This window comes from Actinomadura alba (genome assembly GCF_014323705.1).
Classification (GTDB): Bacteria; Actinomycetota; Actinomycetes; order Streptosporangiales; family Streptosporangiaceae; genus Actinomadura_C; species Actinomadura_C alba.
On the sequence record NZ_JABVEC010000036.1, the window covers coordinates 1 to 57671 of the forward strand.

At 66.5% G+C, this 57671-nt stretch carries 49 protein-coding genes and 3 pseudogenes; 23 read left to right on the top strand and 29 right to left on the bottom strand.

The annotated features are described in order from the left end of the window. Nucleotides 1-915: endonuclease domain-containing protein (locus tag HKK74_RS31940; RefSeq protein ID WP_222722987.1), on the top strand; the 915-nt coding region annotated here is incomplete at its 5' end. 463 nt (nt 916-1378) lie between these two features. Here the strand turns inward: HKK74_RS31940 and HKK74_RS31945 are convergent. After that, entirely contained in the window at nt 1379-2488 is a 1110-nt protein-coding gene (locus HKK74_RS31945) for a hypothetical protein (RefSeq protein WP_187247123.1), read from the bottom strand. Between the two features lie 361 nt (nt 2489-2849). Between HKK74_RS31945 and HKK74_RS31950 the strand changes: the two genes are divergently transcribed. After that, the gene (locus HKK74_RS31950; RefSeq protein WP_187247124.1) at nt 2850-4787 is read left to right on the top strand and encodes a pentapeptide repeat-containing protein; all 1938 of its coding nucleotides are present in this window, start codon (nt 2850-2852) and stop codon (nt 4785-4787) included. A gap of 373 nt (nt 4788-5160) precedes the next feature. Here HKK74_RS31950 and HKK74_RS31955 read toward each other — a convergent pair whose 3' ends face one another. Beyond that, nucleotides 5161-5598: a hypothetical protein gene (locus HKK74_RS31955; RefSeq protein ID WP_187247125.1), complete on the bottom strand. Its 438-nt coding sequence runs from the start codon at nt 5596-5598 to the stop codon at nt 5161-5163. 629 nt (nt 5599-6227) lie between these two features. Here HKK74_RS31955 and HKK74_RS31960 point away from each other — a divergent pair. Then, nucleotides 6228-9524 carry a hypothetical protein gene (locus HKK74_RS31960; RefSeq protein WP_187247126.1) on the top strand — a complete coding sequence of 1099 codons (3297 nt, stop codon included), beginning with the start codon at nt 6228-6230 and terminating at the stop codon, nt 9522-9524. A 296-nt stretch (nt 9525-9820) separates the two neighbouring features. Here the strand turns inward: HKK74_RS31960 and HKK74_RS31965 are convergent, their stop codons facing one another. Further along, nucleotides 9821-12019 carry an MMPL family transporter gene (locus HKK74_RS31965; protein ID WP_312882001.1) on the bottom strand — a complete coding sequence of 733 codons (2199 nt, stop codon included), beginning with the start codon at nt 12017-12019 and terminating at the stop codon, nt 9821-9823. A 13-nt stretch (nt 12020-12032) separates the two neighbouring features. Beyond that, nucleotides 12033-12437 carry a hypothetical protein gene (locus tag HKK74_RS31970; protein ID WP_187247128.1) on the bottom strand — a complete coding sequence of 135 codons (405 nt, stop codon included), beginning with the start codon at nt 12435-12437 and terminating at the stop codon, nt 12033-12035. Nucleotides 12438-12696: 259 nt separating this feature from the next. Here HKK74_RS31970 and HKK74_RS31975 point away from each other — a divergent pair, with 259 nt between their 5' ends. The 7 genes from HKK74_RS31975 to HKK74_RS32005 all read left to right on the top strand — a co-directional run bounded on the left by HKK74_RS31975 (nt 12697) and on the right by HKK74_RS32005 (nt 23119). Further along, nucleotides 12697-16014: a ThuA domain-containing protein gene (locus tag HKK74_RS31975; protein ID WP_187247129.1), complete on the top strand. Its 3318-nt coding sequence runs from the start codon at nt 12697-12699 to the stop codon at nt 16012-16014. A gap of 368 nt (nt 16015-16382) precedes the next feature. Beyond that, a complete protein-coding gene (locus HKK74_RS31980) occupies nt 16383-17570 on the top strand; it encodes a Gfo/Idh/MocA family protein (protein WP_312881998.1) in 1188 nt (395 codons plus the stop codon). After that, a complete protein-coding gene (locus HKK74_RS31985) occupies nt 17570-19036 on the top strand; it encodes a sugar ABC transporter ATP-binding protein (protein ID WP_222722988.1) in 1467 nt (488 codons plus the stop codon). The genes HKK74_RS31980 and HKK74_RS31985 overlap by 1 nt, the downstream gene beginning before the upstream one ends. Beyond that, nucleotides 19029-20033, top strand: a complete 1005-nt coding sequence (locus HKK74_RS31990) for an ABC transporter permease (RefSeq protein WP_187247130.1) — start codon at nt 19029-19031, stop codon at nt 20031-20033. The genes HKK74_RS31985 and HKK74_RS31990 overlap by 8 nt, the downstream gene beginning before the upstream one ends. Beyond that, entirely contained in the window at nt 20030-21037 is a 1008-nt protein-coding gene (locus HKK74_RS31995; RefSeq protein ID WP_187247131.1) for an ABC transporter permease, read from the top strand. The genes HKK74_RS31990 and HKK74_RS31995 overlap by 4 nt, the downstream gene beginning before the upstream one ends. Further along, entirely contained in the window at nt 21034-22236 is a 1203-nt protein-coding gene (locus tag HKK74_RS32000) for an ABC transporter substrate-binding protein (RefSeq protein ID WP_187247132.1), read from the top strand. The genes HKK74_RS31995 and HKK74_RS32000 overlap by 4 nt, the downstream gene beginning before the upstream one ends. Before the next feature lie 16 nt (nt 22237-22252). After that, nucleotides 22253-23119, top strand: coding sequence for a sugar phosphate isomerase/epimerase family protein (locus HKK74_RS32005; protein WP_187247133.1), 867 nt, complete (start codon nt 22253-22255; stop codon nt 23117-23119). 911 nt (nt 23120-24030) lie between these two features. Here HKK74_RS32005 and HKK74_RS32010 read toward each other — a convergent pair. Next, nucleotides 24031-24675: an MBL fold metallo-hydrolase gene (locus HKK74_RS32010; RefSeq protein WP_187247134.1), complete on the bottom strand. Its 645-nt coding sequence runs from the start codon at nt 24673-24675 to the stop codon at nt 24031-24033. A 711-nt stretch (nt 24676-25386) separates the two neighbouring features. On the opposite strand from HKK74_RS32010, the gene HKK74_RS32015 reads away from it, so the two are divergent. Beyond that, on the top strand, nt 25387-25683 hold the full coding sequence (locus HKK74_RS32015) for a hypothetical protein (protein WP_187247135.1): 297 nt from the start codon (nt 25387-25389) through the stop codon (nt 25681-25683). An 817-nt stretch (nt 25684-26500) separates the two neighbouring features. Here the strand turns inward: HKK74_RS32015 and HKK74_RS32020 are convergent. The 5 genes from HKK74_RS32020 to HKK74_RS32040 form a co-directional block, all read right to left on the bottom strand. Then, nucleotides 26501-26917, bottom strand: a complete 417-nt coding sequence (locus tag HKK74_RS32020; RefSeq protein WP_187247136.1) for a pyridoxamine 5'-phosphate oxidase family protein — start codon at nt 26915-26917, stop codon at nt 26501-26503. 723 nt (nt 26918-27640) lie between these two features. Then, entirely contained in the window at nt 27641-28600 is a 960-nt protein-coding gene (locus tag HKK74_RS32025) for a DUF5996 family protein (protein WP_187247137.1), read from the bottom strand. A gap of 426 nt (nt 28601-29026) precedes the next feature. Further along, nucleotides 29027-29752, bottom strand: coding sequence for a flavodoxin family protein (locus HKK74_RS32030; RefSeq protein WP_187247138.1), 726 nt, complete (start codon nt 29750-29752; stop codon nt 29027-29029). A gap of 277 nt (nt 29753-30029) precedes the next feature. Next, nucleotides 30030-30338, bottom strand: a complete 309-nt coding sequence (locus tag HKK74_RS32035; protein WP_187247139.1) for a GNAT family N-acetyltransferase — start codon at nt 30336-30338, stop codon at nt 30030-30032. Between the two features lie 470 nt (nt 30339-30808). Continuing rightward, complete coding sequence (locus HKK74_RS32040; RefSeq protein WP_187247140.1) at nt 30809-31000, bottom strand: hypothetical protein; 192 nt, start codon at nt 30998-31000, stop codon at nt 30809-30811. A gap of 23 nt (nt 31001-31023) precedes the next feature. Between HKK74_RS32040 and HKK74_RS32045 the strand changes: the two genes are divergently transcribed. Both HKK74_RS32045 and HKK74_RS42150 read left to right on the top strand, forming a co-directional pair. Beyond that, complete coding sequence (locus tag HKK74_RS32045; protein WP_187247141.1) at nt 31024-31197, top strand: hypothetical protein; 174 nt, start codon at nt 31024-31026, stop codon at nt 31195-31197. A gap of 449 nt (nt 31198-31646) precedes the next feature. Beyond that, a pseudogene (locus tag HKK74_RS42150) lies at nt 31647-31869 on the top strand (DDE-type integrase/transposase/recombinase); the annotation flags it as partial. A 347-nt stretch (nt 31870-32216) separates the two neighbouring features. On the opposite strand, the gene HKK74_RS32055 reads toward HKK74_RS42150, so the two are convergent. Further along, nucleotides 32217-33401: a GDSL-type esterase/lipase family protein gene (locus tag HKK74_RS32055; RefSeq protein WP_187247142.1), complete on the bottom strand. Its 1185-nt coding sequence runs from the start codon at nt 33399-33401 to the stop codon at nt 32217-32219. A 68-nt stretch (nt 33402-33469) separates the two neighbouring features. Next, a complete protein-coding gene (locus HKK74_RS32060) occupies nt 33470-34042 on the bottom strand; it encodes a TetR/AcrR family transcriptional regulator (RefSeq protein ID WP_187247143.1) in 573 nt (190 codons plus the stop codon). 157 nt (nt 34043-34199) lie between these two features. On the opposite strand from HKK74_RS32060, the gene HKK74_RS42155 reads away from it, so the two are divergent. Beyond that, nucleotides 34200-34853 (top strand): helix-turn-helix domain-containing protein, encoded by a 654-nt coding sequence (locus HKK74_RS42155; RefSeq protein WP_187247144.1) that lies wholly within the window; start codon nt 34200-34202, stop codon nt 34851-34853. Nucleotides 34854-34909: 56 nt separating this feature from the next. Continuing rightward, the gene (locus tag HKK74_RS32070) at nt 34910-35095 is read left to right on the top strand and encodes a hypothetical protein (protein ID WP_187247145.1); all 186 of its coding nucleotides are present in this window, start codon (nt 34910-34912) and stop codon (nt 35093-35095) included. A 268-nt stretch (nt 35096-35363) separates the two neighbouring features. Here the strand turns inward: HKK74_RS32070 and HKK74_RS32075 are convergent, their stop codons facing one another. From HKK74_RS32075 to HKK74_RS32130, 12 genes are all read right to left on the bottom strand, one after another. Then, on the bottom strand, nt 35364-36656 hold the full coding sequence (locus tag HKK74_RS32075) for a glutaminase (RefSeq protein WP_187247146.1): 1293 nt from the start codon (nt 36654-36656) through the stop codon (nt 35364-35366). Nucleotides 36657-36891: 235 nt separating this feature from the next. Continuing rightward, on the bottom strand, nt 36892-37560 hold the full coding sequence (locus HKK74_RS32080; protein ID WP_187247147.1) for an NADPH-dependent F420 reductase: 669 nt from the start codon (nt 37558-37560) through the stop codon (nt 36892-36894). Continuing rightward, nucleotides 37557-38630, bottom strand: coding sequence for an LLM class flavin-dependent oxidoreductase (locus HKK74_RS32085; protein ID WP_222722990.1), 1074 nt, complete (start codon nt 38628-38630; stop codon nt 37557-37559). Before HKK74_RS32085 ends, HKK74_RS32080 begins: the two co-directional genes overlap by 4 nt. A gap of 47 nt (nt 38631-38677) precedes the next feature. Next, a complete protein-coding gene (locus HKK74_RS32090; protein WP_187247148.1) occupies nt 38678-38911 on the bottom strand; it encodes a hypothetical protein in 234 nt (77 codons plus the stop codon). Nucleotides 38912-39119: 208 nt separating this feature from the next. Further along, a complete protein-coding gene (locus HKK74_RS32095) occupies nt 39120-39959 on the bottom strand; it encodes an alpha/beta fold hydrolase (RefSeq protein ID WP_187247149.1) in 840 nt (279 codons plus the stop codon). 310 nt (nt 39960-40269) lie between these two features. Then, nucleotides 40270-40659: a nuclear transport factor 2 family protein gene (locus HKK74_RS32100; RefSeq protein WP_187247150.1), complete on the bottom strand. Its 390-nt coding sequence runs from the start codon at nt 40657-40659 to the stop codon at nt 40270-40272. Between the two features lie 2 nt (nt 40660-40661). Beyond that, on the bottom strand, nt 40662-40973 hold the full coding sequence (locus HKK74_RS32105) for a MoaF-related domain-containing protein (RefSeq protein ID WP_187247151.1): 312 nt from the start codon (nt 40971-40973) through the stop codon (nt 40662-40664). A 475-nt stretch (nt 40974-41448) separates the two neighbouring features. Beyond that, nucleotides 41449-42369, bottom strand: coding sequence for an NADP-dependent oxidoreductase (locus tag HKK74_RS32110; RefSeq protein ID WP_187247152.1), 921 nt, complete (start codon nt 42367-42369; stop codon nt 41449-41451). A 48-nt stretch (nt 42370-42417) separates the two neighbouring features. Further along, complete coding sequence (locus HKK74_RS32115; RefSeq protein WP_187247153.1) at nt 42418-42840, bottom strand: (4Fe-4S)-binding protein; 423 nt, start codon at nt 42838-42840, stop codon at nt 42418-42420. Between the two features lie 30 nt (nt 42841-42870). Then, entirely contained in the window at nt 42871-43179 is a 309-nt protein-coding gene (locus HKK74_RS32120) for a GNAT family N-acetyltransferase (protein WP_187247154.1), read from the bottom strand. Between the two features lie 260 nt (nt 43180-43439). Next, on the bottom strand, nt 43440-44633 hold the full coding sequence (locus HKK74_RS32125) for an amino acid ABC transporter substrate-binding protein (RefSeq protein WP_187247155.1): 1194 nt from the start codon (nt 44631-44633) through the stop codon (nt 43440-43442). A 1-nt stretch (nt 44634) separates the two neighbouring features. After that, entirely contained in the window at nt 44635-45291 is a 657-nt protein-coding gene (locus HKK74_RS32130) for a hydrolase (protein ID WP_187247156.1), read from the bottom strand. Between the two features lie 903 nt (nt 45292-46194). Between HKK74_RS32130 and ltrA the strand changes: the two genes are divergently transcribed. Next, nucleotides 46195-47226: a group II intron reverse transcriptase/maturase gene (gene ltrA, locus HKK74_RS32135; RefSeq protein WP_222722991.1), complete on the top strand. Its 1032-nt coding sequence runs from the start codon at nt 46195-46197 to the stop codon at nt 47224-47226. 224 nt (nt 47227-47450) lie between these two features. Continuing rightward, nucleotides 47451-47918 carry a MarR family winged helix-turn-helix transcriptional regulator gene (locus HKK74_RS32140; RefSeq protein WP_187247157.1) on the top strand — a complete coding sequence of 156 codons (468 nt, stop codon included), beginning with the start codon at nt 47451-47453 and terminating at the stop codon, nt 47916-47918. Between the two features lie 219 nt (nt 47919-48137). Here the strand turns inward: HKK74_RS32140 and HKK74_RS32145 are convergent, their stop codons facing one another. The 3 genes from HKK74_RS32145 to HKK74_RS32155 all read right to left on the bottom strand — a co-directional run bounded on the left by HKK74_RS32145 (nt 48138) and on the right by HKK74_RS32155 (nt 50747). After that, on the bottom strand, nt 48138-48905 hold the full coding sequence (locus HKK74_RS32145; protein WP_187247158.1) for an oxidoreductase: 768 nt from the start codon (nt 48903-48905) through the stop codon (nt 48138-48140). A gap of 202 nt (nt 48906-49107) precedes the next feature. Further along, the gene (locus HKK74_RS32150) at nt 49108-49827 is read right to left on the bottom strand and encodes an ABC transporter permease (RefSeq protein ID WP_187247159.1); all 720 of its coding nucleotides are present in this window, start codon (nt 49825-49827) and stop codon (nt 49108-49110) included. 26 nt (nt 49828-49853) lie between these two features. Next, entirely contained in the window at nt 49854-50747 is an 894-nt protein-coding gene (locus HKK74_RS32155; RefSeq protein WP_187247160.1) for an ABC transporter ATP-binding protein, read from the bottom strand. A 107-nt stretch (nt 50748-50854) separates the two neighbouring features. Between HKK74_RS32155 and HKK74_RS32160 the strand changes: the two genes are divergently transcribed. The 4 genes and pseudogenes from HKK74_RS32160 (at nt 50855) to HKK74_RS32175 (ending at nt 54071) form a co-directional block, all read left to right on the top strand. Next, nucleotides 50855-52006: a sensor histidine kinase gene (locus tag HKK74_RS32160; protein ID WP_312881999.1), complete on the top strand. Its 1152-nt coding sequence runs from the start codon at nt 50855-50857 to the stop codon at nt 52004-52006. Further along, a complete protein-coding gene (locus tag HKK74_RS32165) occupies nt 52003-52605 on the top strand; it encodes a response regulator transcription factor (protein ID WP_187247162.1) in 603 nt (200 codons plus the stop codon). Before HKK74_RS32160 ends, HKK74_RS32165 begins: the two co-directional genes overlap by 4 nt. A gap of 63 nt (nt 52606-52668) precedes the next feature. Next, on the top strand, nt 52669-52836 hold the full coding sequence (locus HKK74_RS32170) for a hypothetical protein (protein ID WP_187247182.1): 168 nt from the start codon (nt 52669-52671) through the stop codon (nt 52834-52836). 36 nt (nt 52837-52872) lie between these two features. Then, nucleotides 52873-54071: pseudogene (locus HKK74_RS32175) on the top strand (IS3 family transposase). 124 nt (nt 54072-54195) lie between these two features. Here the strand turns inward: HKK74_RS32175 and HKK74_RS32180 are convergent. Both HKK74_RS32180 and HKK74_RS32185 read right to left on the bottom strand, forming a co-directional pair. After that, nucleotides 54196-54546, bottom strand: a pseudogene (locus HKK74_RS32180) (IS5 family transposase); the annotation flags it as partial. A 175-nt stretch (nt 54547-54721) separates the two neighbouring features. After that, nucleotides 54722-55681 carry an AraC family transcriptional regulator gene (locus tag HKK74_RS32185; protein ID WP_222722993.1) on the bottom strand — a complete coding sequence of 320 codons (960 nt, stop codon included), beginning with the start codon at nt 55679-55681 and terminating at the stop codon, nt 54722-54724. A gap of 130 nt (nt 55682-55811) precedes the next feature. On the opposite strand from HKK74_RS32185, the gene HKK74_RS32190 reads away from it, so the two are divergent. After that, complete coding sequence (locus tag HKK74_RS32190) at nt 55812-56204, top strand: ester cyclase (RefSeq protein ID WP_187247163.1); 393 nt, start codon at nt 55812-55814, stop codon at nt 56202-56204. Between the two features lie 283 nt (nt 56205-56487). Continuing rightward, complete coding sequence (locus HKK74_RS32195; protein ID WP_187247164.1) at nt 56488-57240, top strand: SDR family NAD(P)-dependent oxidoreductase; 753 nt, start codon at nt 56488-56490, stop codon at nt 57238-57240. Nucleotides 57241-57671 lie beyond the last annotated feature (431 nt).

Genomic DNA, 57671 nt, shown 5'->3' on the forward strand with positions numbered 1-57671 from the left:
TTACGCTGCGCCGTGAAGAGCCAGAAATATCCGACCCCATCCATACCATTCGATGCCATGAGATACCCGCTGGGACGGCATCCCATCTACGAGTTCACGCCCTGCCGCACGTGCGGCTGCACCCCAGAGAACCAGTGCCCCGGTGGCTGCAACCGCGACCCTTACTCTCGCATCGGAACGATCGGGCTGTGCTCGGCCTGCATGTCGCAGCGCCGAGCACTTAACACCTTCCCCGGAACCAAGATCCACGCCGACCGGAGGAACACCCCGAGCAAGGAGGAGGTCGAGCAACTCGGCGGCTGGCGCTGCTTGATCTGCCTTCAGGAGTACGACTACCTCCCCGACGAGGGCGGCCGGGTCCTCGGATTCTTCCGTCACGCAGACGACCCGGCCGCTCTTGGCCTCGTCTGCTCAATCTTGGCACCAGGAAACATCAGCGGCCCGGGCGGCTGCGCTGGCCCGTTGGGGCGTATCGCACGCGGCACCCGCCACGGATCCGTCCGCAGGCTCAAAGCACTCAAGGAATACCGCGACAACCCGCTGGAGTTCGGGCCCCGCCCAGACCTCGTGGACCGCCGCATCCACCGGGTTGCTGAAAACCAGCGCAGCCAGGGGGTGCAGGTCACGGCCGCCGACGTGGCTGGCATGTACGTTGCCGCTGGCGACTGCTGCCAGATCTGCAAACTGCCACGGACGATGCCGCCGAAGAGAAACAACCTGCACATCGACCACGATCACGAGCACCAGCGAGTTCGCGGAGTGCTCTGCGGAGGCTGTAACTCATCGATGGACCTGCTCGACCGCGATCCCTTGTACTACGAGCGGGCACGCTGGCTGTTCCGCGACGCCCAAGGCATCCGGTCGGCCCCGTGGTACAGGACGCCTCCCTGGTACCACGACATGGCTCCTGCCTAACAGGCTCGCCCTCGCGCCGGCGACCGTGACGGTGGGCAGTGATTGCACGGTGACCAGCCCCACCCGCACTTACATGCTGACAGCCGTCGGATTGGGGAGGCGCACATGCCCGAGCACACGAATCCGGTCCCGGGGTCGGCACCGGAGCTGGACAACCCGATGGTGGGGACGGAGAGGTCGACCGGTCGAGGGGACGACCCGACAAGACTGGTGATCGTGGCCAGCAGCGCGCTCGGCGGTGTGCCAGCCGCCTACATCGCGTCCCATTCCGTACCGGGCACCGCCATCGCCGCGGCAGTCGCGGCTGTCCTCGTGTACTTGGGAAGCCGTAGACGGCCGCCTGAGGGCCTATCTGCTCGGGTCGTTGCACATGCGCGAACCTCCGAATCAAGTCGCGAGCCTGCCAGTAGGCCACAACTCACGCGTCGGATCTTCGCCATGTGGGAGGTAGCGCATGACGGCGTCAGACTCGGCGGCAGCGATCTCGAAGCTCGGAGATGACGGCTCTCTCGAGCGCGTTGACGGCGCCGTCCACAGTGGCCACCCGGTTGGCCACGTCGAGGATGTCGCTCAGATCTCCTGGCTCGGCGTCTAGGCGTCGCCACACCTCGGCGGGGTCGATATCAACAAGGTGAGCGAGCTGTCTATCGACCACCTGATGCTGATCCCGGACCAGCCTCACCAGGTGTCGAATCAACAGCGCCTCATCGTCGACAATCTTATGGTCCGCCATAATGACGAGCCACGCGACCCACAGCATCAACTGCGGGTGCTGACTCCGCTTGCTCAGACCTTCGGCGAGTTCGATCACCCGCGCCTCGTTCCGGAAGACGGCTTGCGCGTGCCGCCCCGCGAGCAGCGTCGTATAGCGGTTCAACACCACCGCAAGGGGAACGCCGACGACAGGGATACCAATCTTGATGACGTTGCGCTGCAGGAGAAACTTCCCGACGAAGGGGAGCCCCTTCGCGGCGGTCAGTACCTCTCTAGAGTAGAAGCGCTTGATCACCCGCCGCACTATGAACGGGACCCCCTTGCCCATACCTGCCCCGACCATTCCCCCGCTCTTGATCGTGAAGGCCACTCGAATGAGCTTCCACATGTCATCGGGGTCGGACGGGTCGAGCGGGACCCGATAGAGCACTGAGACGTCGTAGGCCAGGCGGAGCTGGAGCCGGGTGATGAACGCGACATCAACCATCATGGTCGCGCCAGCGGCCGGGACAGTCGCCGGCGAGGCACCACCACGGCTCCCGAGGGTGGCGACGACGGCCGCCGAGTAGGCCCCGGAAGAGAGCCCACCTTCGAGCGCGGCGTACCGAGCCGCCATCTTGATCCGCTGATCGACGATGGCATCCGCGGGTACGCCCTCATACCGCTCCTGGAAGTACTGCCAGTCGACCTTGTCGGTGTAGGAGCTCAGGGCCTGAGCGCTGAGCTTGATGAACCAGCCGCCCGACTTGATATCATGCGGGCTCAGCCCCTTGATGAACTCCCGTAGCTCGGCCCGCTCATGCTCGACAACCTCCCGGTCGGCATCGTCGCCGCCGGCGTCAATCGGAGCTTCGGTCATGGCGAGTTCTCCCAGGCCGTTCAGCGTATTGCCAGGTTTGGACAACCCCGCTGACGTCTCAACACGCTGACTCAGTAACCAGCACATCTGTCGACGAATGTCCCGCTGAGCTGCAACCCTAGCCGTCATCATGCGGCTGGTGCCATCGTGTCGACCCCCGTCATGCGGAGGCGGAGGCGCGTCTCGGTCGGGGACCTGCCCAAGGTGCCCGCCCGAAGCGGAACGTCGTCAAACGATCTGCAGACCGTGAACGACTCGTTGCTTGTGCTATGCCGTCCGCAGCACCCTCGCCCACACCGCAGTCGGACCTCATGTCGTGATCTTCCAGACAGATTGGGGACGCATGACGTAGAAACCACCCATGGCACCCCTACCGACCGTCGGCGACTGCGGGGCATCAGACCCTGCCGACCCTGAAACGCCGTGCGGGGCCGAGGTAGTGGCGCATCATCGCTGCCTGGTGCACCTCACGCCCGACGAGCGCACCACCTATCTGACCACGCTGGAACCGGGTTCGGACGTCCACGTACGGGGTGTGGTATTCACTGGCGAACTACTCACTGAGCTGCTGAACGTGTTGCGCGACGACCAGGGCATTGTGCGGATCGGAACAGGCGACTTTTCCGAGGCAACGTTCTCTAGACGCGCCAACTTCAGTGGAGCGACCTTCTCCGGACGCGCCAACTTTCGTGGAGCTAAGTTCTCCGGATACGCCGACTTCGCCCAGGTGACGTTTTCCAAGTCCGCCGACTTCGACCGGACAAGGTTCTCCGGATACGTCGACTTCGATGAAGTTAAATTCCTCGGGAACGCCGACTTCATCCTAGCCGTGTTTTTCAAAGCCGCTAGCTTTACTACTGCAACATTCTCTCATCACGCCAGCTTCCACGATGCACGGTTCTCCAAACGTGCCGAATTCTCGAGGGCGACTTTTTCCGGCCGAACCGGCTTTGGAAGGACGATCTTCTCCGAAGAGGCTGTCTTTACTAGTGTCACGTTCTCCGCCTTCAGCACGTTTGCAGAAGCAACATTTTCTAGCGAAGCCAACTTTACCGAAGCGACGTTTTCCGAGCGCACAGCCTTCCCCGAGGTAACTTTTTCTGAGCGTGCAATCTTCCTTGGGACGACGTTCCTCAGGGATGCCGAGTTCGCGCAGTCGACGATCGCCGGGGACGCCGTGTTCGGTGCGGCGAAGTTTACACAGACCGCCCGCTTCTCCGAGACGACATTCGCGCAGCTCGCCGACTTTGCGAACGCGACGTTCTCCGGGCGGGCTGACTTCAGAGGGGCATACTTCTACGAGGACGCACGCTTCAGCAGGGCAACGTTCGCGGGTATTTTGCAGCTCATCTGCTGCGCTGACTCGCTGCATTTCGATAATACGATCGTTGAGGCGGATATGTGGCTCGACGCGGCCGCTCGGATCGTCACTGTTGAAGAAATGCGCGCCAGAGGGCGAGTCAGTCTCCGGCTGCGGGCCGCACGGGTTGACTTGACCGGAGCGGTGTTCAGTGAGCCGGTGACCGTCCACGGGTTGCAGCACCCCATCCCTGGCGTAGATGAGGTTAGGCTCCTTGACCCGGCAACTGGACTGGTTCCCGCAGTGGCGGTCGTGTCACTGCGTGGGGTCGACGCCGAGTCTTTGGTACTGACAGACGTGGACCTGAGCCAGTGCAGGTTTACTGGGATGCATCGTGCCGACCAGTTGCGCCTAGACGGCCGATGTACGTTCGCCACAGCCCCACGCAGCCGCCGCCAAGTACTTGCAGAGGAACACCACTGGCGCGCACAAGATGGTCACAGCTCCGACGGCTGGACCCCCGCTCCGGGGACGGTAGAGGCGGTCGGGCCAGCCAGACTCGAGGTGCTGTACCGACAACTGCGCAAAGCCCTAGAAGACGCCAAGAACGAGCCTGGCGCCGCCGATTTTTATTACGGCGAGATGGAAATGCGCCGCAATGCCTCCACGTCGCCGGTGGAACGTCTTCTGTTGACACTGTACTGGGTAGTGTCTGGATATGGGCTTCGAGCGTCCCGTGCCCTCACTTCGCTGGCTTTCGTCATCGCTCTGCTAGCATTCGGTATGCAGTTTGCCGGATTCCCCGGCCAGCATCATCCGGCCTATCTCGACACCTTGCTTTACAGCCTGAGAGCCGCGTTCTCAGTAGACGTCAAAACCGCCGCGCTCCCGGAGAGTATCACCCGCTGGGGCCAGGTGTTCAGGGTCATGTTGCGGATCGCCGGGCCTCTCTTCGTCGGCCTGGCCGCTCTGGCAATACGCAATCGCGTTAAACGCTGAGGAGCAACCACCTCCCGGCAAAGCTTGGCGGCGGGCCGCGTAGACGGACCACAGGACTACGGTGTTCGCACACGCGCAACGAATCGGGAACGTGTGCGGTCGGTTCAAATCCCCCCACCAATCGACACTCCCATGCCCTAGGTTCGCAAATGGCATGGAACACGCACATTATGCAGCACCATAGCGACAGCTGATCGCGAGGCGACGACCTAGCAGTAGGCGGGGAGATCATGCAGCCATCTGTGTGGCTCGCTTGACGAGTCGCATCTGTGCCTTGAGCCATTCGACGTTTGCTTAGGAGATCTTGATATGCGGTGTCGCAGATGAAGTATTTGCCTGGAGGTCGGGCGCGGCGCAAGTCCCACTGGGCGCATCACATTGCCTCGCCGCGTTGTAGGTGGGTCGTGCGCACCCAGTACGGGTCGTCGTCTGCGGCCGCGATGGCCCGGTCGAGCTGGGTACGTAGTTCCATGAGCTCGGCATGGGTGCTGTTGGCGGCACCCGTCTGCTCAGCCAGCCGTAGCGCTTGACGGGCCTGCCGCCATGACAACTTCGGTGTGAAGGTGTCGTGGATCGGGGTGACATGCCGAAACAGGGGTGGCGGGATCGGCCGCCACCCGAAGCCGAGCATGTACCGGATCAACGTTGCCTCCCGGTCAGCATCGGGGTCTTCGGGATGGACGGCTTCGCCGACCGTGAGTGTGAGGTAGCCGCGGAATCGCTCGACCATGATCCGGTGCCCGGTAACGGGGTCGGCGAACGTGCGGTCGGCGGGCAGGCGCCAAGCGACCTCCCACAAGTGGCGGATCACCGGTTCGTGCTCGCGCTAAGCGCTCCGGGGGCGCGGGCCGACCAACCTCCCGAGACCGAACGCGGCGACCAGCGAACCTGCCGCCACCAGCGGCAGGCTAGAGATCCACAGGTAAGAAGAGGCCAGTGCGATCCCACCAGCGACGACGGCGGCGGCAGGCAAAGCGTGATCCAGTCACACCGGGGTCTCCCTTGTCGGTGGAGGAACCTTCGTCCCATAGCCATCTGCAGACGAAGCGCTCCGAGGAGAAGCCAGAGTTCAGATGCGGACGCGCCAACCGGCCACTGTGGCCCACGGGGCCGCGACGCCGAGATCAATCGCCAGGCGTTGCGCATGGACGGACAGCGAGTGGAGCAAGCGCCGCGCGAGCTACGAGGGTAGATCATTGCTCCGTAACTCGTGTTCGTGGTGCCCACTAGCGTGGGCGGCGTCCCGGGCGGGGATACGCGGCCAAAGCATGACGGCGACTCCTTTCCACCTGGTCTTACCCGCCCGAGAAAGTTTGTTGTGCTCACCACGCCGTACTGGAAGGCTCAGACCGTGTCCGAGAACACGCAGTCGGCACCGGGCCGTCTCGGAGCGGGTCCAAGCGCTGCCGGCCCGTATGAGGGTGAGGGACGTTTACCACGATGACACGTTCGGCGATGCCTGAGCCGCCCCTCTCGGCTGCGAGTCGCCAACTCGATCGGCGGCAGCTGGAGGTCGAACGCCTCTTGCGGCTGATGGGCGGAATGCTCGCGGACGCCTATGCCGACGCGTGTGTCATCCTTACTCAGCAGCCGCGTTTGGCTACGGCATCGCATCTGCTGAGTCATCTGGCTAGGGAGATCGACTCCGGGTTGCGGGAGCTGCTCACGGCAATGCTCCCGACGAAGCGACAGGAGCACTTGGACTCCCTGCGTGAAGAAGGATCGCGCGACGCACCGCGAAGGCATGTCATCGCCGAGATATGCGATTTTCTGGGCGTGCCGACCGAGAACGAGGTGTGTAGAGTCTGGGTCTCGCTGGAATGGCACGGTCGCGCCCACCGCGGTCCGCTGCGCGAACCGCGAACGCTCGACGACAGGTTTCTGCGCAGCTGGAATCAATTCGACTACGTGCTGCACGAAGTCGCGAGGCGGTTTGAGGCGTCGTTCCTTACGGCGCTACCGTTGATCGATGCCCTGGCTGCGCTCACGTGTCCGACAAAGGACGATCTCGCCAGGCTGAAGAACCAAGTGCCGCAGAGCATGGTCGCGATGGAGCGTTTCTATGCCGCCGCGGGTCCAGGCTGGTTCCCCCTCCTGCGTAGGGGCGGCTTCTTCCGCAACCCTGCAAACCTGCGGCCAGATGACGCCGGCATGGTGACCTACGTGCCTTGGCCGGCAGGACCCTACCTTGTGCGCATGGCGGCTGAGCCGAAGTACGCAGCCGAGGTCATCACCCTCTTCTCGGAGCTCGACACCGACAATCCTCAGGCGGGCGAGTCGGCCGCCGATGTCGCCCTCGTGGTTTCTCCAAAGCACGCCGCCCGGCTCGCCGCAAAGCTCACCCAGTTCCTCGCGTCCTTCGCGCAGTGGGCGCTGCCGTCGAAGGCAAGTGAGGTGGTGGTACGACTTGCAGCTGAGGGCGAGCAGCACGCTGCACTGACGATCGTGCAGGCGCTGATGCCGGTTCCTAACCGAGGCGCGGCTCGGCGCCGGTTCATCCCCGTCGCCCTCAGCGCGCCTGTCTACATCGATCTGGGGATGCCGATCATCGTAGTCCTAGCCGACCTGCTCTGTGCGGCCGATGAAGACCCTGACAACGATGTCACGCTGGCGTACTCGTCGATGTGGCGGCCTGTGATCGAGCGCGACAGGTACCGTGACAGCCGCGACAAAGTCTTGTCCGCGCTTCGCGATGCGGCGACCGCGGTTGCGGGCTCGGTGAACGCCGCCGCAGTCGTCGAGGTTCTGGACGGCTACGAGCCGATCGTGTTCACGCGCCTCAGCCTTCACGTTCTGACTCGCTTTCCGGACCTTGAGCTCGTGTCAGCGAGGTTGACGTCCGCCGAACTGTTCCGCAGCTCAGAGGTCGCCCACGAGTACACACAGCTGCTGCGCGCCGGCTACAGACTCCTCAAACCCGAAGACAAGGTCACTATCGCCGGATTCATCGAAGCGGGCCCGCAATGGGAGGCATCCGCTGACGACGTCGAGCGATGGAAGCTCGGCCAGCTGGCCAGGTTCGGTGACGAGCTACCCGACGAGCTGCGCGAACCGTACGAGACCCTGGTGAAGCGGCACGGCCAGCCGACACAGGACGACGACCCGTTTGAGTTCGCCGAGTGGCCCGGCACGCACTCCCCAATCGACGCCGCAGGGATCGCCGAACTGTCGGACGACGAACTGCTCAGCTTCCTGCGCACGTGGCAAGCACCGGGTGGATGGCGGACGCCCACGGTCGAGGGCCTACGCAACCAGCTCGAGGAGGCGGTGGCCGCCAATCCCGCACGATTTGCAGCACTCTCGCCACGATTCATCGATCTGGCGCCGGACTACGGCGCGGCCGTGCTGGTGGCGCTCACCCGAGTGCTCTCCGCTGATCGGCCGAACCCGCCGGGCGACGACGCACCAGATGATGACGACACCTGGTCGACGGGGGCAGAGCCGTTCGGGTGGGATGACGTGCTGGACTTCGCCCAAGCGGTGATCGATACATCGCGCTCGCAAGACGACCAGCAGCCGCAGAGCGACCTCTACGGGCTGACCTGGCACGACTGCTGCCGGAACATCGCCGAGCTACTGACCGCCGCGATGCAGCGGCAGTGGATCCACACAACCTTCGCCGAGCGGGTCCTCGCACTCATCCGGGAACTTGCTGAGGACCCACGGTCACGGCCGGGGCAACAAATAGTCCTCGACGGCGACGATCCTGTCGCCGAAACTCTCAAGACCACGCGAGCGCTGGCCCTCGTCGCCGCGATGCAATTCCTCCAGTGGATATCTGGCGACCACGACGCCACAGCAGCGCCGACGGCATCTGTCGAGGACGTCGTAGCTCTGCTCAACGCCCACCTGGACCCCGCCGTGGATGACAGCCACGCAGTGCGCAGTGTCTACGGCATGTACTTCGGCGTACTCGCCACGCTTCTTGGGGAGTGGACGCACGCACACCGCGCGATGATCTTCAGCGATGGGGACGATGCCGACCTGGGTTCTGTCGCGTGGCAGTCGTTCTTGCGGTGTAACCGCCCGTCTGAGCACACATTTCGGCTCCTGGCCGAGCAGTACGGTAAAGCCGTTGTGGACCTGACCGGCCGAGCCGCAGATGCTGAGGACCATGCAAATCGCGCCGCGAGCGAAGCCGTAGCCATGCTGCTCGACCATCTCGCGACACTCTACGGGCTGGGCCTGATCGGGCTGAAAAGCGACACCATAATCGCACTGTTCGCTGAGGATGTGCCCGTAGAGTATCGAGCCCGCATGCTGGAGATCTGTGGGCAGATGCTGTCCAACACCGCAGGCCCAGCACCCGCGATCGTCGAACGACTCCAAGCGCTATGGGATTGGCGCGCGGACGAGCTGGACGCTGGGCGCACGCAGGTTCAGGAGCTCGCCGGCTTCGGGTCGTGGATATCCTCAGAGAACTTCCCGGCTAGCTGGGCCTTGATGAAGCTGCGCGCGCTGCTTACTGCTGGTGGATGCCCCGAACCGAGTGACATGGTTGCCGAGCGCCTAGCCGGGCTCAGGCAGGAGTTCATGGCAGAGGCGGTCGCATGCACTTCTCTGCTCATCGACGCGCCCACCGACCCATGGTTCATCGATGCGTCTCGCAATGAAATCTCCGCAGTGCTCGCCGAAGGCGTAAAGGCGGACGATCCCGAGATTCGCAAAGTCGCGTCCGAGACGGTCAACAGGCTGGTCGCCCGCGGCCGCATATCTTTCGCGCAACTCCTCAGCTGATGCTTCGAGGGCGGTCACGCACGCCGCACGCTGGCGTTGATAGACATCATGAAATAGGGCAAGCGTGCATTAGAGCCTCGCGCAGCCGGTCATGGAACACGCTTCGCCTGCCGAACCCGGGCATGGAGGCTCCGGCACCTATGCCTATGAGGTCCCCGCCTGGCCCTCCGTGGACCTGTGCCGTGCCAATATCCGCGCATCGGTTGGGGGCACCACACAGATGGCTGCATGATCGTCGGTATTGGTCGTCGCCTCTTGGCGTTCTGGCCTGTGCAGCAGGTGTTGCGCGGCCTGTATCAGCCGGGGGTAGCGGTCTGCCTGGAGGGCCACCAGTTTCGCTCGCCGAGCGTCACCGCGATAGCGGGGACGAGCAGGGCCCGGACGAGGAAGGTGTCGGCGAGCAGGCCCAGGGTGACCACGAAGCCGATCTGAAACAGCGCCTCCATCGGAACCGCCATCAAGGTCGCGAAGGTGGCGGCCAGCACGAGGCCAGCGGAGGTGATCACGCCGCCGGTTCGCTCAAGGGCCTCCGTCACCGCGCGGCGTGTCTCGTGCTGTCGACGCAGCTCGCTGATCCGGCTGAGGAGAAACACGTTGTAGTCGACGCCCAGGGCGACGAGGAAGATGAATGCGTACAACGGCAGGCTTGGATCTGAGGCCGGCTGGCCGAGGATGTGGGTGAAGATGAGGGAACTGACGCCGAGGGCGAAGCCGAAGGAGAGGATCACGGTCGCGATCACGTAGAGCGGCATCACCACCGCGCGCAGGAGCAAAGTGAGGACGAGGAGGATCAGGGCAAGGCTGACCGGGACGATCAGCCTGGTGTCACGCCAGAGTGCCTGGCGGGCATCGTAGTTCTCGGCCACGGTCCCGCCGATCAGGACGGTCCGGCCGTCGGCCGCGCGGTCAGCGATCTCGCGTAGCGCTGGGACGGTGTCGGTGGCCCGCTCTGAGAACGGATCCATCCGCAGGTCTGCATCGAAGATGAGCAAGTTCGTCGCGGACCTTCGCTGGCCTTGCGCCTCCGCATCCAGGAAGCCGCCGTCCGCCGCGACCGACCTGGCCACCGCGTGCATGTCGGCGACGGGTGTGTGCGTGCCTTCGGTGAGAGCGCTCTGGACCTTCCCGCTTGCCTCGTCGGCTACGACGATGCGAAGCGGCGCCGCCCGGCCGGGGATGAAGTGGTCGCGGATCACCTGTTGGCCGCGGACCGAGTCCGGCGCCTCGCGGAAGGACTCGGAGAAGTCGAGCGCCGGACGCCCGCCGATGTTGGCCAGCGCGCCCGCAGCGAGGAGAGCGGTGACCGCTGCAGCGATCACTCCAGGGCGCGCGTGTACGAGGCCCGCGACGCGCCCCCAAAACGTGACTGTACGTGCGGACTCGGGCTCGCGGCGGGGAATCGCGGGCCAGAACGCCCGTCGTCCGAGGGCGGTGAGCACTGCGGGCAGGAGCGTCAGACCGGCACAGACCATGATCGCAACACCGAGGGCGAGGATCGGGCCCATCTCGCGCGTGGCGTTGAAGTCGGCAATGGCGAGGACCAGCATCGCGCCGACGACGATTGCTCCGGCGGAGAAAATCGCCGGGGCGGTGCGCTGGGCGGCGGCGACCATCGCCTCCTCGACGTCCCGCGCCCGGCGCAACTCGTCGCGAAACCGCGCCACGATCAGCAGACAGTAGTCGGTGCCCGCGCCGAACATCAATACGATCAGGATCGCGGTCGTCTGGCCGCTGACCTCGGTGAGGCCAACGGCGACGAGGCCGTAGGCGAGGCCGGCGGAAACGAGATAGGCGAGGGCGACGACGGTCAGCGGTACCAGAGCAACCAGCGGCGAGCGGTAGGTCGCGAGCAGCAGGAGCAGCAGCATGACGACCGTGACTGTCAAGAGGGTCTCGTTGATCCCTTTAACCGCAGCACTTCGATCGGCCTCGAAGCCGGCACGGCCGGTGACGAAGGCCCTCAATCCGCTCTCGTCGCCGGCGGCCGGCGGGACGACCTCGCGGATTGCCGCGACGGCCTGCTCGATGGCGGGCGTCGAGTCGTCGGTCATCAGGACTGTGCCCAAGATGACGCTGTTGTCGGGTGAGGTGAGCAGCGAGCCGCCCGGGCTCATGTCGAGCGGATCGGTCTCGCCGCACGCGCGCTGGTACGGGGTGGCGACCATCGTCAAGTTCGGGATCGCGCCGGACCGGCACAGCGCGAGGGCGTCGGCGTCGGCGCGCCGCCCGTCGTCCGCTGTGATCCCACCCTCGCGGAAGTAGGCGATCACCGCCGCTGTCTCGTTGCCGCGCCGGAACCGCTCGTTGATGATCTGCTTGGCCTCCGCCGACTCCGATCCCCGGACGAGGAAGGTCTCGCTCTCGTCGGCGGCCCGCTCGCTGAGCCTGGCTTGTAGCGGCACCGCGAGCATCGCGAGCGCAAGCCACACCGCGATCACGACCCACCGTGACCGTCGACCGGCGGCGATTACGGAAGCCCTGGTGAGAGGTCGCATCGGGTCGCCGACCCTAGAGCCCACCGCCAACGCCCTCTACGTAGCGGACGGCGCCATGCTCGACGTAGACGTAGATCCTCGTCGGGTCGATCTCCATCGGCACGGGTCGGCTCTTGCCGTCCTCGCGCGCAACGATGATCTCGCAGTCGTGACGGGCCGCCTTCTCACGCGCCTCCGTGAGTTCCTTCCCGAGCAGCTCCGCCGTATTGAAGGCGTTCTTCGCGGGCTTGTACTGGTTGGCACCCCTCTGCTGTCCCGTCTCCACCATCGGGCATTGAAGCGCGGTCAGATCGCGCTCCCGCGTCTTCGCCTCGCCGGAATCGCCGCTACATCCCGTCAGAGCCAGCGCCCCGACGGTGATCGCGACTGTGGGCGCAGCAACGCTGAGAAGCCGCCTGTGAACCCTCTGCCCGCTCATAGATGGGGACGCTAGCTATTGAAACCGTCTCGTTCAAGACAACTAACGTCATTCCCGACAGAACTAACGTTTTAGATCAAAGTTACTTCCCTTTCAGACAGCACAACTTACGTCTCTGAGTGTCTAAAGTTCCGCATTTCCAGACGAAAGCTCTTGACAACGAATCAAAAGGAGATCACGTTCAACCTTCAGGCGGTCGCACCATGTCGCTCCGATCGCGGGGCTGGTCGCTGCCACATTCGGAGAGGAAGTGAGTGGCATGCGGAACGCCGCGCGGCCCGCGCGGAGTGTGAGGCGTTCTGTTATCGCGCTGATCGCGGTCGCCGCTCTTGGGGCTCAGATGCTCGCCCCGGCGGCCACTGCCCAAGCGACGAGCACCCGACGGGCTCCTAGTATCCATCCGGCAACTGCTGCCCCGGCGACGAGCGCCCTCCCTGCGGCTCCTGCCCAGGCTGAGGGCAAGAGGGTCCTCATCTACACCGGTACGACCGGGTACCGGCACACCGATGCGATCAACAACGGTCGCCCAGTGCTGCAGGCCGCTCTCAAGGACGCAGGCTATGAGGTCGACTGGGAGGACTGCGATAACAACGGTGGCGGCCCGAACAACTGCAACCACCCGGACAAGAATCCCCGGATCTTCACTGACGAGAACCTGGCCCGATACGACGCGATCGTGCTCCTGAACGCGTCGTGGTCGTGGGCCGGCGGTGGGCGGTCCGGACCGCTCCTCGACCATCACCAGCGCGAGGCGTTGATCCGCTTCACCCAGCACGGCGGCGGGATCGCGGCCGTGCACAACATGACTGACGCCGCCGCCGGCGTGTCCGCGTGGGACTGGTGGGACGGCGGGCCGGACAGCGTCGTCGGCACGACGATGCTCGGCCACTCGAGTGGGTCTTCGACCGGCAACGCTGCGACCGTCCAGGTCGCCGACCGCAACCACCTCTCTACCAAAGACCTGCCCGACACCTACAAGATCGCCGACGAGCACTACAACTTCGCCCGCAACGTCCGGGGTGACCACCACGTGCTCGCGACCTTCGACGAGCGCACCTACAACACCGGCACCCACTCAATGGGCCAGGACCACCCCACAACGTGGTGCAAGCTCTACGACGGCGGCAGCGTCAAGGACGGCACCGGCAACCCACGGCCCTACAACGATGGGCGGACCTGGGTGACCTCGCAGGGCCACTACGGCGTGCGTTACACCGAGAACGGCGGCGACAACCCGCTGATCAAGCAGATCGTCGGAGGGGTGCGCTGGGTCGCCGGCGAGGGAAAGAAGACCGACTGTTCTGGCACCGTGTGGTCGAACTTCACCCGTACGACCCTGGTCGACAATGTGAACGGCCCGATGGCTCTCGACGTGGCGCCGGACGGCAAGGTCTACTGGACCGAGATCGGCTCCAAGCAGGGGTACGAGTCCGAGGGCTACGTGAAGATGTACGATCCGAACGGCCCGCCGAACAACTCGACCACGGTCGCGACGATCCCGACCCGCGCCGACCACGGCAACTCCGAGGACGGCGTGCTGGGAATGAGCCTGGAGCCGGGCTTCGACCTATCGAAGCCGTCCAAGCACGACATCTACGTCTACTATTCCCCGCGTAACCCCGGCGACTGGCCGACCACCGGCGACCAGCAGTCGGTCGGCTACAACCTGATCAGCCGCTTCACGCTGAACAAGACCGGCACCGCGTTCGAGCCCGCACCAGGCGGGCCGAAGCACCAGGACCCGGCACATCCATACAAAGAGCGGCAGATCTTGCGCGTGCCCAAAGCGAAGATCTCGGGCAAGCCCTCCGGTTTCCCAGGTGGCCCCACCGACAACGGCCCCGGCCATGTCGGCGGTGCGAGCCTGGTGTTCGACTCCGAAGGCAACCTCTACGTCGGCGTCGGCGACGACGTTTCCCCGAACGCGCCCGGCCACAACCGCTACGCGCCGATGGACCATCGCGCCTCGGAGCGCTGGGACGCGCGCAAGACGGCGGCCAACACCGCCGACCTGCGCGGCAAGATCCTGCGCATCAAACCGCGCGAGGGTCCGCCGCAGACCCCAGGGCGCGCACCCGATCCCGGCCTGGACAAGACCTACACGGTCCCGAAGGGCAACATGTTCGCGCCGGGGACCCCGAACACCCGACCGGAGATCTACGGCATGGGCTTCCGGCAGCCGTTCACGGTGCACACCGACCCCGCGAACCCGGGTTCGGTCGTCGTCGGCGAGTTCTGCCACGACAACTCGGTGGACCAGCCCAACCGCGCCCCGGCCGGCGTCTGCGAGTGGAACAAGGTCGACGGACCCGGCTTCTACGGCTGGCCGTTCTGCGTCGGCGATAACTCGAAGATCAACACCACCTGGCGCTGGAACTACGAGGCCAACTCCTCAACCGATCAGCAGTACGACTGCTCGCTCGACAAGCTCCCGGCCGACCTGAACTGGGCGCCGCCGGGCGGTAGAAATTCGCAACCCACATTCGAAGGCGCCGATGAGATCCCAGGTCCCGCGAAACCAGCGACGATCTGGCGCAAGTACCCCGGCAACCCCGGCGGTCAGGATCCGAAGGCCTTCGGCGACCTGGGTGCCGGGGGGATGCAGCCGGTCACCGGCCCGGTCTACCGGTACAAGGACAGCCACGGTCCCGGCGCCTTCCCGCCCTACTACGACGGCTCGTGGCTGATCACTAACCGTGGCACCGACAACGGGTTCTGGAAGGAGGTCCGCCTGCGGGAGGACGACAACCAGATGCTCCGGGTCAACGACTGGCTGCCTGTCAACCACTTCGGCACGCCGAACAACAGCTTCGTGATCCCGAGCAGGTTCGGGCCCGACGGCGCGCTCTATATGGGGCGCTGGACCTTCGGCTGCTGCCGCAACCAGATCAACCCCGAAATGAAGATGCAGTTGATCAAGGTCGAGTTCACGCCCGAGGCCGACCAGTGCAAGGACACCCAGGCACCGACGGTCTCGCACCAGATCCAGGGCCAGGCCGATCCCGACCAGCAGAATACCTATATCGACTCGGCCACGCTCGGACTCACCGCCAACGATGTCGGCTGTGCCGGTGTGGACAAGGTCGAGTACCGCGTCAACGGCGGAGCGTGGACCACCTACGGCGGGCCGGTCCCGTTCAACGACGCGGGGACGTACACGGTCGACTATCGAGCCACCGATCGCCTTGGGAACACCTCCGAGCCAAAGAGCACCATCTTCACGGTGCGCGACGGCGGCGGGACGCTCCCCACGACGTGCGACATCTACGCCACGGGCGGGCAGTGGAGTCCCAATAACTGCAAGATCAGCCGCGGCGGCACCGTCACCTGGCGCTTCAACGAGCCGGACGCACGGTTCCCGCACGATGTCTGGCTCGTGCCGCCCGGCGGCAATCCGGACCCGAACGGCGGCGACATCTTCCAGGTCACCAACGGACCTGTCCCGCCGGGAGGTCCGCCGGTCTCATACACCTTCGATCGGGAAGGGACCTGGACGGTCATCTGCAGGCTCCACTCCGGCTACGGCGGCGGGCAGTGGGTCGGCATGGTCGCGACAGTCACGATCGGAGGAGGATGAGTTAAGGCCTGATGGCCTGATGGCCTGGTGGTCGGGCCCGGACACGCGGTCCAAACTCGACCACCAGACCCAGGCCTCTCCTCCTCCCCGAATTCGGTGCTGTGGCGGGTCGCCTACCAGCAACTCCCCGGGCGGCCTACCTCGCTGCTGTTCGTAGACGGCCGGCACCCGGCGCAGGCATCTGGTGTTGAAGAGTCCTCGATCGCGAACCGAGCTGGGACCCGAGATCCGCGGCCCCGGCTACCGCTGCTCGCCGCCTCCCGCCGAGGTTGTGCTCTTTGCGCCGGTCGGCGACGCGGCCCGACTCAGTGGCGACCACGTCTTCTCCGCCGACCAGTTGCCGGAGCCGACACGAAAGGGAATCCCAGGTGACAACGCAGGACAGCGCGACGGCCCGAACGCGCGCCCACCTCGCCACGGCCGATGCGAGGCTCGGCATCGGCATGGTCGGTTACTCCTTCATGGGCCGCGTCCATTCGCATGCCTGGCGTAACGTCGCCGCGTTCTTCGACACGCCGTACCGGCCCGTGCTGGCCGCGATCGCCGGGCGCACCGGCCCCGACGTGCGTGCGGCTGCCGACCGGCTGGGCTGGGCGACGGCGGAGACGGACTGGAAGGACCTGATCCACCGGGACGACGTGCACCTCGTAGACATCTGCACGCCTGGCGACTCGCACGCCGAGATCGCCGTGGCCGCGCTGGCGGCCGGCAAGCATGTGCTGTGTGAGAAGCCGCTCGCCAACACCCTCGCCGAGGCAGAGGCCATGGCCGCTGCGGCGGACACGGCCCGCGCCCATGGCATGCGCGCGATGCTCGGCTTCAACTACCGGCGGGTCCCCGCAGTGGCGCTGGCCCGTCGGCTGGTCGCCGCCGGCCGCCTCGGCACGATCCGCCATGTACGGGCCCACTACCTGCAGGACTGGCTGGTCGATCCGGAGTCACCGCTGGTGTGGCGGCTCGACAAGGAACGCGCGGGCACCGGGGCGCTGGGCGACATCGGCGCGCACATCATCGACACGACGCAGTTCATCACCGGCGACCTGCTGACCGGCGTCACCGCGCTCACCGAGACCTTCGTCAAGGAACGTCCGCACCCGGACGGCACGGCCCGCGGCCCGGTGACCGTGGACGACGCGGCGGTCTTCCTGGGCCGTACCGAAGGGGGCGCGCTGGCCACCTTCGAGGCGACGCGGTTCGCGACCGGACGGAAGAACGCGCTGCGAATCGAGGTCAACGGCTCAGCGGGCAGCCTGGCCTTTGACTTCGAGGCGATGAACGAGCTGTGGTTCTGCGACGCGGCCGACGACCTCGCGGGGTTCCAGCGGATCCTGGTGACCGAGGCCGACCACCCCTACGCGGGTGCCTGGTGGCCGCCCGGGCACCTGCTCGGCTGTGAGCACACCTTTACGCACGAGGTCGCCGACCTGCTGACCGCGATCGGCACGGGCACCGACCCTGATCCCTCGTTCGCCGACGGGCTGCAGGTGCAGCGGGTCCTGACCGCCGTCGCAGACAGTGCCGCCGGCGGCGGCTGGATCCCGATCGGAGGTTCGTGATGGCCCTGCTGACGATGACGGGGATCTCCAAGAGCTTCTTCGGCGTGCCCGTACTCGCCGACGTCGATCTCTCCCTGGCGGCGGGCGAGGTGCACGCGGTCGTCGGCGAGAACGGTGCCGGCAAGTCCACGCTGATGAAGGTGCTGGCCGGGGTGCATGCCCCGGATGCCGGAACCATCGAGATAGACGGTCACCCGGTGACCTTCGGTCATCCCTCACGGGCGCAGGCGGCCGGCGTCGCCACCATCTACCAGGAGCTCACGCTGCTGCCCGAGCGCACGGTCGCGGAGAACATCTTCCTCGGCCGCGAGCCCACCCGCCACGGCCTCATCCACCGGGCGGCGATGGACGGACGCACAGCGGAGCTTCTCGGCGAGCTCGCAGAGGACTCGTTCGGCCCGCGCACACCGGTGCGTACCCTCTCGGTCGCCCAGCAGCAGGTCGTCGAGATCGTCAAGTCGCTCGCCACCGACGCCCGGATCCTGATCATGGACGAGCCGACCGCAGCCCTCGCCGACCATGAGGTCGAGCTGCTGTACGCGCTGGTCCGCCGGCTCGCCGAGCGCGGCCTCGGCATCCTGTACGTCTCGCATCGGCTGCGCGAGGTCTTCGACCTCTCCCAACAGATCACAGTGCTCAAGGACGGCCGCCTCGTCACCACGCTCCGGACCGCGGACACCGACGTCGACCAGGTGGTCCGGGCGATGGTCGGCCGTGAGCTGAGCGCCTACTACCCGGATCGCGCGACGCCCGGCGAGGTCGGCCGGCCGCGGCTCTCGGTCAACGGCGGGCGCAACGCCAAGCTGTCCGGCATCGACCTGGAGCTGCGCGCCGGAGAGGTCGTCGGGGTGGCCGGGCTGCAGGGCTCGGGTCGTACCTCGCTGGCCAGGGCGATGTTCGGGGCAGGCCCGTTCACCGCGGGCGAGATGCGCGTGGACGGCGCCCCTCTCCGCCCCACCGCGCCCCGCCAGGCGATCCACGCCGGGATCGCGCTGGTCACCGAGGACCGCAAGGCCGAGGGGCTGGCGCTGCGCCAGACCGTCCGTGACAACGCCCTCCTCGTCGCCCGCGCCACGCGACGCAAGGGCATCGCAGTGGGCGACGTGCTGGAACGTGTCCGGCTGCGCGCCCGCGGGCACGACCAGCCAGTCCGCTACCTGTCCGGCGGCAACCAGCAGAAGGTCGTGATCGCCAAGTGGCTGGGCATGCGGCCCAAGGTCCTGATCTTCGACGAGCCCACCCGCGGTGTGGACGTGGGCGCCAAGGCCGCCATCCACGACCTCGTACGGGAGCTGGCCCGGGACGGAATGGCCGTCCTGATCATCTCATCCGAGCTGCCGGAGCTCATCGGGATGAGTGACCGGGTGCTGATCATGCGCGAGGGATCGATCGCCGGGGAGCTCCCCGCCGGCCCATCCGAGGAGGACATCATGCGACTGGCCACAGGAGGCCGCACCAATGACTGAGGTGGCCGTGCGGACCGCCGATCGACGGCAGGCCCGCGTGCCGGGGCTCACTGATCCGGTTGTGATGGTCTACCTGGCGCTGGCCGGAGTGACCGCGCTGGGCTTTATCACCGTGGAGGCCCGTGGCGGCGACTTCCTGACCCTCACCAACGTCGTCGGCATCCTGCACAACTCGGTGGTCCTCGGGTTGGTGGCGCTCGGCCAGACGGCCGCCATCCTCACCGGGTCACTCGACCTGTCGGTCGCGTACCTCATCAGCATCTGCACGCTGGTCGCCGCCGAGACCATGAACGGGCAGGACAGCCGTGTGCTGCCGGCGATGCTCGTGGTGCTCGGGATGTCGGCCACGGTGGGCTTGATCAATGGGATCGTCATCACCAAGCTCCAGGTCAACGCCTTCATCGCGACGCTCGGCGTAGCGTTCATCCTGCGCGGCTACATTGAGGACAACTACACGGGTCCGGCCGGGAAGGTCCCGGTCTCCTTCCAGCACCTGGGCTACGACCGGATCGGCCCCATTCCGGTCTCGGCCTTCGTACTGGCCGGGGCCACCGTCGCGCTGTGGCTGGTACTGCGCCGCACCAGGCTGGGCTACCACATGTACGCGGTCGGCGGCGACGAGCAGATCGCCCGGCTGTCCGGGGTCCGTACCCACCGGGTCAAGATCGCCGCGCACGTCCTTTGCTCGCTGTCCGCCGGGGTCGCCGGGCTCATACTGGCCAGCCGGCTCGGCGCGGGCGCCCCGTGGGCGGGCACGGAGGCGCGGTACGACCTGGAGTCCATCGCCGCGGTGGTGCTCGGTGGCACCGTCCTGGCCGGCGGGCGCGGCGGCGTCGCAGGAACCCTCGGCGGAGTCCTGATACTCGCCGTCCTCGACAGCGTGTTCAACCAGCTCGGCGTGGACCCCTTCTTCAAGAACGTGGTCCGCGGCGCGGTCATCATCGCGGCGGTCGCCCTCTACGCCCGCCGCGGCCAGAGAGCGGGTGACAACACATGACAGCACTCGCGGTGGATATCAGGCGCGAGGGGCTGCGGCGGGCGCTGCAGGCCGGGGCGCCTGTGTACCTGCTGCTCGCGGCGCTGCTGGTGGCGATCGCAGTCGCCGACCCGGGATTCTTTGAGCCGGACCGGCTGCTGGCCTTCGCCAAACGGTCGGCGCCGCTGGTCATCCTGGCCGCCGGTCAATACCTGGTGATCGTGTCGGGCGGCTACGACCTGTCCGTCGGTTCGCTGGTCACCGTCGGCGTGGTCGTAGCGGCCGAGACGTTCAACGAGTTCCCCGGCGCACCGTGGCCGGCCGTGGTGGCCCTGCTGCTGGCAGGCGGCGCGCTGGTCGGCTTGGCCAACGGGCTCATCGTCGCCGTGCTGCGAGTACCGTCGTTCATCGCAACCCTCGGCATGATGCTGATCCTGGAGGGCGCGGTCTTCTACTGGACCCAAGGATCCCCGCACGGCAGCCTGCCCGAGGATTTCCGCGCGCTCGGCCGAGGGAACGCGGTCGGTTCGTTGCCCTGGGCGGTCGTCATCTGCCTGGCCGTCGGCACCGCGACCGTGCTGCTGATGCGCGCCGCCTTCGGCCGGACCCTGCTGGCGACCGGCGACAACGAGCGCGCCGCCGCGCTCGCCGGAGTTCGCGTCGCTCGCATCCGCTTGGCCGTGTTCACGCTGTCCGGCCTGGCGGCGGCGATCGCCGCAGTGCTGGTCGGCGGCTTTTCCGGGATCTCCGCCCAGGCCGGACGAGGCGACGAGTTCGAGGCCATCACGGCCGTGGTCCTCGGCGGCGCGGCGCTCGGCGGCGGCGCCGGCTCCGTGGTCGCCGCGATGGCCGGCGCGTTCTCCCTGCAGGCACTGTTCACCCTGCTCAACTTGCATGGCGTCTCGGGGGCGCTGGAATCCACCGTGCAGGGGCTCATCGTCATCGCCGCGGTCTGGCTTGGGGCCGTCAACTGGTCCCGCGTCCGCCGTCGCCCTGCAACCACCACCCCGCGAGGAGAAGCATGAGACGAACAAACCTTTCCGCCGTGGCGCTGGCCGCCGGGACACTCGCCGTCGCGTCGGCGCTGACCTCGTGTTCCAGTGACGTGCCAACGGGGGAAGCCAACCCGGGCACGTCCACCAGCGCCGCCAAGACCGGCGACGCGCAGTCGAAGTTCTTCGAACAGGCCGAGTACGACAAGCAGCTCGCGCTGCGGAACAAGACCCCGCAGGGCCCGGCCGACCGGCCGTGGGAGCAAATGTTCGACCCGCAGATGGTGCAGACCGACAAGTACAAGAAGAGCGGCGGCCTCCACCTGTGCTTTTCCAACGCCGGGGTGTTCAACCCGTGGCGCCAGGTCGGCCTCAAGAACATACGGGCGGAGGTGTCGCAGCACAAAGAGATCACCGAGTTCACGGTCTTCGACGGGCAGGGCAAGGACGACAAGCAGATCTCCGATATCCAGGAGCTCACCGGCAAGGGCTGCGACGCGCTGATCGTCTCGCCCAACACCACCGCCACGCTCACCCCCGCGGTCACCTCCGCCTGCGGCAAGTTGCCGGTGATCGTGTTCGACCGGGGTGTCGACACGGATTGCCCGGTCACCTTCATCAACCCGATCGGCGGCTACGCGTACGGCGCCACCGCGGCCGAGTTCCTCGTCCAGAAGGTGAAGCCGGGCGGCAAGATCCTGGCACTGCGGATCTCCCCGGGCGTGGACGTCCTGGAGAACCGGTGGTCAGCGGCCAAACTCGCGTTCGACAAGGCCGGCTTGAAGGTCGCGGACGTGCAGTTCACCGAGGGTGATACGGCCAAGACCAAGAGCATCGTTGCCGACGCGATCCAGCGCAGCGGCGGCGTCGACGGGGTCTGGATGGATGCCGGTGCCACTTCGGTCGCCGCCGTCGAGGCGTTCGAGGACGCCGGGCGGGACGTACCGCCGATCACCGGCGAAGACCAGCAGGACTTCCTGAAGGTGTGGAAGGACAAGAAACTCACTGCGATCGCCCCCACCTACCCGACGTTCCAGTGGCGGACGCCGATCATCGCGGCGCTGCGGATCCTGGCCGGGCAGCCGGTACCGAAGGAGTGGAAGCTCCCGCAGCCGACCATCACCGAGCAGAACCTCGGGCAGTACTACAAGCCCAACATGCCACCGCTGCACTACGCGATGTGCGGCTGCGAGAATCTGCCCGGCTTCCCGCAGGCCTGGGGCGGCAAGTAGAAAGGAGCTGGTCGAGTTGTTCCCGATCGGCGTCAACACCTGGATCTGGGAATCCCCCCTCACCGGCGGCGCCCTCGCCGCGCTCGCGCCCAGGATCCGCGGGTTCGGCGCCGATGCCGTCGAGCTACCGGTGGAGGAGCTCGACGACTGGGACCCGGTGGCCGCCCGCAAGGTCCTGGACGACAACGGGCTCACTGCTGCGGCGGTGTGCGCCGTCATCCCTCCGGGCCGTGACCTGGTCGCCGCCGACCCTCCCACGGTGGCCCGCGCCCAGGACTACCTGCGCCGCTGCATCGACGCGGCGGCGCAGGTCGGGGCGCCGGTGGTGGCCGGGCCGATGTACGCCGGGGTCGGCCGGACCTGGCGAATGGACCCCGGCGAACGGGCCCTGCACTACGCCGAACTGCGGGCGGCCCTGGAACCGGTCGCCGAGCACGCCCACGCCGCCGGCGTGCGGCTCGCCGTCGAGCCGCTCAACCGGTACGAGACCAGCCTGCTCAACACCGTTGCGCAGGCCATGGAGGCGCTCGACGGGCTGCCCACCGAGACGGTCGGCCTGGCGCTCGACGTCTATCACATGAACATCGAGGAGCACGATCTCGTCCGACCCGTCGCCGCCGCCGGATCCCGGATCGCGCACGTCCAGGTCTGCGCCAACGACCGTGGCGCCCCCGGCACCGACCACCTCGACTGGACCGGCTTTCTGACCGCCCTGCGTGACGCCGGCTACACCGGCTCGCTGTCCATCGAGTCCTTCACCGCGCACAACGCCACGATCGCGGTGGCCGCATCCATCTGGCGGCCGCTGGCCCGCAGCCAGGATGCGATCGCCGCCGACGGCATCGCATTCCTGCGCCGCATGACCGAGTCCCTGTCCAGCTGACTCCCCCGCCCGTCCGAACAAGCCTGATGTCAGGGAGCGTTCGATCTGGTCGATCACGTAGCGCGACAGGTTCTTGCCGAGATCGTCGCCGCGGACGAAGAGACTGCCTTACCGGGTGCCGTGAAGCACTGCCAGTCGAGCTCGATGTTTGCTCGTCGTTAGCTCGGATGTCGCAGAACGGCACGTCACCACCCAACAGGCGCCGACAGCGGAACCGGTCGAGTCGCGACCGGTGCCGGCCGCACCGGTCCCGGCTGGTCTACCGCCCAGGGCGCAGGATATGAACACCCGACTCATTCACGCACGTCAAGGCAGGTTTGAAGGTCGCTTGGCAACACGCATCATGCAGTGCCAAATCGGCGGCTGATCACAAGCCGACCACCCGACACCGCCCAGGAGATCATGCAGCCATCTGTATGGCTCCCTGTTGGGGATTCGAACCCGTGCAACCGACACCACCGCGCGGCCTGCGCAATCAAGGCGCTGGCCGAGTTCGCCGCCGGTCGCTACTCCCGGGGCAAGGTCGTCGTCACCGTCTGAGCCGTCCAGTCGTCCCCGGGCACCCGTACAGCGGGACGCCAGTGCCTCGCCCGGCGGGCCCCGGGGCCCGCCGGTGCCATCCGCGCACGGTGACGTGCAGGCGCCGGACGCGCCACGCTTGACTTCTTCCACCCAGCGAGCGTGTCGGGCACCTCGTCGGCGCGATGGCCTGGGAGCCCGACGTACAGCGCCGGGAACCTGGCGGACGGCGACCATCGTAGAGAACCCGTCGAAGACACCGGGAGCCACCACTAGTTCGGCACGGCCGCGGCCAGCGACCAGGGTTCGGCGGCGTCATGGCTCGGCATGCTTCCCCTCCTCATCCTCATGACCACATCCTTGAAACTGGGGTCCTGGAATCGGGACCGGCTCTAGGCACCGGTAAAGGCGTGCAGCTCGGCGGCGCAGTGGGCGGAGAAGACGGTCACCTGATCGCCGTGGTCGCGCACCAGGTCGAGCAGCCGCCGCTGGTTGCCCCGGCGGGCGCGGCGATCCGCCTGGACCAGCGTCTGGAACATCGCCAGGCCAGGCGGGCAGTGTGGACGGGCCGAATCGAGCTCGTCGTGGTGGAAGTAGGAGTCGCCCGCGTGCAGTAGCCAGCCTGCGCCGGTGTCGACGGCCATGCCCGCGTGCCCGCGCGAGTGGCCGGCCAGAGGGATGAGCAGGATTTCCGGCGGCAGCCCCTTCAACTCCCGGACGGCCTCGAACCCGAACCACGGCTCGCCCGCGTCGGCATAGGACGTCCAGTGCGGACCGTGGGTGAACTGGACGGCGCGGTAGCGGGTGCGCTCCACCCGGCCCCGTGGTTCCCACAGCGCTTGCAGTTCCTCGGCGTAGACGTGCACGTTCGCCTCGGAGAAGTCGACCAGCCCGCCAATGTGATCGGCGTCGAGGTGGGTGACCACGATGTCGCGCACGTCCCTGGGGTCATACCCGAGCCGTTTCACCTGCTCGACGGCGGTTTCCAGCGGGGCGCCACCGTCTGTCGTGCCGAGTCCAGCCGTCTGTCGTGCCATGGACGCGCTCGACCCGGGCCGCTGCCTCTGACGTATCGTCGGCTCGCCAGCACGACCGGAACCTGATCACCGGCGGATTTGGCCTGCTGCCGGTCCCGGGTCAGCGCGCGACCGCGGTCGCCCAGGCTCCTACGAGTGCCGTCGTCGCGATGCCCGCCTGCTCGGCGGCGGTGTCGACGGCGATGTCGATATCGCCCGACTCGCTCCTCCACGCGCCGTCGAGTAGGGGGCGGCGAATCCGTGCGCGGTGGCTGCCACGGCGGCGGCGAGCTCGTCAGCGCGCGGCGTGACTTCCCGTGCCGGTTCCCGAACGCATCGACGATCGGTCGGGCGACAACGGCCAGCTCGGGATAGCGCGCCTTGTCCAACCCGGAGCCGTAGAGCACCTGGAACAGCGAGGCGTGCTCTGCGGTGAATCGCACGTAGGTCTTAGCGGCGGCAGCGAGCCGCTCCGCTGGCGGAGCGGCCGGTTCGACCCGGTCGGCCAGCGCCGCCGCCAGCTCCCCCACGGCGCGGGCGGCGGTTGCGGCGAGCAGCTCGTCCCGGTCGGCGAATGCCGCGCCGCAAAAACCGGACACCCTCGTCGCCGCCGATTCCAACGGCAACGACGCCACCCTGGCGGTGTGCAGCGTGAGTACCGGCCAGGCCGACCTACATGCGAAGCGCGTTGATCCAGGGCCAGACGGGTGCGCGAGCCTAAAGGACCTCGCCTTGACGCCGGATGCCGGGCGGGTCGTTGTCGCCTGCGGCTCGCCCTATTACCACCAGGCGTTCCGCACCGCCGACCTGTCGGACGACGGCCGCTACACCACCGGCACCTACCCCAACGCGGTGGCCATCGCCTCCGACGGAGTGATCGCGGCGGGCAGCGACAGCTCCACCTCGTCCGACGTATACCTGCTGGACCCCCCGCAGCTCGGGCCGCCCTCGCCTGCTCGGCCCGGCGACGGCGTTCCAGCAGCCACTCGGGAAAGTACGAACCGCGGCGCCCGCAGGTTCAGACCCTGAACCGCTCGAAAATTGGCTTCAGGCGCTGTCCCGCAGGTTTCACGCAGGAGTGCGCCTGGACACTTCGTAGGCAGCCAATCGGCACACCCCCAACCAGCTGCGCGTCACATTCTGCCCGCTACCTGCCACGAGATGCCTAAGATCACCGCTGCCGGCTTCGGGCGACCTCTGCTACCGGCCAGATGAGCAGAGCAATATGCGCGCACCGTAAGCGGTGCGAATCGTGTGCGACCGAACGACGTCTGAAGCCCTAACGAACCCCAGACCGCCCCGCTCCCCCGGTCGGTGCTCCCGTTGCTCCCGCCCGGAGCGGGGAGCAGCGGGAGGCACACATGGTCCCTGAACCGTCCTGAACAGGCGTCAACAAGCGTCATCGCACGGCGCTGACCTGCGGCATCTCAAAAAACCGCAGGTCAGGGCATGATCGGAACTACCTTGACACGGTAGAGGTCACTGGTTCAATCCCAGTATCGCCCACCACATCATCCCCAGGTCAGGATCATGATCCCGATCTGGGGATCTTTGTTTTCCGGGTGGATCGGGAGCATATCGGGAGCACGCTGCGCTGGACCGTGATCGCGTCGAGGGGCGGGTTTCGGCGTCCGGCCGGTCATGCGGCGCGGGGACCGAATCGGTAACCGGTCCGGCGTCATGGCGTTGACCTGCGAGTATGCGGATTCCCAGAGCGGACAGAATGAGGGTTCTGTCTTGTCAGCGCCTCGCGAGTACCTGGTGACAGCTCCCTTAACGACAGGCCAAGTCCCTGAACCGAATCGATCAGTTCGGGACTTCGCGCTATCGGCCGGATATCTCCCGATTATGCCGGTCCGCGAGTGACCCGACGGGGGTGCAGTACGATGCGCCGGAGGTCTTCGACCTCCCACGTCGCCCTGGCGGCTGCACGCTGCTCGGTCTGGGTCGCGTCCCAGTAGCGCTCGGTGAGCCTGTCGGCCAGTTCCTTGCCACCGTCGGGGTGGACTGTGACGTCGGCCTCGATCGACACCCACCCCTCGGTCTCGCCGGGCGGCTTAATCACGACGAAGGAGGCTTGCGGATCGGCTTCCAGCCGACGGAGCCGCGGGGCGCCGGCGAGCGAAAACAGCTGCACGTCCCCGTCAGGCGTCGCCTCGAACCACACCGGTCGTGGAGCCGGCAGGCGACCGGCCGCAGGCGACACGGTTAGAAGTCCGAACAGCGGACGCGCGAGCAGAATGCGATCGGAGTCAGTGAACACCGGTACCTCCCAGAGGTGCCAATAGCGGAGCACAGCTGGTTAACCAGCTGTGCTTGGGCTCGAGGCACGCTGGAGCGTGCGATAGACGGTCGGTCGGAACACGGAGAGTACCCCTGGCCGTAACATCCCTGGGCTCGAAGACGTTCCCGACATGGGCCACACGAGCCGCGTCTGGCTCGGCCCCGAGTGGACGGGGCAGACCATGGCGCGACTCTGGCGATCCGGGCATCGGGGACGAATAAGAAACAACCCCAGAGTTTCCTGAGCTCTCTCCTCCTCCTGTAGTCGCTGGACCTGGGCTTACTTCCCGGATCTATGCCTGTTCTGGTACACACTGGGCAGATGCGCGACGAGCCTGAGGTCCGCATCGTCAACGGCCAGATCGTCAAGGCACCCGGAGTCGGGCCGATCGCGCGGGTATGGCTTCCCCAGCACGGCGAGGTCATCGCGAAGTTCCGGCCGAGCCGAACGAACAGATGGTGGCTGCGCGGGCCGGTGGGCATCCGGTCTCCCCGGCTCGACGGCGAGCGGTGGCACCTGCCACGCAGCTGCCTCACCCGGCTGGTCAACGCGGCGATCGACCGATATGGCTACGTCGCTCTGTGGCGGGACATGTCGAAGCTCTCGCACTGCAACAAGGCGTGCCTAGAAGCGACCGGGATGGACTGCGACTGCTCCTGCATGGGCGTCTTCCACGGCGAGGGGGGCGGTAGTTCGGTGCGGTCAGGCATCGTCGTTTCCGCGAGGCGCGGGGGTTCCGTGCCACCGGAAGGGGGTGTCTTCCAGCGCCGAGCGGTCCCAGCGTCCGCGGTCCGCGGCGGCTTCGTAGGTGGTGTGGAGGAACTCGGCGACCGCGCGGTCCGGGTCGGGTGCGGCGCGGGCGGCCTCGTAGGGCAGCAGGAACTGCTGGAACTCGGTACTGAAGTACGCGCCTTCGGGGCGGATCGGCTGATCGGCGAACCCGTCGGGCTCGGGGTAGGCATAGGAGTAGAAGGCGCCTTCCTCTCCGCCGCCGGGCCAGAACCCGCAGCTGGACAGTTCCCGGGAGTAGCCCTCGACCATGACCCAGTCCCCGCAGTTGGGTACTCCGCCGGGGTGCGGCGGAGCCGACCGCCCGGAGAAACGGGTGCAGGCGAGATCCATCCCTCCCCAGAAGAAGTGCACCGGGCTGACCTTGCCGACGAAGTGCGACCGGAACTCGCCGATCACCCGGTTCGCCTGCAGCATCTGTTGCCAGAACAGGCCGACCGCCTCGCCGTCGTAGGAGGCGTGGGTGTGGTCTTCGGCGAAGGGGATCGCCGGCTCGACCTCGTTGGGGTGCGGGCGGATCGGTGCGTCGATCCCGAGCCGGCCGAGCATGTCCAGGATCCGGGTGTAGAACTCGGCGACCGGCATCGGCCGGAGCGGGAGGCTCCGCGTGTTGCCGTCGCTGTGGCGGACCTCGAGCTGGTGGCCGACGAAGTCGAACTCGATCTCGAAGGCCCCCGTGCCGTGCGGGATGGTCGACGTCGTCAACCCGCGCGGGCTGACGTACAGGGTCACCTGCCACCAGTGGTTGACCAGCGGAGCGTGGGCCATGCGGATCTTGCCCACGATCTGGGTCCACATGTGCAGGGTGTCGCGGGTGGGGGTCCAGTCCGAGACCCGCAGGCTCGGCCAGCTCATCGTTGCCGTGCCGGTCATCGGTTCTCATACCCTTCGCGGCGCGACGAGAGGGTGGCGGTCATTGTGCTCCTGTCCTGCGTACGGGCTCCTCGAGCCCGGTCGGGGTCGTTGGTGAACTGCAAGCCCGGTGTCGCCGGTCCCAATCGAGGGATGTTCAGGAAGTCCCTGACGCTCTGCGAGCGCGTCCGGTCGCGCTGCAGTTCGCTTAGCAGATGCACGTGAATCGGTAGGCTCGTCACTGGTGTGCTTCCTTCGTGTGTGAGGTGGGGTGCGGCTCCGTACCTGCCTGATCCGAGGGGCCTGGCGTTGCACCGACGACTCCGACCCTTCCTCCTGATGGGGCGGCGCCGGTTCGGTGATCGGCCATCTCGTCCCCTTCCTGCGTGGTCTGCCTGCCGGAACCGACGCGCCGGGCTCCGTCGTCTCGGAACCTGCCGGAGGTGATCAGCGGTATTCGGGATTGGCGTTGTCGGGGCGACCACCGGCTTCCCAGGCCGTGCGCTGGTTGCCGTAGGCCGGGACCCCACCGGCGCGCCGGATCATCGACGCGAGGTGAAGCAGGTTGTAGGTCATGAACGTGATGTTGCGGTTGGTGAAGTCGTTGTCCGGGCCGCCGGAGCCCTCGTCGAGATAGGAGGGGCCGGGGCCGACCTCGCCGAGCCAACCCGCGTCGGCCTGGGGCGGGACGGTGAACCCGATGTGTTGCAGGCTGTAGAGGATGCTCATCGCGCAGTGCTTGAGGCCGTCCTCGTTGCCGGTGATCAGGCAGCCACCGACCCGGCCGTAGTAGGCGTACTGACCGTGCTCGTTGAGCACGCCGGAGTAGCCGTAGAGCCGCTCGATCACCCGGCGGGTCACCGAGCTGTTGTCGCCGAGCCAGATCGGTCCGGCGATGACCAGGATGTCGGCTGCCAGGACCCGGGTCAGCAGTGCGGGCCATTCGTCGGTGTCCCACCCGTGCTCGGTCATGTCCGGGCGGACGCCGGTGGCGATGTCGTGATCGACGGCGCGGATCTGATCCACGCCGACCCCGTTCGCCTCCATGATCGCCACGCTGCGGTCGATCACACCTTGGGTGTGGCTGCGGCCGGGGGAACGGTTGAGGGTGCAGTTGACGTACATCGCGCGCAGCCCGGTGAAGTCCGGTTCCTCGGTCACGGATGCGGTCATGGGGTCCTTCCGGTGCTCGGTCGTGCTGTCGACCCGCGTGGCCGGCTCTCGTGTCCGGGGCGGTGGCGATGAAGTGGATGTGGGCCGGACGAACTCCTTGCGGACCTCGTCGCTGATCTGGCCGGCCTCGGCGACTCGGTCAGCGTCCCTGGGCGGTGGTGGGTGTGCCCGTTCGGGTCATCGGTCGGGATCGCTTTCGGCCACGGCGGTCTCATGTTCGAGGGCCGCCAGGATGATGTCGCTCATACCGGCCTCCGTCACTGTCGTGTCCGACTGTTCAATCGCTGACCTTGCTGCGGGACCGGTACAGGAGGTCCTGGTACTCGGGATGGCGGGCGATCCAGCCCGCGAAGAAGGGACAGGTCGGCAGTACCCGCAGGTTCGCGGCCCGTGCTTCGTCAAGGGCGGTACGGGCCAGAGCGGAACCGACTCCCCTGCCCTCGTACTCCGGCGCGACCTCGGTGTGCACGAACGCGACGAGTTCCGTCGTACGGATGTAATCCGCGACGCCCGCGACCTTGGGCTCTTCGTCGACGCGGGCCTCGTAACGCTTCGCCTCGGGCACGTCGCTCACTTCGACCGCCATATGTCCTCCTCCTGGGTCGGTTGGCCAGGCCACCACACTACCGGATTAAGTTGATGCATCAACATTTTCTTGTGGCGGACCGACCCACACCGCCACCACCCCCTCACCGCGACCCCGGCACCCCACTTCAACGGGCACCAGGTACGACCCTGCACCCTCCTACGGTTGATGACGGGTCCACCAAAGGAGGTCTCGCCCATGCGTATCGTCCGCACCGGGTGCCGCGGCCTAGCCGAGCGGGCATCCCGACCGGCACCGACCTGCCGGGGCCCGTCGACGCGGCCTTCGCGGGCCCGGACGCGTCGACGGAGAAGGACAAGCCGGCAGTCGTCACCGGCCACCTGAGCGGCTGCCCGGTCGGCCGGGCGCGCCGATCGCGGGCCCGTCACAGCCGCGCTCAAGGTCCGAGCGGAGCGAAACGGGTCGCCGGAGAATCCGGCGACCCGTCCCGATGGCTGCGGTTGGCCTCGTTACTCGGCGGTGAGAGTTTCCGCGTAGGGGAAGACGAACTCTCCGGAGGACGATTCCGGTGGCGAAACCACGATCTGCCGCGACCCGTTCCGGAACTGCCCGACCTCATGGCCGGAGATTCCCTGGAACTGGACCTGCAGGACCCGCGGCTCCGACCACTCGCCCTTCACGCCGAACCGGACATCACCCATGACGGTCGGGAAGGTCTGCTCCCGTGCGTACGCCGAAGGACGGCGTCGTCGAAACCGCCCGTCGCCTCGACGGCTTGGGCGACCACCTGCATCTGGGCATAGGCGAGCGGCACCATCTAATGCCCCAGGAGGTCGACACCGGCTTCGCCGGCCCGCGCGCGAGGTGTTCGGAGTCGAGCCGATCTGCCGCGTCCTGACCAGCCACGGACTGAAGATCGCGACGAGCACCTACTACGCCGCCAAGAACCGTATTCCCAGCGCCCGGTCGGTTCGCGACGCGGAGCTCAAGACGCAGATCAGCCGCGTCCATACCGACAACTTCAGCGTCTACGGAGTGCGGAAACTCTCCGCGACGATTGCCATGAGCGGGCCGCTGACCTGCCCAGGCGCGACTTCACCGCGTCTCGCCCGAACGAGCGGCAGCGTTGACGTCCTCGCGCCAGATCTCATGGGCGAGACGGGCCGACCGGCTGTTGTCCGCGAGGGGACCGGTCAGATTCGGGCTCATGGGCCTCGGCGTCAACAACGCGCTCGCCTATCCGAACTACTTCGCCATGATCCCGACCGGACCGGATCCGAATGCCGCGCTCACCGAGGGGTTCTTCGAACTCGCCGCGCAGCAGAATCCGCGGCCGACACCGTGGCGCTCGGGGTCGCCGACTTCACCTATGTCGCCACCTGGTCCGGGATCGTCTACGTCGCATTCGTCGTGGACGTTGTACTCCCGGGCAATCGTCGGCTGGTCCGCCGCCACCAGCAAGCGGGCCAAGCTCGTCCTCGATGCCCTCGACATGGCGTTGTGACGCCGAGAGCCGGCCGGAACTCCCGCTGGGCCGGGGCTGGTTCATCATTCGGATGCGGGTACTGAAGCGCTGCATAGGCCCGAGCCGCGTGCGCAGGCTGCGTCCGCGTGAGCTCCTTCACGCGTCTTCACGTTGTGCGTCCTGGCCAGTCGACCACGAACCTGCGGGTCCATGCCCCAGAATCAGCCCATGCACCCGTGACTTCGCGTTCAAGCACCTTCAGTTTCCGTGAACTCGCGGGCCTCGTGGGGGTCGAGTAGGAATCGCGCAGAGAGTGCAGTTTGGTCCCCAATTTGACACCCCGGCTGGATGCCGGTCGAGATCGAGGACTTCGCCGCGCGGCCACCATGATCAACCTCGGCGTCAGCCACGGGTACCACTGATCCCCGAGACATTCCCCTGTCGTTGGCCGGTCAGCGGTGCTCCATGGTGAAAGGGCCGCCGTCGCCGAAGGCAAGGCGGGCGAAGCGTTCGCCGATGTGCCGGTGGGTGGCAGGGTCCGGGTGGAGTTCGTCGGGTAGCGGCCGTTTTGCATGATCGGGCTTGCTGTAGAGGTCGAGGCCGTCGAGATAGTGCAGGTTCGGGTCGGTGGCGGCGCGCTGCCGGACGATGCGGGTGAGCTCGTCGCGGATCACGGTGAGGGTCAGCTTCCCGGCGGCGATCTGCGCGGGGTCGCCGGTGCTCATGAACCGCAGCCGCCCCTCGCTCATCGCGCTGACGTCCGGGGCGCTGGGCCCGGGGGTGTTCTCGTGGATGGGGCAGTAGATGGGGGATGCGACCAGTAGAGGGGTGGTGGGGTGTCCTTCGCGGATGGTGTCGAGGAAACCGTGGACGGCCGGGCCGAACGCGCGCAGCCGCATCAGGTCGGCGTTGACGATATTGATGCCGATCTTGAGGCTGATCAGGTCGGCGGGGGTGTCGCGGATCGTGCGGGCGGTGAACGGGTCGAGCAGGGCGCTGCCGCCGAATCCCAGATTCACCAGCTCCACCTTGCCCAGGGCCGCGGCCACGGCGGGCCAGGTCCCGGTCGGGGTAGTGGCGTTGGAGCCGTGGCTGATCGAGCTGCCGTGGTGCAGCCAGACCTTGCGGCCATTGGGCGGTGCGGTCCGGATGGGGGCGTTGGTGTGCAGGGTGACCAGTTGGGTGGTCTCGTCGTGCGGCAGCCAGATCTCGACGTCCTTATCGTCGCCGGACAGGCTGGTGAACCGCAGGGTCTGAACCGGCCCGGGTCGGGTTTCTGCGGTCCCGGCGGCCATGTCGATGGTGAGTACGTCGCCGTCCGTCACGCTGGCCCGGCTCGCGAGCCGTCCGGCGACGAGAAGCTCGTACACCCCGTCGGGGCGCGGCGGCGCTCCGACGTAGGCCCGCTTGGTGGCCACGACGTCCAGCTCGACGGCGGTGGCCGGGGTGCGGAAGACCAGTCGCACGCCGGAGGGCTGCGACTCGGCCATCGCCAGCTGGCCGTCGGGTATCTGCTGGCGGGCGTACGCGGGCAACCGGTGGGGCAGTACGCCGCGTTCGGTGTGTTCCAGGTCGAGAGCGCCGCGCAGGAGGTCAGAGGTGATGGGGGTGGTGGTCCAGTCGTGCTCGGTGTGCATTTCCTCGGTCTCTTTGATCAGGAGGGGCAGCTGGCAGAGGTGGCCGGAAGATCGGCCGGGAAGGTTGGTCAGGAGGCGGTGGGCCAGGTGCGCAGCAGGGTGTCGAGCGCGTTGAGGATCTCGGTCCAGCTTTCCTGTGCGTCGGGGGCGCTGTGGCTGAAGGCCCCGGCGGTTTCCAGGCTGACGTAGCCGCTGAAGACGCTGCCCAGCAGCCGCACCGCGTGTGTCTGGTGTGGTTCGGCCAGGTCGTATCCGCGCAGGATCGCCCGCGTCATCTGGGCGTGCCGGACGCCCGCGCTGGTGGCCGCCGTCTCCGGGTCGAGCCGGAACTGGGCGGCGGCGAAGCGGCCCGGGTGCTTGATGGCGTAGTCGCGGTAGACATTCGCGAAGGCGGTCAGGGCGTCTTTACCGGCCCGCCCGGCCACTGCGGCGGATACCTGGTCGGCGAGTTCCTCCAGGGCCATCAGGGCGATCTTGGTCTTGAGGTCATGGGCGTTCTTCAGGTGCGAGTACAGGCTCGCGGTCTTGACGCCGAAGCGCCGGGCGAGCTCCGCGGGGGTCGTCTGCTCGAAGCCGATCTCGTCGGCCAGATCCGCTCCCGCCCGGACCAGGCGCTGCGGGGTCAGTCCTACCCGAGCCATGCCCATCCTCCGAGTCACTTCCGAATTATGCCATAGATGATTATGCATTTGCCTACTCCAGTTAGGCAAATTAACGTATCCTTCATGAAGCCACTGACTGAACCCTTCTCGGTAACGTCTCGTGACGTCTAGTGATCTTCGTTCAGGCGGTACGGCTGTGTTCGAGCTGGAGGAGGACGATGGCGGCTCGGGCATTCGGGTGCAGTACCCGAGGAAGTCGTTCACCGAGCAGATCGAGCAGATACCGGCCGGCGCGCGGATCACCACGCGGCTGCGCGGTGCCGCCGGGCGCCGGGTACGCGACGCCGCCTCCACCGTCATCCAGGCCGCCCGTGACCTGCACCTGTCCTGGCCGACCGTGATGGACGCCTTCCGTACTGCCGCCCGCGAGGTCACCGAGGCACCGCTGCCCGAGGTGCAGGTGCTGGGCATCGACGAGACCCGGCGCGGACGGCCGCGCTGGGAACAGGACCCCGCCACCGGCAAGTGGCACCTGGTCCGGGACCGGTGGCACACCGGCTTCGTCGACGCGTTCGGCACCGGCGGGCTGCTGGGCAAGGTCGAGGGCCGCACCACCGCAGACGTACTGGCCTGGCTCGCCACCACCCAGCTGACCTGGAGAAAGAGCATTCGAGTACGTGGCCATCGACATGTCAACCACCTACCGCGCCGCCATCCGCACCCGTCTACCGCACGCCACCGTCGTGGTCGACCACTTCCACGTCGTCCAGCTCGCCAACAAGATGCTGTCCGTGGTCCACCGCCGAGACCGGCGGCCGGCGCGGACGCGCCAGTGACCCGGAATGGATAGCCAGACGGCACCTGCTGCACAACCGCGAGGACCTCACCGACGAGCAGTTCACCACGATGTGGAACGCCCTGCTGGGCGCGGGAAGTATCGGCCAGACCCTGCTGACGGCATGGATCGCCAAGGAGAACCCCCGCAACATCCTCGCGTGCGCCCGCACCGGCGCCGACCGCCACCAAGTCGGGCACGCCCGCTGGAAGTTCCTCACCTGGTGCGCGGACTCCGACATCCCCGAGGTCAGATAGCTCGCCACTACCGTCGACCGCTGGTGGCCGGAGATCGAAGCGTTCATCGCCCGGGGTCGCGAACGGCCTCTTGCGCGCGCAGCCGGTCGATGGCTTTCTCATGTGACGGACGCTGGGGGTCCCAGTACGCCGCGGCTCGGCGCGGTGCCTGCTTACGCGCACGGCGACCGTCGCGGGCGCCGGCGGTGACGTTCTCTGATGCGCGAACGCGTGCGACCGGCTCACTGTTCATGCATCAAGTCTCTCTCTTCTGCGGACGGCTCTTCCGCTAGGCCACCTTGTGCGGCGGAATCACGGCTTGTTCCACGTTGCCTACGACTGTGACTCGGCCACCATCGCCGGGATCGGGATCGGGCATGATCGATTCCGGGTCGACGAGGTAGACCTCGTGACCATCCAGCGTGAGCCGACGCGCGACCTCCAGCAACATGCGCCGTGCCACGTCATCGATCGAATAGACCATCGTGAGGTCCAAAGCCACCCTGACTTCTGAGGGGGCAGTGTCCACGGTTTCCCGAACAATTCTCTCGGCTCCGGCAAAGCCGATCCCACCTTGCAGTTGGAGGACCCGGATCGCATTCGGTCCGCTGCCGACGACGTGGTTGGATCGCACGACCGCACGCGCAGCGGCCGGGACCTCCATCACATGCAGACCCATATCGGAGGAGAATCGTTCGAATAGTGACACCCCGCGAACGCTGTTCCCGTGAGGGTCTAGTCGTGGTGAGAATGTGGCGATGCCGATCTGGCCAGGGAGCGCGCCGATCAGGCCCCCAGCCACGCCGCTCTTCGCCGGAATGCCGACCTGGGTCGCCCAGTCACCGGCCGCGTCATACATTCCGCAGGTGAACATGACGCTCAGCACCTGACGCACCACCGGTTCGCGTATCACTTGCTCACCCGAGAGAGGATTTACCCCGCGGTTGGCCAACGTCGCGGCCATCATGGCCAGATCTCGCGCGGTGACGAGCACTGAGCACTGGCGGGTGTAACCGTCGACGACGGCCCTCGGGTCCTCGGTGAGGATGCTGTGGCTGCGGAGCATGTGTGCGATGGCGAGGTTGCGGTGCGCGTGCTCCATCTCCGACGCGCACACCGCCTCATCTATCTTTAGTCTACGACCGGCAAACGCCGAAAGGCCGTGGACCACGCGCTCCACGCGCTCTGCCGGATTCATGTCCTCCGAGCCGGCCAGCGAGTGGGCGGTGATCGCACCGGCGTTGATCATGGGATTGAGAGGGCGCCCAGTATCGCTTTCGAGGGAGATCTGGTTGAACGCCTCTCCCGATGGCTCGACACCAACTTTGGCGAGCACAGGGTCGAAGCCGCGATCAGCCAGTGCCAGCGCGTACGTGAACGGCTTGGAGATCGACTGGATCGTGAACTCGGTATCGATGTCGCCGGCACCGTAGACCTCGCCGTCAACGGTGGCAAAGACCGCGCCGAGGCGCTCGGGGTCCGCTGCCGCGAGCTCGGGGATGTACCCCGCCGGCTCTCCGGAAGTGTCCGGCTCGACATCTCCGAGTGCCTCGGTCAGATAGTCGGGAATGACTGACCGCATTCGTCCTCCTCCATGCAGATGGGCAACTTCTGCGCTGTGACGTCAGCGCTGAGGCCGCCGTAGTGCGTGTGCCTTCCTGACGCCTGCCGGCGCCTCACCGAATCACAACGTCGATGTCTTTCGTGAGACGGCGTCACGGCTTGGGCCACGGTGTTTCCCGTTGCTGAGTCGTCGTGTGGGAAGCGGTAGGAGACCAGAGATGGTTCAGTGTCCGGCCGAGGTGTTGACTATCGGTTCATGGGCGCTCCAGGAGTGTGGCCGGAGCAGGGATGCTCATGAGAGTGCGAAGCTGGTCGGCGCCGACGTTGGCGCCGAAGGCAGGGGTGCCGGGCTCGAGCCGGGCACCCGCTGCGAGGTCGCCGATGGTGAGTGGGTCGAATCCGAGCGTCTCGATCAGCTCCGACACGACGGCGAGATCCTCGGGTGAGTCGCCGGCGATCGCGATCGCCTTGCGCCCGAGGGTTCCGGCTGGGCGGGCCCCGTCTTCGAGGTCGTGGTAACCCATGTGGTTGAGGGCTTTCACGACTCGCGCGCCCGTCAGGAACTGTTGCACGACCTCGCTCGAGGAGGTACCGGGCGGGACGATCGTTTCGCGGGGACCATCGATTTCCCACCAGTGGTTCATCGCGTCGACGACCAGCTTCCCTACCAGCTCCGGGATCGGGAGGTTGCGGTGTTTGCTGAGCGGTAGGGCGAGGATCACCATGTCGGCGGCGTCCGAGGCCTCGGCCGGCCACGCGGCGGTCGCGCCGGGGGTGAGGATCTCGGTGGTCAGCGCGATCTTCGCCGGGTCTCCGGATCCGGAGACCAGGACCCGGTAGCCGGCTGCGACCGCCAGGCGCGCCAAGACGGTGCCGACCTTCCCGGCCCCCAGGATCCCGATGGTGGTGACGGGGGTGGTCATCGTGTCGCCCCCGCCCTGACGGTGGGCTGTTCGGCCAGAAGCTCGCGGACCCGGGGGATGACCTGGGTGCCGTACAGCTCGACTGAACGTAGCCGGGCGGTGGTGGAGACGGTGCCGGCGGCCGAGTAGATCATGTCGAACCGGCCTGCATCGAGCGCCCGGATCGCGTGGGAGATCTTGTTCGCGACCGTCTCGACCGAGCCGACATACAGCGATCCGTGTTCCACCTCGGCGTCGAACTCTTCCCGGCGGATCGGCGGCCAGCCGCGCAGCGCCCCGATCCGGTCGCGAGTCTCCTTGAACCCGGGGTAGAACAGATCTTTCGCCTCGGCGTCGGTGGCGGCGACAAACCCCGGCGAGTGCATCCCGACCGGCTGTGCGGTGGTGCCAAGCTGCTCGCTCGCCCGCCGGTACAGGTCAACATAGGGAGCGAACCGGTCGGGGGCGCCGCCGATGATGGCGAGCATGAGCCGAAACCCGTAGTGGGCGGTGCGGATCACGGACTGTGGTGACCCGCCAACCCCTACCCAGGTATCGAGACGTCCCGACTCGGTCTTCGGGTACACGTCCGCATCATGTAGGGCGGCACGGGTGGTGCCTTCCCAGGTAACCGGCGTCTCGTCCAGGAGTCGGTGGAACAGGTCGATCTTCTCTTCGAACAGCACCTCGTAGTCCTTCAGGTCGTACCCGAACAGCGGGAACGACTCGGTGAACGAACCCCGTCCGAGGATCACCTCGGCGCGGCCGCTGGAGAGCGCGTCGACGGTGGCGAAACGTTGGAACACTCGCACCGGGTCGTCCGAAGACAGAACCGTCACCCCCGAGGCGAGCCGGATGCGCTTCGTGGCGGTCGCGATGCCGGCCAGCACCGTCTCAGGGCTTGAGATCGCGAACTCCGGCCGGTGGTGCTCACCCAACGCGACCACGTTGATGCCGACCTGATCGGCCAGCACCGCCTCGGTCACAGCCGCGCGGATCGCCTGCGCATGCGAGACGATCTCCCCGCGGTCGTCACGGGGCCGGTCCCCGAAGCTGTCGATACCGAACTCGATCTGCGAGACATCCATCATTTAACTTCCTCAGAGCTTTCGTTGTGTCCGTGTGTGACGGTGCGAGGTCATGAGGCGCGGGCGGGTCCACCGCCCTGAGTGATCTGCGCAAGTTCCCTGCCGGTCGGCTCCCACGTGTCGTCGCTGCCAGCTAGAAGTTCACGTACGCGCGGGGCGACCTGCTCGCCGAACAGTCGGATGTTCTGCTCCCGCGCCTGGCGCGGCAGGTGTCGCAAGTCATACTTCAGTTCGAACCGGGACAGGTTGTTGGTGCGGACGATACGTGCGATCTTCTGCGCCACCGTCTCCACCCCACCGACGTACAAACGCCGTTCGTGGCGACGACGTCTGGCGGGTGCGGGGTCGGCCCACCGGCAGTCGGATCGGATCCAGCTAGTGGCCTATGGAGTCTTCACGCCGCCAAGACTGCTCCGGGGTGCGCCGCAGGTAAGGAACCGCACCTCAGTTGCCAACAGCCGATGACGAATGCTTTCCGGTCTCGTCGCGGATCTAGCCGAGGAAGGAGCGCAGGGCTGAATTAACCTCATCTGCGTGCGTCCAGAGCAACCCGTGTGGGGCGCCCTCAATCTCCACATACTGCGCCTCGGGCAAGTCCCGTCGAAAGCGGCGGGCGGTAGCGTCGATGGGTAGGATCCTGTCGGCTGTGCCGTGCAGGATCAGAGCTGGCTTACCGCTGTCGCGGACCGCTTCGACGTCGGTGCGGAAGTCTTCGATCCAAGCGGAAACGACCGCGTAGGCCGCCACGGGGGCACTCGACGTCGCCACGTTCCAGCTCGCGGTGACGGCCTCCTGGCTGATCCGACTACCAAGGTTCTCCTCAAGATTGTAGAAGTTCGAGAAGAATTGCGTGTACCAGGCGTACCGATCACCTTTCGCCGCTGCCTCGATTCCGTCGAAGACCTCCTGCGGCACACCCTCGGGGTTGTCGTCCCGGGCGACGAGGAAAGGCTCCAGCGGGGCCAGGAACGCCAGCTTGGCGACCCTTTCATGTCCGAATTGTGAGACGTAACGGGCGGCCTCGCCCGTACCCATCGAGAATCCCACCAGGACGACGTCGCGAAGGTCGAGCGTCTCCAGCACGGTGTTTAGGTCTGCGGCGAAGGTGTCGTAGTCATACCCGGAGTTCACCTTTGACGATTTGCCGAAGCCCCGACGGTCGTAGGTGATGACGCGGTATCCGGCGGCTAGAAGATTTCGCGTCTGGCGCTCCCAGCTGTGACCGTTCAGTGGGTATCCGTGGATGAGGACGACGGGCTGACCCGCGCCCTGATCCTCGTAGTAGAGCTCGACCGGCGTGCTGTTTTCATTCCCTACGGTGATGTACCCCATTTACTCGTCCCTTCTGAGTCGCTGTGGGCGTCGAGGCACGGAGGATCAGATCCCCTATGTTCCATGCTTACTCTTAGACTGGCGTCGAGGGCGCACATCCGCTTTCGAGCCTTCGCTGGCCGACACCGTGACGCACGTTAAGCGGCCGGATCTCCAGACCACCATCTTCAGATCGCGGTCCAGCAGCATCAGCTCATGCGCATCTCGCCAGCACACTCATTTGGCTCGACCATGATCGGCAAGACACTCCCTAGCGCCGATCGGCAGGGTGGAGCGGCGCGCTAGTACGCTCCTCCCTGCCTGCCTGGTGTCAGACCATCGGGTTGCCGCTGACGGTCGCGTCGGGGGAGGTGAGGTCCTGGATGACGTCCCAGTGTTCGACGATACGGCCGTTGTCCAGCCGGAAGATGTCGACGATGACGACGGGGTCCGGCGCCCAGCCGTGGACGAGGCTGTGGGTGAATACGAGATCGCCCTGCGCGGCAATCCGCTTCGGCTCCCACGAGAAGCCCTCCAGCCCCGGCACCACAGCGCGGAGCGTGTCCAGGCCGCTGGGCATTTGGGGACTGTGCTGCACGTAGGGTTCAGCCCAGTACCGGTCAAGCGCGGTAATGTCCTTCTCGGTGAAGAGTTCCCGCATGGCGGTAAGCACGATTTCGGTGTTGCGCTGAGCCTGGTCTGCCGCAGAATTTCCAGTCATGGTTATGCCTCCTCGATAGTTCCGACAAAGTTGTAGAGAGTGCCGCCGACAGTCACGTTGGAATACAGCGTCCCATTGGCGAAGTCCTCGACGTGAGTGACGGTGGCACCGCTGGCCTCGGTCCACGAGTTCAGGTAGACGCCGTCGCGGATCTTTTTCAGGTCGAGCTTTACGGTCTCCGCGTGCCCGTCGGGCGCGAGCCCGCCGCCCTCCGCGACGACGAAGCTGCCCTGCGTCTGCGAGTCGAAGGTGAACCGCACCTTCAGTGCGCCCATGTTGAACTTGTAGCTTTTACCTACTAGCTGCTCGATCATGACGCTCTCCCATCTTATTTCCGGACCTCCGGCTCTTTAGTTGAACTCTCAAATGGTTCCGTCCATTCCCAGATGTCCCGAAGCATTTGGCGAGTCCGCGCGGGCGGGCTGGTGAAGCACCCGGCGCCCGGAGATGGGCACGCACACCGCGCGTCGCAAGATGCTTCGCTGTATCCGCCACACAGTCAGGACAGAACCGGCTGTTGTTTTTGGGCACCTGACTTACCTAGGCGCCAAAGCGCGGGGCGACGATCGACCACAATCTCGACCTCACAGGTATCGCCAGCCACGTCATCGACGTGAGTCCGAAGGCCGAGGGCAACGGCCGCATTGAAGCCATCCGGCACCCGCAGTGAGTCGCGAGTGAGTCGCGGCGTCATCCGGCCGCCACCTCGCCAAGACCATGGACGTCCGACCCCTGTGCAGCCATTGAACTCGAAGGGCGTGCTGTCGTTGTTCGTGGGGCGTCGCGCCCTTACGCGGGGAGCAGTACGAGCTTGCCTCCCAGGTGCCCGGACTTGCTGACCTTGAGCGCGGCTGCCACCTCGCCGAGGGGGTACGTCCGCTGGATCGGGACGTGCAGCCGCCCCGCTTCGATGAGGGCGAGGATGTCCCTGAGCGCTCGGAGCCCGCCGGCTCCCGGCTCGGTCATGTGGATGTGGATACCGCTCCCGGCCGCATCGAAAGCCACGAGTGAGAGGACACGTTCCGGGCCGCCGGCGAGTTCGATCGAGTCCGGGATCTCACCGCGACCGGAGGCATCGAGGACCGCGTCGATTCCCTGCGGAGAGATGCCCCGCACGCGCTCGACCAGCCCCTTGCCGTAGGTGACCGGTTTCACTCCGAGGGAGCGGAGCTGCTCGTGGTTGCCCTCGCTCGCGGTGCCGATGACGCGCACCCCCCGGTCGACGGCAAGCTGCACGGCGAACGTGCCCACACCACCGGCGGCGGCATGGACCAGGAGGGTCTCACCCTTGGCGATCTTGAGCTTGTTCAGCGCTTCCCAGGCGGTGATACCCGTGCCGGCCAGGGTTCCGGCCACCTCCCACGGGACAGAGGCCGGCTTGGCGACCAGCGCGGCCGGGTCGGCGAGCGCGAACTGGGCGTAGGACGGGGTGATGGAGGCTCCCAGCACCTCGTCCCCCACGCTGAAGGCGGTCACGCCTTCCCCTACCTGGTCGACCACACCGGCCACGTCGGATCCGAGCCCACCCGGGAGGTCGAGGGGCATCGCCTGGCGCATGTAGCCATGCAGGATCTTCCAGTCGATCGGGTTGACACCCGCGGCCCGCACCGCGAGCCGCACCAGGCCAGGGCCCGCGGTGGGCGGCGGAACATCGACGACACGCAGCACGTCAGGGGTGCCGTACTCGGAGAACTGCACTGCGAGGGACATCTGCTCGACTCCTGGTTCTTCTGGGGCACTTACGCGTGAGAGGGCGGGTCAGCCCGACGCTGTCTGACCACATGGCCCCGCGTGGTCGCAGTACGGCTGAAGACGGCTCTGCCCGCAACCGCACAGAATGACCCTGGTCTCCGCGCGCGGGCCTGCCGCCGTGTCCATGCTCAACTCGCCGCGCGCGATCAACTGCCCGACGGAGTTGCGCGTGATCTGCGTGGGCCGGTCCGGGGTCTCCGCCCGTCCGTCCACGAGTTCGTACTGCAGCGCACCCGAGGGACAGCGCCGCACCACTTCGGCCAGGTGCTCGGCCTCGGCGCCGTCCGGCCGGACCCACGGGCGCTCGCCCGGGTCGAAGACCTCCGGCAAACCGTGGACGCATTCGGCGGCGTGCAGGCAGCGCCTGGCCTCGAAGGTCACGGTGATCGACTGGCCCTCGTACGCCTTCTTCTGGGTTCCGCTGCTCATGCCGGCCTCCGTCGCTGCCATGCCCGGTGTTCAGTCGCTGACTTTGCTGCGGGACTGATACAGCAGGTCCTGGTACTCGGGGTGTCGGGCGATCCACCCCGCGAAGAACGGGCAGGTGGCCAGCACCCGCAGGTTCGCGGCGCGCGCCTCGTCGAGGGCGGTGCGAGCCAGCGCTGCCCCAACCCCTCTGCCCTCGTACTCCGGCGAGACCTCGGTATGCACGAACGCGACGAGTTCCGTCGTACGGATGTAATCCGCGACGCCCGCGACCTTGGACTCTCCCTCGACCCGGGCTTCGTACCGCTTGGCTTCGGGAACGTCACTCACTTCCACTGCCACGTGTCCTCCATGTGCCTTCCGCGTGGGCCTTGCTTCACGCTAAACCCAATCCAGTTGATGAATCAATTTGTCTAATTCGCAAGCATGGCCACATCCACTTACCGCAACTTCAGCATCCCACCTTGAAGTGAGCACTCATGGGAGGCCGGTACACCAGGGCGTTCCCGAGAGTCTGGGCAACGTCCTAGTCCTGAGCGATTCGAAAACGGGTCGCCGCCATATCCGGCGACCCGTTTCGGAAAGGTTGAGGTTGGCCTCCGTCACTCGGCGGCGAAAGCTTCCGCGTAGGGGAAGATGAGCTCTCCGGAGGACGATTCCGGTGGGGACACGACGATCTGCCTCGATCCGTTCTGGAATTGACCGACCTCATGGCCGGAAACTCTCTGGAACTGGACCTGCAGGACACGTGGCTCCGACCACTCGCCCTTGGCTCCGAACCTGACATCACCCATGACGGTCGGGAAGGTCTCCTCCCGTGCGTACGCCGAGAGACTCGCGCCGTCGAAACCGTCCGTTGCGTCGACGGCCTGGGCCACCACCTGCATCTGGGCGTAGGCGAGGGGAACCATGTAGTGCCCTAGGAGGTCGACACCGGCTTCGCCAGCCCGTTCCTGATAGGCGTTCAGCAGTTCCTCAACGCCCGGGAACATCATTTTGGGCACCGGCGCCCAATATTCATAGTTCACGACACCGTTGAGCAACGGGCCGAACTCCGTCCTCACCGCCGTGTTCTGTGGACCGATCATGGCACCGCCGACCATCTTCGGCCGGAATTCATGAGAACGAAGCGCTCGCACCAGACCTATCGAGTCGGCCAGGTAGGAACACAGGAACAACAAATCGCTGCCGCTTTCGGCGACCGCGTCGATGACGGGCGCAAAATCCTCGGTCGACAACGGATACGCAGCCTCGTGGACCACCTTGATGCCGTACTTCTCAGCATTCGCCTTGGCACCGATAATGGGATTGCGCGAGAACTCGGCGTCGGCAGACACGAGCGCCACGGTTTCCGGCCGGGGACTCTGCTCCGCCGCGATAGCGAAGAACCCCTCGGTGAGTGCGGCATTCGGATCCGGCCCGGTGGGGATCATGGCGAAGTAGTTCGGATAAAGGAGCGCGTTGTTGACGCCGAGGCCCATGAGTCCGACGAAGAAGCGCTCTCGCTCCACTATCAGCGGCATGGCCGGCAGCACGGTGTTGGTGCCGTATCCGCCTATGACGAGATCCACCTTGTCCTCGTCGATCAGCCGCTCGTAGATCCCGGGAACGAGGTCGGCGTTTCCTTGGTCGTCGTAGCGGACGAACTCGACAGGGCGGCCGAGCAGTCCGCCTCGGCTGTTGATGTCCTCGCGCCAGATTTCATGGGCGAGACGGGCCGACCGGCTGTTGTCCGCGAGGGAACCGGTCAGCGACAGGCAGTACCCGATACGGATGGGAGCCGGCGCAGTAGTCATGTCAGGCGCCGCTTCCGGCGCGCTCGGCAAGGAGCTGCATCTCCCAGGCGAAGGCCACACCGGTGGCACCGCCGTGCTCCTGCTGGATCTCGGCGGCACCCGGCACGGTCTTCTCGCGGGCCCAGTCGCGCTGCCACTCGCCCATGACGGCCAGCCAGGTGATCGGAACCACGCCCGCCTGGACCATGCGCCGCACTGCCATGTCGTGGGCCTCCTTGGAGACGCCACCCGAGGCGTCGGTGACGGCGAAGACCTCGAAGCCCTCGCCCGCTGCCTGTATGGCCGGCATCGCCACACAGATCTCCGTCCAGAGGCCGGCGATGATCAGCTTCTTGCGTCCGGTTGCCTTGACGGCGTCCACGACGCGCTCGTCCTCCCAGGTGTTGATGAAGGTCCTGTTGATCGGCTTCTGCTCCGGGAACACGTCCTGCAGGCCCTGGACGAGAAGGCCGCCGCGCTCCTCCAGAACGGTCGTCAGAATGGTCGGGACGTCGTACACCTTGGCGGTCTTGGCGAGTCCGATGACGTTGTTGACGACCATCGTCGGTTCGTGGCTGTTCAGGTTGGCGAACTGGAACGGCTGGTGGTCGATCAGTACGAGGACGCTCTCCTCGGGCGTCAGCAGTGCGTTGAGTCCGGCCTTGTTCTCAGTGCTCATGGGATTCCCCTTCTGGAGCTTCGCGTCCGCGGGCCTCAGACGGTGCACCGACATCTCGATGCCTGCAGTGAGCCGAATACGGGCTGATGGGCTGACCGGCTGGCGGCCCCAGACCATTTGGTTGACGCATCATCTACATTAGGTGCCAGTCGTTGATTCGTCAACTAGTTGCCGAGTCGTTGACCTGTCGACGCTTGCCGGGTGGATGGATGCCTGGCCCAAGCCCCCCACTGGAGCCGTCCACCTAGAAGCGCCGGGTGCTACGGGAGCGGGCGCGACGTCGGGTGGCGGCCCAGGCGTTGATGTTGCGGTGCGGGCCGTGGCGACGCGTACGGAAGATGGGGCAAAGAGGGCCAAAAGGACATCTTCCGCGACTGGCCGCAAGCCGTGAGGCGTCAAGGGTGCCGGTGCTCGCGGCGTCCCGGACGTTCTGGGCATTGATTCAGAATCGGCCGCGCCTGGGGGATGGATGAGCTGTCGGCGATCTCGTTACGCTCCCTCCATGTTGCGTCCTGGAAGCTGGTCCAGGCCTGCGGGTGGAAGTCCCGTCCGGGTAGGCACTGGAGCGCCCGGTAGCAGGCTCCGGTTCGTCGTTGAGAGGCGGCGGGCTGAGCGGGGTGTCAAGAGCCTCTTTGGAGGGAGCACGCACGCGGGCCGTAGCGTTAAGCGAACCTTGCAGCCTCGTCACAGCTACAGCGTGGGAGCCGAGCCGGTCATGCCGCGGCGAAGGCCATGTCCGGGGGGCCTTGTTCCAGGGTCGGCCTTCCGGGTCCTGCCGGGGTACGGAGGATGGCACGTGTGCATGGTCTGGGCCGGAACAGGAGACTGTGGGAGAGGGTAAGCGCGAGGGCAGTGACCGGGCTTGCCTGGTCCAATCACCCCGGCGGGCATCAGCCTGTCGTAGTGACCGGTGGGGCGGGTCGCGTTGATGGCCGTCCATCGATCATGAAAGTGCGAGAACTTCAACGACGGCTATGGGCTGCGGCCAAGCAGTCTGCGGAGCGGCGTTTCCACGCCCTGTATGACCGTGTCCACAGAGGTGACGTGCTGTGGGAGGCGTGGGAACGGGTCCGGGTCAATAAGGGTAGCGCCGGGGTGGATCGGGTCACCTTGGCGTTCGTGGAAGAGGAGTACGAGGTCGAACGACTGCTTGCCTGGCTCCAGCAAGACCTCCGCACAGGTCGTTACCGTCCCGCGCCCGCCAGGCGTGTGGAGATCCCGAAACCACAGGGAGGCAAGCGGCCGCTGGGCATCCCCATCGTCCGCGATCGTGTGGCTCAGCAAGCCGCCAAGCTGGTGCTTGAACCCATCTACGAAGCCGATTTCTTGTCGTGCTCGTACGGATTCAGGCCGAAGCGGTCGGCGACGCGGGCGATGGAGCGGCTCCGCAGCGGTTTCATCGAGGGCTGCGTGTTCGTGGTCGAGTTCGACATCGTCAACTTCTTCAGCGAGATCGACCATGATCGGTTGCTCGCTGAGGCGGCCAGGCGGCTTTCGGACCGGCGGGTGCTCAAGTTGCTGCGGTTGTGGCTTCAAGCAGGTGTGATGGCGGATGGACAGTTCACGCGGACGGTCGCGGGAACTCCCCAAGGCGGCGTTATTTCCCCCTTGATGTCTAATATCTACCTGCATGTCCTGGACTCCGAGCTGTCCAAGCGCGGGGTGGGTGAGCTGGTGCGGTACGCGGACGACGAAGTCGTCCTATGCCGGTCACAGGCCCAGGCCAGGGCGGCCCTGCACGCGGTCGAGGAGGTCTTCGCATCGCTGGGGTTGAGGCTGCACCCGGACAAGACGAAGATCGTTGACCTCAGAGAGGGCCGGGAAGGACTCGACTTCCTCGGCTGCCACTTCAGAGCCCGCTTCGGGCCGGTCATGGCAGAAGTACGGTACCGTCCGCTACTACCTGCACCGCTGGCCGAGTCAGGCGGCGATTGATCAAGAAGCGGGGCCGCAACCTGCGAGCCGGACAGACCCAGGCGTGGACCGAGGAGTGGTTCAACGGGCACGGCCTGCACCGACTGCGAGTCACCATCCGCTGTCCAGGCAGCGTAACCATGTCAAGAAGATCATCGGTAAGCCGTATGCGGGAAAACCGCACGTACGGAATTGAAAGGGGGATGGGGAAACGGGCCTTCGCGGCGCCGCGCCCCTGACTACCAATGGACGCAACGCCTCGCTGGCTGACCTCGGAGCAGGCGGCCGCCTGGGACAGTTTCATCCGCATGCAGGAGAAGCTCATCGGACGGCTTTCCCGCCGAGTCCAGGCTGACTCCGGGATGTCCGCGTCCGATTACATCGTGTTGGCCAAACTCACCGAAACCGGCGACGGGCGGATGCGCTTCATGGACCTGGTGAAGCTGGTGGAGTGGGAGAAGAGCCGTATGTCCCACCAGGTCAGGCGGATGACGAAACGCGGACTGGTGGCCAAGGAAGAATGTCCCGACGACGGACGAGGAGCGTTCATCGTCGCCACCTCGGCCGGCTACAAGGCGATCGAAGACGCCGCGCCCGTACACGTCGAACACGTCCGCCGACTGTTCATCAACGCCCTCACCCACGAAGAACTCGACACGCTCGCCCGGATCTCGAACCGCGTCCTCGCACATATGGAGAAGCAGCCCGACTGACGGATCGGACAGCAGGCTGCTTCCGACGAGGTGGAATGGAACTGCAGCGCCGTGAAAGCCACGCTCGACGGCGAGACCGATCCTGTCGACTCCACCATCGTCCGTGCCCTGCGGGTGCCGAAAATCCTATCCATGCCCTGTGACCTGCAGATCCTCGAGAACAGCTGATGACCACCGCACGGGCACGCCAAGATGGTCGTTCGTGCTGTTGCGACTGCCCTATCTGGCGCTCACGAGTGTGTCCGGATAGGTGAGGTAGCCGTCGTCGCCGCCGGTGTAGTAGGTGTTGGGGTCCGCGACCGTCAGCGGCAGGTCCGTTCGGAACCGCTCGACGAGGTCGGGGTTGGCGAGGTACGCGCGGCCGAACGAGATCAGGTCCGCCCCGTGGGCCAACCAACGCTCGCGTCGTCCCGGGTCGACGGGAACGGGATTGCTCGGCGTCGAGGGGTTGATGATGAGCGCGCCGGGCCATCCGCGGCGCAGCCCGAGCAGGACCTGCTCGTCGGTGCCCGCCAGATGCACGTACGCCGGGCCGAGCGCGATGAGCTCGGCGAGCAACGTGCCGGACAGCTCGGGGATGTCGGCGTCGATGGCGTCCCAGATGCCGGCACCCGGTGACAACCGCAACCCGACGCGGTCCGCGCCGATCGCGTCGATCGTTGCCGCCACAGCCTCCACCGCGAATCGGATACGTCCGGCTACGGACCCGCCGTAGCGGTCGGTGCGGAGGTTGGCGTTGCCGGAGAGGAACTGCGCGATCAGGTAGCCGTTGGCGCCGTGCAGTTCCACGCCGTCGAAGCCGGCCTCCACCGCGCCCCGCGCCGCTGCCGCGAAGGACTCCACTTCACCGGTCGACAGCGCGCGGGGCGTCGGCGCGAGCTGCGGTCCGGTGGGAGTGAACACGTACGCCCCGCGTGCGGCGACCGCTGAGGGCGCGACCGGCTGGTGCCCGGTCGTGCCCGGGTGGCTGACGCGCCCCGCGCGCATGTGAGATGCAAGTCTTGGGTGTGCGACGTGGCGTGGTTCACCTGGAACACGACCCGTCCCGCGCGCCGGGCGTACCGGTCTCGATCCACTCCGGCAGCTCTGTTTACGGCCTCGGATCCAGATGGCCGATGTTGAGGCGTCGTGCCATCGTCAGCGGGTGCGGTCGTTCCTACGGCGGGTAGCTCAGCTGATGTTGCGGCGGTTATCGGCGGGGCTCCCAGCGGAAGAGTCGGGTGGCGAGGACGACGGCGACGATGACCCAGCCCAGCGTCGGTGCGAGCAGGGCAAGGGATTCGGTCACCGCGACTCCACCGTTCCAGGCGTTCATGGTCAGCTCGGTGGCCGAGCCGCCGGGCAGGATCCGCTTGAGCAGGGTGAGGTCCTCGGTGCCGCTGATGCCCACCCAGGAGGCCACGGCGATCACGCCGAGGGTGACGGGCAGGGTGGTCACCTGGGCGTGCTCGGGTGAGTTCGTCAGTCCTGCGGTGGCCAGGGCCAGGCCGGTCATCATCGCCAGGGTCGCGAGGACCGCCACCACCAGCAGGACGACGTTGGCCGGCTCACCGGCGACCACGGCCAGTGCGGTCAGGATCGCGGTCACCTGCACCAGGGCGAGGACGACGACGGGTAGCAGCAGGCCGGCGAGGATGCCGGCGTCGTCGGCGGCGGTGGATCGTAGCCGCTTGAGGAAGAGGTTCTGACGCCGCGACGCCAGGGTGGTGACGGCTGTGGTGTAGAGCCCGAACGCGGCCACGGTGAACATCACGATCGCCGCGATGTAGCCGAGGCTGCCGATGGTCGCGAAGGTCTCGTGCTGACGGACGAAGAACACGCAGACCACCACGGGAATGATGAAGCTGGTGATCAGCACAAGCCGGTTTCGAAAGATCTGGATCAGCTCGCTGGAAGCGATGGACAACACGGTGACACTCCTCTCGAGAGAACGAATCAGCTACTGATGGCGCGGAACACGTCGTCGAGCCGGGTTGCCCCGGCCTCCAGACCCCGCAACTCAACGGCGTGCTCCTGCGCCCACCTGAGCAGGAGATGCAGGTCCTCCTGCAAAGCAAAGGTCTCGACCATGACCTTCCTGTCGGCGTCGACGACAGCCGGCAACGGCAACGGCAACGGCAACGACGGTGCCGGTGCTGGGAGGGAGAAGCGGATGACCGCCGGCAGGGTGCGAGTCAGCTCGGAGACCGTGCCTTCCCGGTGGAAGGTGCCCTGATGCATCAACCCAATGCGGTCGGCGCGCTGCTGCGCCTCCTCCAGGTAGTGCGTGGTGAGCACGATGGTCGCGCCGTTCTCACGCACCCGGTCCACCGTCGCCCACACGGCGTCGCGGGACTGGATATCCAGGCCGGTGGTCGGCTCGTCCAGGAAGATCAGCTCGGGTGTTCCGTAGACGGCGGTCGCGAAGTCCAGCCGTCGTTTCTCCCCGCCGGAGAGCTGGGACACCTTTCGGCCGGCCCGGTCGGTGAGGTCGACGAGGTCGAGTAGCCGGTCGACGTCGTCGGTACGCCGGGTGAGCCGGCCGACCAGACCGACGGACTCGCGGACGGTCAAGTCCGGGGAGAACCCGCTCTCCTGGAGCATGACGCCCATCCGGGGACGTACGGCGCTTCGGTCCTGCGGGCTGCGCCCGAAGACGCGCACGGTGCCGGAGGTCGGCCTCCGGTGTCCCTCGATGGTCTCCAGCGTCGAGGTCTTCCCAGCCCCGTTGGTGCCGAGCAGCGCGTACAGCTCCCCCCGCCGTACCTCGAAAGAGAGATCCTTCACCGCGTGAAAGTCGCCGTACGTGAGGTTCAGGCGTTCGACTTCGATGACTGGTGTATTGGACATGCGTCCATGACAGCGGGACTCGCGGCCACCCGTCAGTGCAACCATGTCACGGCTACATGTGATGTGGTGTCACTGGTCGCGGCCGGTGGATGCCGGATACTGGGGTGGTGACCGCAAGATCGCCGCGCTTCACCGAGTCGACGCAGGGACGGCTGCGCCGGCTCAATCTCGCGACCTCACTGCCGCCGCTCATGATCGCTGCGGCAGTCCTCCTGTTCATCGACGTGCATGCCTGGTGGCACGTCGTCGTCCTGGCTCCGGGGGTCGCGGCGGGCCTGGTGGCCTTCGAACGGTGGACGGCCAACGACCTCGCCCGGGTCGCGCTGCCCGGCGTGATCGTGGCGGGAGCCGTGTGGCCGCTGGGGGTGCTGCTGACCGGCAGCCCGAACGCGTACTGGGGTGTCTGCGCCGTGGGTTCCCTCGCCCTGCGCGAGGTGCGGCGGCGTCGGGCCCTGGTGGTGGCTGCGCTGTTCTCCTACGTCGCCGTCGTCGGCGCGGCGCGGCTGCTGGTGGAGCGGGACGACGTACACGAGGTCCTGGTCAGCTACGTCCTCATTCCGACTGCCCTCACCGTCCTGGTGACGGTCATGACGATCGTGGGCGAGCGGTTCTACGACCTCATCCGGGAACTCGAACAGACCCGGGAGCGCGAGGCGGAGCTGGCTGTCGTCCGGGAACGCGTCCGGTTCGCCAGCGACCTGCACGACATCCAGGGCCACACCCTGCACGTGGTGAAGCTGAAGATCGCGCTGGCGCAGAAGATGCTGCTCCGCGACGCCGGACGGGCGGAGAAGGAACTACGCGAGACGTACGCCCTGGTCAGCGACACCATCGCGCAGACCAAGGAACTCGCCTACGCCCAACGGCGGCTCAACCTCTCGGCGGAGATCGAGAACGCGAAGAACCTGTTCGAGGCCGCAGGCATCCGGGTGCGGGTGACACGTGAGGCCGAGGTCGACGCCCGGGCCGGCGAAATGCTCGGCCAGGTTCTGCGCGAGACGACCACCAACATCCTGCGGCACGCGCAGGCCACCCAGGTGCAGATTACGCTTTCCGAGGCGGGTATCACGATCGTCAACGACGGGGTGGCGGGCAACTCACCTCCGGAACTCAGGGGGCTGTCGGCCCTGCGACAACGAGTGTCCGGCGACGGAGGTGAGCTGACCGTGGAACAGCACGAGGGGCGGTTCCGGACGGCCGCGATGTTCCCCTCCGCCCGTGCCGGCACGACCGCGGCCGGGCGGGAGCACGACCGATGACGACCATCGTGCTCGCCGACGACGAGGTGCTGCTCCGCACGGCCCTGGCCGCACTACTGCCGCTGGAGGGCGACATCACCGTCCTCGCCGAGGCGCAAGACGGACAGACGGCCGTCGAAGCCACCCTGCGGCACCGACCCGACGTGCTGGTCATCGACCTGGAGATGCCAGGCGTGGATGGCCTCGGCGCGGTCGCGCAGATCCGCCGCGCGCGCCCGGAACAGGTGGTCCTCATGCTGACCCGGCACGCGCGGCCGGGCGTGCTGCGAAAGGCCTTGAAACTCGGTGTCCAGGGCTTCGTCAGCAAGTCCTCCGAGCCGGCCCACATCACCTCGGTCATCGCCACCCTGCACACCGGCAGGCGCTGGATCGACCCGGAGGTCTCCGCGCTGGCCGTCATCGACGACTGCCCCCTGACCGACCGCGAACTCGACGTCCTGCGGGAGACCGGCTCTGGTTACTCGGTCGCAGACATCGCCGGCCGACTCCACCTTGCGCAGGGCACGGTGCGCAACTACCTCTCCAACGCCATGCAGAAGACCCAGACCCACACCCGTCACGAGGCGGCGCGCTACGCCCGCGAACACGACTGGCTGTAAGCGACGGTCCGGATGGGTCCCCGCCATCTGGCCTTATCCGACATCGACCAATGGATTGAGAGGATGCAGTTCACTTCGGTCACCACGCCGATCACCACGCACTTCCTGCGCGGCGCGCTAGTCCTGCAGGTCGCTATCGACGCCCACACTCGCCTCGTCGTGGCTCTCGGCGACCCGCAACCCGGCAACCGCAACGACACGATGAGGTGCCCCGGACCTTCCGGACAGTGACCCAGCTAAGGTTGGGTTGTCTGGAAAGGAAGATGGTTGTCGCAGAAGCGTAGGAAGCTCTCTCCTGAGTTCAAGGAAGAGGCCATAAAGGCGGTGATCGAGACCTCGCGTCCGATCGCTCAGGTCGCCAAAGAACTCGGTATCCACGAGGGAACCCTTGGCAATTGGGTCAACGCCTACCGTCGGGAGCATGCCGACGATGAGCCGCCGTTGAACGTCAGCGAACGCGCACGCCTCCGTGAACTTGAGCGCGAGGCTCGGGAACTCCGCATGGAAAACGAGTTCTTGAAAAAGGCCGCGGCGTACTTTGCCAAGGATCATCGGTGAGCGACAAGTTCGAGTTCATCGACGCCGAGTACGCGGCCAACTCCACTGCGAACATCGCAGAAGTGCCATCGATCACCAAGATGTGCGCATGGCTTGAGGTATCCCGTTCCGGATTCTACGACTGGCGCGATCGGCCGCTTTCTGCGACCGCGGGGCGTCGCGAGGCGCTGAAGCTGTTCATCACCAAATCCTTTGAGGACTCCGATGGCACCTACGGTCACCGGCGGGTGTACGCCGACCTGGCCGACTGGGGCATACCGTGCGGGCCTGAGTTGGTGCGCTTCCTCATGCGTGAGCTTGGGGCTGGAGCCCTGTCAGCCCAAGCCTTGGCGGCACTGCCTCACCGAGGCCGATGTGCAGGCCGGCCCGATCCCCGACCTGGTGAACCGCGACTTCACCGCGGACGCACCGGGCGCCAAGCTGGTCGGCGACATCACGTATATCCCAACCTGGGAAGGATGGGTTTATCTCGCCACGGTCATCGATTGTCACACCAAGGCTGTGATCGGATGGGCGATGGACGATAACTACAAGACACCGCTTATCGAGGCCGCTATTGACATGGCCGTCCGCAACCACCGACTCGCCGAAGATGCGATCTTCCATTCCGACCGTGGAAGCAACTATACTTCTACGCAGTTCGCCAAGAAGCTGCAGAAGCATGGACTCCGGCAATCAGTCGGTCGGACCGGCATTTGTTACGACAATGCACTGGCCAATCGTTCTTCGCGGCTTTGAAGAATGAACGCGTCCACCGCACCCAGTACCCCACGCGTGAGCGCGCACGCCGCGATATCGCACGGTACATCGAATTGTGGTACAATTCTCGGCGTCGCCACTCGGGACTCGGGTACCGGACCCCGCTACAGGTCCACGACGAGTACGAGAACCGGCAGCTCGCAGCGTGAATTAGCCGTTAAGCAGCTGTCCGGAAAACGCGGGGCGCATCAGAACCCGCCGCGTGAGCGGCCCAGCGCCTGGGCGTCCTGCCCGCTTTCGCGATCATCCTGTTCGATCGTCCCCCGCTCGGGCCCCCTCTCTCCGCGCCCCAGCGGCATGCTGGTGAGCGCGGGCGATGGAGGAGTCGATGGCGACCACCTCCAAGTCCAAACTCCCGAGCGAGTCGTCCTTGACCTGCACGCACTCCAGCAGGCGGGCCCAGGTTCCATCCTCGTCCCAGCGTTTCCACCGCTCGTAACAGGTCTGCCAGGGCCCGTACCGCTCCGGGACATCCCGCCACGGCGACCCGGTCCGCAACCGCCACAGAATCCCGTTGATCACCTGGCGGTGATCCCGCCACCGCCGCCCCCGCCCATCGACCTGCGGCAACAACGGCTCGATCCGGGCCCACGCCACCTCGGTCAACTCACCACGTCTCACCACAAACGATCATTCGACCGGAACCAGCCGACCAACGATGATCATTTATCAGACACGGCCAAGTACTACAGTCGCGCTTATGACGCGTGTCCGCGTCGCTGGTAGTGGTGTCGGCGGGCGGTGTGCTGGTGTCTTCGTCGCCAGCGTGAGCGGCGCAGCTGAGCACAGGACGCCTCCTTCAGCTTCCGTTCGCGGCCGAGCGCGGTGGCTGCCGTGCCTGGTTCCGGAACTGTGCGGGCGATGAGCCGACCACGCGGCGGAACGCGGTGCTGAACGCGCTCTCGGACAGGTAGCCCGTGGCCCGTGCGAGCTCGGAGATCGACAGAGTGTCGCGGGCGAGGGCGTCGCGCGCGAGGCTCATGCGCCATTGGATCAGGTACTCCAACGGCGGGACCCCGACGTGGCTCTTGAAGGCCTGGGCGAACGCGGAACGCGACATGTGGCTGATCTCGGCGAGCTCCTTGAGGCTCCAGGAGTGGGCCACGTCCGCGTGCACGGCACGCAGGGCGGCACCGATGCCGTCCTCGTTCAGGGCGCCCAGCCAGCCGGTGGGCCGGTCTGTCTGACCGGCGTGAGCACGCAGCATGTGCACGAGCAGGATCTGTGCGAGGTGGTTCTGCACCAGCGGGCCGCCGGCGGCGGCGACCCCGACCTCGGTGGCCAGGAGATCGATCAGCTGCGCGAGCCGCCTGCCATGAGGATCGGCCACGCGGACGATCACGAGCGGCGGCAGAAGATCGGTCAGGAGGGCCGCGTTCCTGTCGTCGAACGCGATGTGCCCGACGCAGAGGTAGAGGTCCTCCTCGGACTCCGGGCCGATCCGCACGAACCCGTCTTCGGCACCCGCCCACACCGGCTCCGCAGGGCGCGGGCTTGCGTCGAGCGTGCTGGCCAGCACGTAAGGCGGCGGGTTGCCCAGCATGAAGGTGTCACCCTCCTGCAGGAGCACCGGCTCGTGCCCTTCGAGGATCAACCAGCACGTGCCGCGCACGAGGCCGCCGATCCGCACGTGCAAGAACGTGTCGAAGCGCAAAGCCCACTCACCTGCGGCCCGGAGACTGGGCCCGATCACCGTGCGGGGCCGGAGCAGGCCGATCGCGTCAGCCACTGGATCCCGAAAGCCAAGCAACGACGACACCTCCTGGACGATACGTAAGGAAGTCTGGACCATGCGTCATGGATCGTACTTCGTTTCTCGCGCAGTATCGATGTCGCAAGTGAACGATGAGCACACGAGTACAGCCCGGACACGGGCGAGAAAGGCAGTCATGTCCGACTTCAACACGCGCGAGTTCTACGACCGCTACTGCGAGGCCCTCAATGCGCATGAGTGGGACCGTATGGACGAGTTCGTTAGCGAGTCCATCCTCTCGCACGGCCAGCCGGCCACTCGTGCGGATGTCGTCGCGGCGCTCAAGGGCATCGCCGACGCGGTTCCCGACATCCACTGGGAGATCAAGGAGGTGGTGATCCATGGTGAAACTCTGGCCTGCCATTCCGTCAACCACGGCACCCCCACCAAGGAATGGCTCGGGGTGGCTCCCACGGGCGCTCCCATCGAGATCGACGAGGTCGCCATGTACCGGATCCACGACGGAAAGTTCGTGCAGATGTCAAACGTCCACGACGTCGAGGCACTAAAGAAGCAACTCGCGGGCTGACCCAGTCGGGCTCAGCCGCACAGTGCTCCCCGCAGGCGGTGTCTGTGGGGAGCACTGCCGTAGGAGCACCGGCTCGCCGCGGCCCGGAGGCTGGGCCCGATCACCGTGCGGGGCCGGAGCAGGCCGATCGCGTCAGCCACTGGATCCCGAAATCCGAGCACCGACGACACCTCCTGGACGATACGTAAAGAACGCCGGACTCTGCATCATGGATAGTATTCCCTTTCTCCCGCAGTATCGGTGTCGAACGGATCGGCATCGAGAGAGTGATGGAGACACCCACATGGGACAGCTGGATAGCAAGACGTCGGTGGTCACCGGGGGCAGCACCGGTATCGGTCTGGCCACCGCCGTACGGCTGGCGGACGAGGGCGCGTACGTGTTCGTCACCGGCCGACGCGAGTCCGAACTGGAGGCCGCCCTTAAGACCATCGGAGCAGACCGGGCCACCGCGGTCGTCGGCGACATCTCGAAGCCGGAGGACCTGGACCGGCTCTACGAGGCGGTCCGGGCGCGAGGCAAGGGTTTGGACGTGCTCGTGGCGAACGCGGCGGTCGGTGCGTTCGTGACGCTGGAACAGACCACCGAGGAGCACTTCGACCAGACCTTCGCGGTCAACGTCCGAGGCACGCTGTTCACCGTGCAGAAGGCGTTGCCGCTGCTCAACGACGGAGCCTCGATCGTCCTGGTCGGTTCGACGGCCGGCGACCGTGGAGTAGAGGCGTTCGGCGCGTACGCGGCGTCGAAGGCGGCCGTCCGGTCCTTCGCGCGGACGTGGTCCAACGAGCTCAAGGACCGTGGCATCCGGGTCAACGTGGTCTCGCCGGCATGGATCGAGACTCCCGGGGGCACCGCCGCTTTCGGCGACGAGGAGACCGCCCGGGCCGTCAAGGAGAATGTCGCCGCGACCGTGGCCAAGGGCCGCATGGGTCAGCCTGAGGAGGCCGCCGCAGTCGTGGCCTTCCTGGCCTCGGAACAGAGCAGCTACGTCGTCGGCGCGAACATCTACGTCGACGGTGGCACGAACCAGATCTGAGCAGGCACCACACGGTGGGTGGCATCTGAAGCGTTCCAGGTTCTATGCCGCTACTACTAGGAGCGTGCGGTGAACCGCCCGTCGCCTCGCTTGCGCACCACCGGTGACCACCGCGCAGACCAGCCGCCCTCGGGCGGTCGGCCACACTGCGCTCGCAGGCGCCGCAGCCCATCCGCCTCTGGCCACGCGCACACTTCCCTGGACACGGTCGGCTCGGCGTTCTGGTTGCTGACCCATGGCCCCGCTCCGCTGTCGCTGGACGGCGCCACGGTCGGGCATGGGCTACCGCGCCGGCAGATTCCGCTGCAGCAGGTCAGGGCGATGCTGCTGCAGCGCGGCCGCGCCGTAGGTCCAGTTAGCAGCGCGCTGGCCTGGAGGTGGCGGTCTCTGTCGGCCACATCAAGGTCCTGGCTGCACGCGCACCGCCCCAC

Bases quoted from the DNA above. Each gene is read 5' to 3' on its own strand.
- HKK74_RS32105 (WP_187247151.1), bottom strand. From the start codon at position 40,973: ATGATCGAGCAGCTAGTAGGTAAAAGCTACAAGTTCAACATGGGCGCA.
- HKK74_RS32070 (WP_187247145.1), top strand. From the start codon at position 34,910: ATGTGGAACGCCCTGCTGGGCGCGGGAAGTATCGGCCAGACCCTGCTG.
- HKK74_RS32040 (WP_187247140.1), bottom strand. From the start codon at position 31,000: ATGGGTGATGTCCGGTTCGGCGTGAAGGGCGAGTGGTCGGAGCCGCGG.
- HKK74_RS31970 (WP_187247128.1), bottom strand. From the start codon at position 12,437: ATGAGCGGGCAGAGGGTTCACAGGCGGCTTCTCAGCGTTGCTGCGCCC.
- HKK74_RS32125 (WP_187247155.1), bottom strand. From the start codon at position 44,633: ATGACTACTGCGCCGGCTCCCATCCGTATCGGGTACTGCCTGTCGCTG.
- HKK74_RS31975 (WP_187247129.1), top strand. From the start codon at position 12,697: ATGCGGAACGCCGCGCGGCCCGCGCGGAGTGTGAGGCGTTCTGTTATC.
- HKK74_RS32075 (WP_187247146.1), bottom strand. From the start codon at position 36,656: ATGCGGTCAGTCATTCCCGACTATCTGACCGAGGCACTCGGAGATGTC.
- HKK74_RS32060 (WP_187247143.1), bottom strand. From the start codon at position 34,042: ATGGCTCGGGTAGGACTGACCCCGCAGCGCCTGGTCCGGGCGGGAGCG.
- HKK74_RS31960 (WP_187247126.1), top strand. From the start codon at position 6,228: ATGACACGTTCGGCGATGCCTGAGCCGCCCCTCTCGGCTGCGAGTCGC.
- HKK74_RS31965 (WP_312882001.1), bottom strand. From the start codon at position 12,019: ATGCGACCTCTCACCAGGGCTTCCGTAATCGCCGCCGGTCGACGGTCA.
- HKK74_RS32000 (WP_187247132.1), top strand. From the start codon at position 21,034: ATGAGACGAACAAACCTTTCCGCCGTGGCGCTGGCCGCCGGGACACTC.
- HKK74_RS32195 (WP_187247164.1), top strand. From the start codon at position 56,488: ATGGGACAGCTGGATAGCAAGACGTCGGTGGTCACCGGGGGCAGCACC.
- HKK74_RS32170 (WP_187247182.1), top strand. From the start codon at position 52,669: ATGCAGTTCACTTCGGTCACCACGCCGATCACCACGCACTTCCTGCGC.
- HKK74_RS32085 (WP_222722990.1), bottom strand. From the start codon at position 38,630: ATGATGGATGTCTCGCAGATCGAGTTCGGTATCGACAGCTTCGGGGAC.
- HKK74_RS32080 (WP_187247147.1), bottom strand. From the start codon at position 37,560: ATGACCACCCCCGTCACCACCATCGGGATCCTGGGGGCCGGGAAGGTC.
- HKK74_RS31995 (WP_187247131.1), top strand. From the start codon at position 20,030: ATGACAGCACTCGCGGTGGATATCAGGCGCGAGGGGCTGCGGCGGGCG.
- HKK74_RS32025 (WP_187247137.1), bottom strand. From the start codon at position 28,600: ATGACCGGCACGGCAACGATGAGCTGGCCGAGCCTGCGGGTCTCGGAC.
- HKK74_RS32140 (WP_187247157.1), top strand. From the start codon at position 47,451: ATGGACGCAACGCCTCGCTGGCTGACCTCGGAGCAGGCGGCCGCCTGG.
- HKK74_RS32165 (WP_187247162.1), top strand. From the start codon at position 52,003: ATGACGACCATCGTGCTCGCCGACGACGAGGTGCTGCTCCGCACGGCC.
- HKK74_RS32155 (WP_187247160.1), bottom strand. From the start codon at position 50,747: ATGTCCAATACACCAGTCATCGAAGTCGAACGCCTGAACCTCACGTAC.
- HKK74_RS32190 (WP_187247163.1), top strand. From the start codon at position 55,812: ATGTCCGACTTCAACACGCGCGAGTTCTACGACCGCTACTGCGAGGCC.
- HKK74_RS32030 (WP_187247138.1), bottom strand. From the start codon at position 29,752: ATGACCGCATCCGTGACCGAGGAACCGGACTTCACCGGGCTGCGCGCG.
- HKK74_RS32100 (WP_187247150.1), bottom strand. From the start codon at position 40,659: ATGACTGGAAATTCTGCGGCAGACCAGGCTCAGCGCAACACCGAAATC.
- HKK74_RS31990 (WP_187247130.1), top strand. From the start codon at position 19,029: ATGACTGAGGTGGCCGTGCGGACCGCCGATCGACGGCAGGCCCGCGTG.
- HKK74_RS32115 (WP_187247153.1), bottom strand. From the start codon at position 42,840: ATGAGCAGCGGAACCCAGAAGAAGGCGTACGAGGGCCAGTCGATCACC.
- HKK74_RS32130 (WP_187247156.1), bottom strand. From the start codon at position 45,291: ATGAGCACTGAGAACAAGGCCGGACTCAACGCACTGCTGACGCCCGAG.
- HKK74_RS31950 (WP_187247124.1), top strand. From the start codon at position 2,850: ATGGCACCCCTACCGACCGTCGGCGACTGCGGGGCATCAGACCCTGCC.
- HKK74_RS31985 (WP_222722988.1), top strand. From the start codon at position 17,570: ATGGCCCTGCTGACGATGACGGGGATCTCCAAGAGCTTCTTCGGCGTG.
- HKK74_RS32035 (WP_187247139.1), bottom strand. From the start codon at position 30,338: ATGGCGGTCGAAGTGAGCGACGTGCCCGAGGCGAAGCGTTACGAGGCC.
- HKK74_RS32110 (WP_187247152.1), bottom strand. From the start codon at position 42,369: ATGTCCCTCGCAGTGCAGTTCTCCGAGTACGGCACCCCTGACGTGCTG.
- HKK74_RS32010 (WP_187247134.1), bottom strand. From the start codon at position 24,675: ATGGCACGACAGACGGCTGGACTCGGCACGACAGACGGTGGCGCCCCG.
- HKK74_RS31945 (WP_187247123.1), bottom strand. From the start codon at position 2,488: ATGACCGAAGCTCCGATTGACGCCGGCGGCGACGATGCCGACCGGGAG.
- HKK74_RS32145 (WP_187247158.1), bottom strand. From the start codon at position 48,905: ATGCGCGCGGGGCGCGTCAGCCACCCGGGCACGACCGGGCACCAGCCG.
- HKK74_RS32095 (WP_187247149.1), bottom strand. From the start codon at position 39,959: ATGGGGTACATCACCGTAGGGAATGAAAACAGCACGCCGGTCGAGCTC.
- HKK74_RS32055 (WP_187247142.1), bottom strand. From the start codon at position 33,401: ATGCACACCGAGCACGACTGGACCACCACCCCCATCACCTCTGACCTC.